At 74.2% G+C, this 51,558-nt stretch carries 43 protein-coding genes (1 of these 43 cut by a window edge); 25 read left to right on the forward strand and 18 right to left on the reverse strand.

Annotation, left to right across the window (positions count from 1 at the left end; genetic code table 11):
* On the reverse strand, positions 1-580 hold the 5' portion of the coding sequence (locus ACIO5D_RS13865) for an O-methyltransferase (protein ID WP_363610933.1). It extends 53 nt beyond the left edge of the window; only the first 580 of its 633 coding nucleotides appear in the window; the start codon lies at positions 578-580; the stop codon falls past the left edge of the window.
* Positions 581-871: 291 nt separating this feature from the next.
* Between ACIO5D_RS13865 and sigE the strand changes: the two genes are divergently transcribed.
* From sigE to ACIO5D_RS13885, 4 genes are all read left to right on the forward strand, one after another.
* A complete protein-coding gene (sigE, locus tag ACIO5D_RS13870; RefSeq protein WP_400655258.1) occupies positions 872-1,606 on the forward strand; it encodes an RNA polymerase sigma factor SigE in 735 nt (244 codons plus the stop codon).
* Positions 1,603-2,595: a zf-HC2 domain-containing protein gene (locus tag ACIO5D_RS13875; protein WP_363610855.1), complete on the forward strand. Its 993-nt coding sequence runs from the start codon at positions 1,603-1,605 to the stop codon at positions 2,593-2,595. Before sigE ends, ACIO5D_RS13875 begins: the two co-directional genes overlap by 4 nt.
* Positions 2,596-2,733: 138 nt before the next feature.
* Positions 2,734-3,171 (forward strand): sec-independent translocase, encoded by a 438-nt coding sequence (locus ACIO5D_RS13880; RefSeq protein ID WP_363610857.1) that lies wholly within the window; start codon positions 2,734-2,736, stop codon positions 3,169-3,171.
* Between the two features lie 232 nt (positions 3,172-3,403).
* Positions 3,404-4,096, forward strand: coding sequence for a hypothetical protein (locus tag ACIO5D_RS13885; RefSeq protein ID WP_400655105.1), 693 nt, complete (start codon positions 3,404-3,406; stop codon positions 4,094-4,096).
* A 79-nt stretch (positions 4,097-4,175) separates the two neighbouring features.
* Here ACIO5D_RS13885 and ACIO5D_RS13890 read toward each other — a convergent pair whose 3' ends face one another.
* The 4 genes from ACIO5D_RS13890 to ACIO5D_RS13905 all read right to left on the reverse strand — a co-directional run bounded on the left by ACIO5D_RS13890 (position 4,176) and on the right by ACIO5D_RS13905 (position 7,992).
* Positions 4,176-5,336 (reverse strand): Mrp/NBP35 family ATP-binding protein, encoded by a 1,161-nt coding sequence (locus ACIO5D_RS13890; RefSeq protein WP_400795207.1) that lies wholly within the window; start codon positions 5,334-5,336, stop codon positions 4,176-4,178.
* Positions 5,337-5,392: 56 nt separating this feature from the next.
* Positions 5,393-5,959, reverse strand: a complete 567-nt coding sequence (locus ACIO5D_RS13895; RefSeq protein WP_363610937.1) for a DUF1003 domain-containing protein — start codon at positions 5,957-5,959, stop codon at positions 5,393-5,395.
* A gap of 76 nt (positions 5,960-6,035) precedes the next feature.
* Positions 6,036-7,319, reverse strand: coding sequence for a magnesium transporter MgtE N-terminal domain-containing protein (locus tag ACIO5D_RS13900; RefSeq protein ID WP_363610863.1), 1,284 nt, complete (start codon positions 7,317-7,319; stop codon positions 6,036-6,038).
* A gap of 100 nt (positions 7,320-7,419) precedes the next feature.
* Positions 7,420-7,992 (reverse strand): hypothetical protein, encoded by a 573-nt coding sequence (locus ACIO5D_RS13905; RefSeq protein ID WP_400655108.1) that lies wholly within the window; start codon positions 7,990-7,992, stop codon positions 7,420-7,422.
* 135 nt (positions 7,993-8,127) lie between these two features.
* On the opposite strand from ACIO5D_RS13905, the gene ACIO5D_RS13910 reads away from it, so the two are divergent.
* Positions 8,128-9,051, forward strand: coding sequence for a DMT family transporter (locus tag ACIO5D_RS13910; RefSeq protein ID WP_400795209.1), 924 nt, complete (start codon positions 8,128-8,130; stop codon positions 9,049-9,051).
* A gap of 9 nt (positions 9,052-9,060) precedes the next feature.
* Here the strand turns inward: ACIO5D_RS13910 and corA are convergent, their stop codons facing one another.
* Positions 9,061-10,185, reverse strand: a complete 1,125-nt coding sequence (gene corA / locus ACIO5D_RS13915) for a magnesium/cobalt transporter CorA (RefSeq protein ID WP_400795211.1) — start codon at positions 10,183-10,185, stop codon at positions 9,061-9,063.
* 453 nt (positions 10,186-10,638) lie between these two features.
* Here corA and ACIO5D_RS13920 point away from each other — a divergent pair, with 453 nt between their 5' ends.
* Positions 10,639-11,304: a suppressor of fused domain protein gene (locus ACIO5D_RS13920; RefSeq protein WP_363610869.1), complete on the forward strand. Its 666-nt coding sequence runs from the start codon at positions 10,639-10,641 to the stop codon at positions 11,302-11,304.
* A gap of 71 nt (positions 11,305-11,375) precedes the next feature.
* On the opposite strand, the gene ACIO5D_RS13925 is transcribed toward ACIO5D_RS13920, so the two are convergent.
* The 5 genes from ACIO5D_RS13925 to ACIO5D_RS13945 form a co-directional block, all read right to left on the reverse strand.
* Positions 11,376-12,236 (reverse strand): PHP domain-containing protein, encoded by an 861-nt coding sequence (locus ACIO5D_RS13925; RefSeq protein WP_363610871.1) that lies wholly within the window; start codon positions 12,234-12,236, stop codon positions 11,376-11,378.
* Between the two features lie 62 nt (positions 12,237-12,298).
* Complete coding sequence (locus ACIO5D_RS13930; RefSeq protein WP_363610873.1) at positions 12,299-12,937, reverse strand: DUF6758 family protein; 639 nt, start codon at positions 12,935-12,937, stop codon at positions 12,299-12,301.
* Between the two features lie 320 nt (positions 12,938-13,257).
* Positions 13,258-13,404, reverse strand: coding sequence for a hypothetical protein (locus ACIO5D_RS13935; protein ID WP_363610875.1), 147 nt, complete (start codon positions 13,402-13,404; stop codon positions 13,258-13,260).
* 406 nt (positions 13,405-13,810) lie between these two features.
* Complete coding sequence (locus ACIO5D_RS13940) at positions 13,811-14,695, reverse strand: alpha/beta fold hydrolase (RefSeq protein ID WP_400795213.1); 885 nt, start codon at positions 14,693-14,695, stop codon at positions 13,811-13,813.
* Between the two features lie 134 nt (positions 14,696-14,829).
* Entirely contained in the window at positions 14,830-16,593 is a 1,764-nt protein-coding gene (locus tag ACIO5D_RS13945) for a DEAD/DEAH box helicase (protein WP_400795215.1), read from the reverse strand.
* 782 nt (positions 16,594-17,375) lie between these two features.
* On the opposite strand from ACIO5D_RS13945, the gene ACIO5D_RS13950 reads away from it, so the two are divergent.
* Positions 17,376-18,104, forward strand: coding sequence for a ferritin-like fold-containing protein (locus ACIO5D_RS13950; protein ID WP_363610881.1), 729 nt, complete (start codon positions 17,376-17,378; stop codon positions 18,102-18,104).
* 12 nt (positions 18,105-18,116) lie between these two features.
* On the opposite strand, the gene ACIO5D_RS13955 is transcribed toward ACIO5D_RS13950, so the two are convergent.
* From ACIO5D_RS13955 to ACIO5D_RS13965, 3 genes are all read right to left on the reverse strand, one after another.
* On the reverse strand, positions 18,117-18,443 hold the full coding sequence (locus ACIO5D_RS13955; RefSeq protein WP_363610883.1) for a hypothetical protein: 327 nt from the start codon (positions 18,441-18,443) through the stop codon (positions 18,117-18,119).
* Between the two features lie 126 nt (positions 18,444-18,569).
* Complete coding sequence (locus ACIO5D_RS13960) at positions 18,570-18,797, reverse strand: DUF3107 domain-containing protein (protein ID WP_363610885.1); 228 nt, start codon at positions 18,795-18,797, stop codon at positions 18,570-18,572.
* A gap of 132 nt (positions 18,798-18,929) precedes the next feature.
* Positions 18,930-19,592, reverse strand: coding sequence for a TetR/AcrR family transcriptional regulator (locus ACIO5D_RS13965; protein ID WP_363610887.1), 663 nt, complete (start codon positions 19,590-19,592; stop codon positions 18,930-18,932).
* A gap of 221 nt (positions 19,593-19,813) precedes the next feature.
* Here ACIO5D_RS13965 and ACIO5D_RS13970 point away from each other — a divergent pair, with 221 nt between their 5' ends.
* From ACIO5D_RS13970 to moeZ, 4 genes are all read left to right on the forward strand, one after another.
* A complete protein-coding gene (locus ACIO5D_RS13970) occupies positions 19,814-20,743 on the forward strand; it encodes an alpha/beta fold hydrolase (RefSeq protein WP_400655123.1) in 930 nt (309 codons plus the stop codon).
* Between the two features lie 380 nt (positions 20,744-21,123).
* Positions 21,124-21,918, forward strand: coding sequence for a glycosyltransferase (locus ACIO5D_RS13975; RefSeq protein WP_400795217.1), 795 nt, complete (start codon positions 21,124-21,126; stop codon positions 21,916-21,918).
* Between the two features lie 95 nt (positions 21,919-22,013).
* Positions 22,014-23,003, forward strand: coding sequence for an NAD-dependent epimerase/dehydratase family protein (locus tag ACIO5D_RS13980; protein WP_400795219.1), 990 nt, complete (start codon positions 22,014-22,016; stop codon positions 23,001-23,003).
* A gap of 267 nt (positions 23,004-23,270) precedes the next feature.
* Positions 23,271-24,449: an adenylyltransferase/sulfurtransferase MoeZ gene (moeZ, locus tag ACIO5D_RS13985; protein WP_363610895.1), complete on the forward strand. Its 1,179-nt coding sequence runs from the start codon at positions 23,271-23,273 to the stop codon at positions 24,447-24,449.
* A gap of 68 nt (positions 24,450-24,517) precedes the next feature.
* Here the strand turns inward: moeZ and ACIO5D_RS13990 are convergent, their stop codons facing one another.
* A complete protein-coding gene (locus ACIO5D_RS13990; protein ID WP_363610897.1) occupies positions 24,518-27,280 on the reverse strand; it encodes a lysylphosphatidylglycerol synthase transmembrane domain-containing protein in 2,763 nt (920 codons plus the stop codon).
* 134 nt (positions 27,281-27,414) lie between these two features.
* On the opposite strand from ACIO5D_RS13990, the gene ACIO5D_RS13995 reads away from it, so the two are divergent.
* The 4 genes from ACIO5D_RS13995 (at position 27,415) to ACIO5D_RS14010 (ending at position 35,913) form a co-directional block, all read left to right on the forward strand.
* The gene (locus ACIO5D_RS13995) at positions 27,415-27,759 is read left to right on the forward strand and encodes an MGMT family protein (RefSeq protein WP_400655130.1); all 345 of its coding nucleotides are present in this window, start codon (positions 27,415-27,417) and stop codon (positions 27,757-27,759) included.
* A 36-nt stretch (positions 27,760-27,795) separates the two neighbouring features.
* Positions 27,796-31,260: an ATP-dependent helicase gene (locus ACIO5D_RS14000; RefSeq protein ID WP_400795222.1), complete on the forward strand. Its 3,465-nt coding sequence runs from the start codon at positions 27,796-27,798 to the stop codon at positions 31,258-31,260.
* Positions 31,261-31,325: 65 nt separating this feature from the next.
* The gene (locus ACIO5D_RS14005; RefSeq protein ID WP_400655134.1) at positions 31,326-34,535 is read left to right on the forward strand and encodes a UvrD-helicase domain-containing protein; all 3,210 of its coding nucleotides are present in this window, start codon (positions 31,326-31,328) and stop codon (positions 34,533-34,535) included.
* A 190-nt stretch (positions 34,536-34,725) separates the two neighbouring features.
* On the forward strand, positions 34,726-35,913 hold the full coding sequence (locus ACIO5D_RS14010) for a PP2C family protein-serine/threonine phosphatase (protein WP_400655136.1): 1,188 nt from the start codon (positions 34,726-34,728) through the stop codon (positions 35,911-35,913).
* A gap of 10 nt (positions 35,914-35,923) precedes the next feature.
* Here the strand turns inward: ACIO5D_RS14010 and ACIO5D_RS14015 are convergent, their stop codons facing one another.
* Complete coding sequence (locus ACIO5D_RS14015; RefSeq protein ID WP_400655138.1) at positions 35,924-36,892, reverse strand: endonuclease/exonuclease/phosphatase family protein; 969 nt, start codon at positions 36,890-36,892, stop codon at positions 35,924-35,926.
* 77 nt (positions 36,893-36,969) lie between these two features.
* On the opposite strand from ACIO5D_RS14015, the gene ACIO5D_RS14020 reads away from it, so the two are divergent.
* The 6 genes from ACIO5D_RS14020 to ACIO5D_RS14045 all read left to right on the forward strand — a co-directional run bounded on the left by ACIO5D_RS14020 (position 36,970) and on the right by ACIO5D_RS14045 (position 45,065).
* Positions 36,970-37,620: a PadR family transcriptional regulator gene (locus ACIO5D_RS14020; RefSeq protein ID WP_363610909.1), complete on the forward strand. Its 651-nt coding sequence runs from the start codon at positions 36,970-36,972 to the stop codon at positions 37,618-37,620.
* Between the two features lie 100 nt (positions 37,621-37,720).
* Positions 37,721-38,497 carry an ABC transporter ATP-binding protein gene (locus ACIO5D_RS14025; protein ID WP_363610911.1) on the forward strand — a complete coding sequence of 259 codons (777 nt, stop codon included), beginning with the start codon at positions 37,721-37,723 and terminating at the stop codon, positions 38,495-38,497.
* Complete coding sequence (locus ACIO5D_RS14030) at positions 38,494-41,379, forward strand: FtsX-like permease family protein (RefSeq protein ID WP_400795224.1); 2,886 nt, start codon at positions 38,494-38,496, stop codon at positions 41,377-41,379. The genes ACIO5D_RS14025 and ACIO5D_RS14030 overlap by 4 nt, the downstream gene beginning before the upstream one ends.
* A 131-nt stretch (positions 41,380-41,510) precedes the next feature.
* Positions 41,511-42,923 carry a dipeptidase gene (locus tag ACIO5D_RS14035; RefSeq protein ID WP_400795226.1) on the forward strand — a complete coding sequence of 471 codons (1,413 nt, stop codon included), beginning with the start codon at positions 41,511-41,513 and terminating at the stop codon, positions 42,921-42,923.
* A 69-nt stretch (positions 42,924-42,992) separates the two neighbouring features.
* A complete protein-coding gene (gene nudC, locus ACIO5D_RS14040) occupies positions 42,993-43,934 on the forward strand; it encodes an NAD(+) diphosphatase (RefSeq protein ID WP_363610917.1) in 942 nt (313 codons plus the stop codon).
* A gap of 261 nt (positions 43,935-44,195) precedes the next feature.
* Positions 44,196-45,065, forward strand: a complete 870-nt coding sequence (locus ACIO5D_RS14045; RefSeq protein ID WP_363610919.1) for a GntR family transcriptional regulator — start codon at positions 44,196-44,198, stop codon at positions 45,063-45,065.
* 26 nt (positions 45,066-45,091) lie between these two features.
* Here ACIO5D_RS14045 and ACIO5D_RS14050 read toward each other — a convergent pair whose 3' ends face one another.
* Positions 45,092-45,349 carry a mycoredoxin gene (locus ACIO5D_RS14050; RefSeq protein WP_363610921.1) on the reverse strand — a complete coding sequence of 86 codons (258 nt, stop codon included), beginning with the start codon at positions 45,347-45,349 and terminating at the stop codon, positions 45,092-45,094.
* 209 nt (positions 45,350-45,558) lie between these two features.
* Between ACIO5D_RS14050 and ACIO5D_RS14055 the strand changes: the two genes are divergently transcribed.
* From ACIO5D_RS14055 to ACIO5D_RS14070, 4 genes are all read left to right on the forward strand, one after another.
* Positions 45,559-47,802: an ATP-dependent DNA helicase UvrD2 gene (locus ACIO5D_RS14055; RefSeq protein ID WP_400795228.1), complete on the forward strand. Its 2,244-nt coding sequence runs from the start codon at positions 45,559-45,561 to the stop codon at positions 47,800-47,802.
* 291 nt (positions 47,803-48,093) lie between these two features.
* The gene (locus tag ACIO5D_RS14060; protein ID WP_363610925.1) at positions 48,094-48,558 is read left to right on the forward strand and encodes a hypothetical protein; all 465 of its coding nucleotides are present in this window, start codon (positions 48,094-48,096) and stop codon (positions 48,556-48,558) included.
* A 168-nt stretch (positions 48,559-48,726) separates the two neighbouring features.
* Entirely contained in the window at positions 48,727-49,095 is a 369-nt protein-coding gene (locus ACIO5D_RS14065; RefSeq protein ID WP_400655151.1) for a WhiB family transcriptional regulator, read from the forward strand.
* 149 nt (positions 49,096-49,244) lie between these two features.
* A complete protein-coding gene (locus tag ACIO5D_RS14070; protein WP_400655260.1) occupies positions 49,245-49,490 on the forward strand; it encodes a hypothetical protein in 246 nt (81 codons plus the stop codon).
* Positions 49,491-49,575: 85 nt separating this feature from the next.
* On the opposite strand, the gene ACIO5D_RS14075 is transcribed toward ACIO5D_RS14070, so the two are convergent.
* Positions 49,576-50,988, reverse strand: a complete 1,413-nt coding sequence (locus ACIO5D_RS14075; protein ID WP_400795230.1) for an ABC1 kinase family protein — start codon at positions 50,986-50,988, stop codon at positions 49,576-49,578.
* Positions 50,989-51,558 lie beyond the last annotated feature (570 nt).

The following is a 51,558-nucleotide window of genomic DNA, read 5'->3' on the forward strand; positions in this document are numbered from 1 at the left end:
GCAGGTCGTCGCTCTCCCGGACGTCCCGGACCAGGTCGCGCACCGCGTGGGTCTGCGGGTCCTGCTGCTCCGGCTCGGCCAGCCGGCCCTCCTGGAACACGCCCTCGAAGCAGACCATCCCGCCCGGTCGCAGCAGCCTCAGCGACTCCGCCAGGTACTCCCGGGACTCCGCCGGGTCCCCGTCGCAGAACACCAGGTCGTACTGGCCGTCCGCGAGCCGGGGCAGCACCTCCAGCGCCCGGCCCGGTATGAACCGGGAGCGGTTGGCCGCGAATCCGGCCGCGTGGTAGGCCTCCCGGGCCAGCTGCTGGCGCACCGGCTCGGAGTCCACCGTGGTGAGCACACCGTCCGGCCGCATCCCGCGCAGCAGGTAGACGCCGGAGACGCCCGTCCCGGTGCCGATCTCGGCGACGGCCTTGGCGTCCAGCGCCGCGGCCAGCAGCCGCAGGCAGGCACCGCCGCTCGGCCCGATCGACCTTATTCCCGTCCGCGCCGACTGGGCCCGGGCGTAGGTCAGCACCGCGTCCTCGCCCACAAAAGTGTCGGCGAGGGCCGCACGCGCGGGCCCGAACTCGCTGATGGCTGCCTCTTTCGGAGCCCCGGGTGGCGGCCCGGTGCCGAGGGGATGTCGATATTTCCTGCCACAGATTACTGGCCGACCGGGAACCGCGTACGGCGGCGGGCCGTTGCTGAAGAAGGGACCGGCCTGCGGATACCCCCCGGGCACTTTTATCCGGGCTTGACGGGTGAGGTGGATATGGTGGTGGCCCTGCTGGGCAGAAGAGCCGACCGAGGAGGTGTGGCCGAGGGCGACGTCCCTGTGCGGCGGCACATCCGCGGCACCGCGTCAGTCCGTACGCCGAAGCCCGTGATGAACCAGCCTGCGCACTCCACCCTGGACCAGCCGGCCGCCGAGACGCCGGTCGCCGGTGCCGCCGAGGCCCCCGCCGCCCTCGCGACCTTCACCGAGGGTCCCGACGCGCAGACCTGGACTCCGCCCACCTGGGAGGAGATCGTCGAGGCGCACAGCGCCCGCGTCTACCGCCTCGCCTACCGCCTGACGGGCAACCAGCACGACGCCGAGGACCTCACCCAGGAGGTCTTCGTCCGGGTCTTCCGTTCGCTGTCGACCTACACCCCCGGCACGTTCGAGGGCTGGCTGCACCGGATCACCACCAACCTGTTCCTGGACATGGTCCGCCGCCGCCAGCGGATCCGCTTCGACGCGCTCGGCGAGGACGCGGCCGAGCGCCTGGCCAGCCGCGAGCCGAGCCCGGCCCAGCACTTCAGCGACACCCACTTCGACGCCGACGTCCAGCAGGCGCTCGACACCCTCGCCCCGGAGTTCCGCGCCGCCGTGGTGCTCTGCGACATCGAGGGCCTCTCCTACGAGGAGATCGCCGCGACGCTGGGCGTCAAGCTCGGCACCGTCCGCAGCCGCATCCACCGCGGCCGCTCCCACCTGCGTGCCGCGCTCAAGCACCGCGCCCCCGGCTCGGCCCCCGGCCGTGAGCGCCGGGGCGGCTCCGAGGAGCCGGTGCCGGTCGGTGCCGTCGCCGGTGAGGCCGTCGGGGCGCCTGGTGGGCGCGGACGGAGGCGATCGTGAGCGCAACCGGCCGGTCAGGGCCGGACGCGGTCGGCAAGGCCGCGGCCCGGAGGAGCGGTTGGGCCCAGCTCGGGCGCCGGGGCCACGAGGAGCCCGACGCGCCCGCGGTGCTCGCCGGCCCGCTGCCGGGCGAGTCGGCGCTGCGCGCGGTGGCCGTCCGGCCGACCGAGCCCGCCGCCGAGGAGCACCATCTCGGGGAGCGGCTCTCCGCCTTCGTCGACGGCGAACTCGGCCATGACTCCCGTGACCGTGTCCAGGCCCACCTGGCGACCTGCCCGGAGTGCCTCGCCGAGGCCGACGAGGGCCGGGCCGTCAAGCACCTGCTGACCCGTACCGGCACCCCCGGCCCGTCCTCGGCGCTGATGGCCCGGCTGATGGCCGTCGGTGCCCTCCCGGACGACGAGCGGCCGGGCGGCCGGCCCCGCCGCGACGACGACGACCTCCCCGGCGGCGGCGTGGCGGCCGCGGGCACGCTCGGCGGCAGCCGGCTCACCGGCGGTTCGTTCGGCCGGGGCGCGGGTGCCTCCTTCGGCGCGGGCGCGCTCGGCGCCGACGCACCGCTGCCCGGGGTCGACCCGAGGGCGTTCGGGCGCGGCGGTTCGGTGCTGCGCCCGCTGATGGGCCGGCGCACGGGCCGGCCCGAGGCTCCGGTCCGGCCGCAGCCGGCCGCGGCGGCCACCGCGGTGGCCCGGCAGGCCCCGCCGCGTGGGCGCCGGTTCGTCTTCGCCGCCGCCGGCGCCTTCTCGGTCGCCGCGGTCACCCTCGGCGGGGTCGGCGGCTTCGCCGGTCCGGCCGACGAGCAGCACGGCACCTCGGTGAGCCCGGTCGGCGGCCCCGGCCGCGGCGGTCCGGTCCCGATGAACGCGCAGGTCCCGGTGGACTTCCCGGTCCACCCGGTGGCCGCCACCCGTTCCGCGGTCCCGCCCCGGGACCTGCCGGACCGCGTCACCGGCTCCGGTCTCGCCGGGATGCACCACGAGAACCGCTAGAACGGGCCTCGCGGGCCGCTCGTGACGGTTATGGCCATCGGCAGGTCTTTACCACGGCTTCATCACCGTGTGGGTCAGGGACCGGCCGGTGGCCATTACGCTGTTAGGAACCGCCGTCGGAGGAGCTAGGGAGCTTAGGTGTTCAGCGACGTAGGCTCACTGGAGGTCCTGACCCTGGTCATCATGGCCATCGTGATCTTCGGTCCGGACAAGCTGCCGAAGCTGATCCAGGACACCATGGGCTTCATCCGGAAGATCCGGTCCTTCGCCGACAGCGCGAAGGAGGACATCCGCAGCGAACTGGGCCCCGAGTTCCAGGACTTCGAGTTCGAGGACCTGCACCCCAAGACCTTCGTCCGCAAGCAGCTCATGGGCGGCAACGAGGACCCGCTGGGTCTCAAGGAGATGCGGGACACCCTGGACATCCGGTCGGTGCTGGACGACAAGCCCGCCGCCACCGTGAACGGCCGCGCGGGCACCGTCAGCATGGACAAGTCCGCCGCCGCTCCGGCGGCCTCCGCCGGGGCCCCGCTCCAGCCCGGTGAGCGGCCCCCGTTCGACCCCGACGCGACCTGACGAGGCCTGCCGCGACCCGGCGCCGGCACCCCGCGAGCGACACCACCGCCCCGTCCGGCCGCCCGGCTGAGCGGGGCGGTGGTGTGTGCGCCGCTATTGTGCTGATTGTTCCCGCTGTGCCGTCTGTCACTTCCGGTCCGATCCGGACCGAAGGCGCACGGCGGAGACGCCGGGGTGGGCCACCATGGGAGCGCACCGCGGCAGGGAAAAACGTGCGTTGAGGAGGTCCGGGATGGACGCGACGAGTCATGCGGTGACGAGTCATGCGGTGGGGACGACGGCCACGGCGGGTGGCCCGGTGGTCGGCGGGCAGCCCGGCCCGGCGGACCCGCTGGTGCCCTACCTGTCGGCGGACTTCCCCTGGTACGGCCTGGACGACGGCTGGACCGGGCGCCGCTATCTGATGCAGGCCGGCGCCGGGGGCCCGCGCGCCGGGGCCGCCGGCAACGTCGACTACGGCACCCTCGGCCACGGCGAGGAGCCGGCCAGACAGTACGAGCCGCGTGACATGCGCAAGTTCGCCGTGGTCGTCACGATGGCCCGCCGGGACAGCCGCCGCAGCGTCGACAACACCGGCACCCTCGAGGCGACCTCGGCCTCCTCCGCCGCCTGGCTGGCCGGCTCCGGCCTGCTCGCGGCGACCTGGCCGGGCCAGCTGGACCGCACGCTGCGCCAGGACTGGCTGGACCAGCAGAGCACGCTCGCCTGGGACCTCGCCGACGACCTGGCCGGCCCCGGCTGGTCCACCCTCAGCCTCCCGGTGAACGGCCTGCCGCAGCCCTTCCGCTACCGCGAGTCCGAGTACGGCTGGGTGCTCGCCGGCGAGGCCCCCGGCGTCCTGCTCGGCGCCTACGGCCGGGGCGTCAGCGCGTACGGCGCGGGCTTCGCCACCGTCCCCGACCTGACCGCCTACACCCGCCCCTGAGCCGCCCGCCCGGGGGCTCCGCGGCCCCCGGAGACGGCAACGGGCCGGACGCCCGCGCCCGGCCCGTTCGCCGCTCGGGTCAGAACTTGTTCCTCGGGGTGAGCCCGAGGGAGAGGCCGGAGAGGCCGCGCTGACGGCCGCCGAGCTTGCCGGCGACGGAGCGCAGGGCGGCGCCGGCCGGGGAGTCGGGGGCGGCGAGCACGACCGGGCGGCCGTCGTCGCCGCCCTCACGCAGCCGGACGTCGATCGGGATCGAGCCGAGCACCGGCACGGTGGCGCCGACGGTCCGGGTGAGCGCGTCCGCGACGATCTGGCCGCCACCGGTGCCGAACACGTCGATCATCTCGTCGCAGTGCGGGCAGGGCATGCCGGACATGTTCTCGATCACGCCGACGATCTTCTGGTGGGTCTGCACCGCGATGGTGCCGGCCCGCTCGGCGACCTCGGCGGCGGCCATCTGCGGGGTGGTGACGATCAGGATCTCGGCGTTCGGCACCAGCTGGGCCACCGAGATGGCGATGTCGCCGGTGCCGGGCGGCAGGTCGAGCAGCAGGACGTCCAGGTCGCCCCAGTAGACGTCGGCGAGGAACTGCTGCAGCGCGCGGTGCAGCATCGGGCCGCGCCAGACCACAGGGGCGTTGCCCGGGGTGAACATGCCGATCGAGATGACCTTCACGCCGTGTGCCTGCGGCGGCATGATCATGTCCTGGACCTGGGTGGGCCGGCCCTCGACGCCCAGCATGCGCGGCACGCTGTGGCCGTAGATGTCGGCGTCCACGACGGCGACCTTCAGGCCGTCGGCGGCCATCGCGGCCGCCAGGTTCACCGTCACCGAGGACTTGCCGACGCCGCCCTTGCCGGAGGCGACCGCGTAGACCCGGGTCAGCGTGCCGGGCTTGGCGAACGGGATCTCCCGCTCGGGGGCGCCGCCGCGCAGCAGCTGGGAGAGCTCCTTGCGCTGCTCGTCGCTCATCACGTCGAGTTCGACCTCGACGCCGGTCACGCCCGGGACCTTGCCGACCGCCTCGCGGACCCGGGTGGTGATGGTGTCGCGCATCGGACAGCCGGAGACGGTCAGGTAGACCGCGACGCGCACCGCGCCGCCCTCGGCGATCTCGACCGATTTCACCATGCCGATCTCGGTGATCGGGCGGTTGATCTCCGGGTCGTTGACGGTCGCCAGTGCCTGGCGTACGGAATCCTCCGTGACGCCGGCCGCGACCTCTGTCTCGTTGGCCATGCCTTGATGGTACGGCGCTCAGGGGGGTGGCCGACCGGCCGGTAGCGTGCCGCGGATCACAGCGCCTCGGAGGGCTCCCGGCGCTCGTCGATCTCCCTGAGCAGGGACTGGAGTTCGGAGCGGATACCGCCCAGTTCGGAGGCGATGAAGGCGCGGGTGGCGACCTCGCCGAGGCCCTGCCGCAGGGCGGCGACCTCGCGGGTCAGGTACTCGGTGTCGGCGATGTTGCGGTCGCTGCGGGCGCGGTCCTGCTCCATGTTGACGCGGTCCCGGTTGTCCTGGCGGTTCTGCGCGAGCAGGATCAGCGGCGCCGCGTACGAGGCCTGCAGCGACAGCATCAGGGTGAGGAAGATGAACGGGTAGTTGTCGAACCGCACCGAGCTGGGCAGCAGGGTGTTCCAGGCCACCCAGACGATGATCACCACCGTCATCCAGACGATGAACCGGCCGGTGCCGAGGAAGCGGGCGATCCGCTCGGAGAGCTTGCCGAAGGCCTCCGGGTCGTAGGCCGGCAGCGTGATCAGCCCGGGGCGGGCGGTGCGCGGCTGGTCGAGCCGGGTGCGGGCCGGTCCGGTGACCGAGGTCTCGGTGCGCTGGAGGCGGCCGCCCTCGCGGGTGCGCAGTTCGCGCAGCTGGCGCAGTTCCCGCAGTTCGCCCTGCAGGCGCTTGCGGGGGGAGTCGTCGCGTCGGCCCTTGCGGTCAGCGTCCACCGGTCGCCTCTCTCTCGTCGTCCAGCCCGTGCAGGGCGGCCTCGCGCCAGTCGTCGGGCAGCAGGTGGTCGAGCACGTCGTCGACGGTGACCGCGCCGAGCAGGTGGTCGCCGTCGTCGACGACGGGCGCGGCCACCATGTTGTACGTCGCCAGGTAGCTGGTGATCAGGGACAGCGGGGTGTCCGGCGGCAGCGGGTCCAGGTCGTCGTCCACCAGCGAGCCGACCAGGACGTACGGGGGCTCGCGGAGCAGCCGCTGGAAGTGCACGGTGCCCAGGTACTTGCCGGTAGGGGTCTCGTTCGGCGGGCGGCAGACGAAGACCTGTGCGGCGAGGGCCGGCTTGTGGTCGGAGATCCGGACGCGGGCGAGCGCCTCGGCCACCGTGGCGTCCGGCTCCAGCACGATCGGCTCGGTGGTCATCAGGCCGCCGGCGGTGTTCTCCTCGTACGTCAGCAGCCGCCGCACCGGCTCGGCCTCGTCCGGCTCCATCAGCTGGAGCAGCCGCTCGGCCTCGTCCCCGGGCAGTTCGGAGAGCAGGTCGGCGGCGTCGTCCGGGTCCATCGCCTCCAGGACGTCGGCGGCCCGTTCGTCCTTCAGCTTGCCGATGATCTCGACCTGGTCGTCCTCGGGCAGCTCCTCCAGGACGTCGGCGAGCCGTTCGTCGTCGAGGGCGGCGGCGACCTCGGCGCGGCGCTTGGCGGAGAGGTGGTGCAGGACGTTGGCGAGGTCGGCGGGGCGCAGCTGGTCGAAGGTGGCGAGCAGGTTGGCGGCGCCCTGGTCCTGCTCGGGGAGGGCGAAGCCGGTGACGTCCTTCCAGTTCAGGGTCAGCCGCTCGCCCTTGCCCTTGCGCAGCCGGCCGGCCCGGCCGACCTGGACGAAGACCTTGCTGATCTCCCACTCGCGCACCCGGGCCTGGACCATCGCCACGTCCAGCACGGTGACCTCCTCGGAGGTCTTGCTCCAGGTGACGGTGCGGTCCAGCAGCTCGGCGAGGACGAGGGTCTCGGACGGGCGCTGTTCGAAGCGGCGCATGTTGATCACGCCGGTGGTCAGCACCTGGCCGGACTCCAGGCTGGTCACCCTGGTCATCGGGAGGAAGATCCGGCGCCGGCCGACCACCTCGACCACCAGCCCGAGCACCCGCGGCGGGCGGCCGCCGAGCCGCAGCGAGACCACCACGTCGCGAACCCGGCCGACCTGGTCGCCGTTCGGGTCGAAGACGGCGATACCGGCGAGATGCGAGATGAAGACCCGGCCCCCTGGACCTGCCATGGACTCCCTCGACTCGCTCGACGCCCGGTCGGGCGCGCGCGGCGCGCCCCGCGTGCACAGGCTACCCGGGCCGCGGCGGACCGGCCTGGCGAGGCGTGGTTCAGCTCCCGGTGCGGCCGGTGCGGCGCTTGAACAGCAGCCGGGGCAGGCCGGCCGGGACGGGCCGGCGGGTGGTGGCGGGGGTGGGCATCGGGACGACGGCGTGCGAGTCGTCGGGCATGGCGCCCGGCCGCTCGGTGAGCAGGCCGTCGCCGCGGCCGGCCGGCTCCAGCCGCAGGACGCGGCACTCGCGGGCCCAGCGCTCGGTGATGGTGTCGGTGTCGGGCGCGTTCAGCCGCTTCCCCTTGAGCTCCTCGACCGCGCCGAGCCAGGCCTCGCCCCGCGGGGCGAGCTCGGTGACCCGGGCCGGCCAGCCGGTCAGCCGGCCGCCCTTGTCCTTGCTGCGGACGGTCACCACGGCGCCCGCCCCGGCGGCCAGACCGTGCAGCGGCTGCTCGTCGCCGTCACCGACCACCACCACGGCGCCGTCGTACCAGGCGTGCCAGAGCGCCCGGCTCTGCTCCTGGCCGTCCGCCCGCACCCAGAGCAGACCGGACTTCTTCGCGGCCTCCTCCAGCAGGGCCCGGTCGAGGAAGTCGTCGGCGGTCGCGGTCGCGGCAGGCGTACGGTCCATGGCGGACAGCGTACGTCCTGGGCCGTCCGGGAGATGTCTCACCCGTCGGGCGACAGTTCCGTGAGCGTGGCACGGGCCTTACCTTGGGAGCGCCCCTCCGGGGTGTCCGCCCCCGCCACGAGCCGAAGGAGCGCCGTGCCCGCCGCCCGGTCCGAGACCGCAGCCCCCGTCCGCACCGCCCCGGCGCCGTCGCACCCGCTGCCCACCCTCGACCTGCTGCTGCTCGCGGTCTCCGTCGCGGGCATCTCGCTCTCCGCGCCGCTGATCAGCGCCACCGCCGCGCCCGCCCTGGCGATCGCGTTCTGGCGCAACGTCATGTCGGTCGGCGTGCTCGGCCCGTACGCGCTGCTGCGGCACCGGGCGGAGCTGCGCGGGATCGGCCGGCGGGCGCTGCTGCTGGCGGTGGCGGCCGGTGTGCTGCTCGCCGTGCACTTCGCGCTCTGGATGCCGAGCCTGCGGATGACCTCGGTGGCCTCGGCGACCGCGCTGGTGACCACCACCCCGCTCTGGACGATCCTGCTGCTGCGGCTGCTCGGGGTGCGGGCGCCCCGACCGGTCTGGACCGGGACGTGCGTGGCCTTCGCCGGGGTGCTGGTGCTCACCGGGGTGGACCTCTCGCTCTCGCCCCGCGCGCTGCTCGGCGACGCGCTGGCGCTCGGCGCCGGACTGGCGGCGGCCGGGTACCTGCTGCTGGGTGCGGAGGTCCGCAGGACCGTGAGCACCACCGCGTACACGCTGGTCTGCTACGCCACCACGGCGGCGGTGCTGCTGGTGGTCTGCCTGGCCGCCGGGACGCCGATGACGGGCTGGCCGGCCGGGGTCTGGTGGCAGATCGTGCTGCTGATGGTCACCGCCCAGCTGCTCGGCCACTCGCTCAGCAACCGGGTGGTGCGCACGCTCGGCCCGTCCGTCACCTCGACCGCGATCCTGCTGGAGACGCCGGGCGCCGCGCTGATCGCGGCCGTCTGGCTGGGCCAGTGGCCCCCGGCGGCCGCGTACCCGGCGGTGGTGCTGATCCTGCTCGGTCTGGTCCTGGTCGCGCGGGGCGGCCGGAGGTAGGCGACGGCTTCAGAGCCAGCCGTTGCGGCGGAAGCCCCGGTACATCCCGATGCAGACGATGACGATCCCGCTGAGCACCACCGGGTAGCCGTACTTGGTGTCCAGCTCGGGCATGTACTTGAAGTTCATGCCGTAGACGCCGGTGATCATGGTGGGGACGGCGAAGATCGCCGCCCAGGCGGTGATCTTGCGCATGTCCTCGTTCTGCGCCACCGAGACCTGTGCCAGGTTGGCCTGGAGCAGCGAGTTCAGCAGTTCGTCGAAGCCGTGCACCTGCTCGGTGACCCGGGCGAGGTGGTCGGCGACGTCCCGGAAGTACTTCTGGATGTCCGGGTCGACCAGGCGCTGGAGCGGCTCGGAGAGCTGCTGCATCGGGCGCAGCAGCGGTGCCACCGCCCGCTTGAACTCCAGTACCTCGCGCTTGAGTTGGTAGACCCGGCCGACGTCGGTGCCCCGGCCGCCCTTGTTGGAGAAGACGTCGGACTCGATCTCGTCCACGTCGGTCTGCAGCCGGTCGGCGACCAGCAGGTAGTTGTCCACCACGTGGTCGGCGATGGCGTGGAGCACGGCGGACGGGCCCTTGGCGAGCAGCCCGGCGCCGTCCGCGTCGGCCTCCAGACGGTGCCGCAGTTCCTGCAGCGAACTGTGTCCGCCGTGCCGGACGGTGATCACGAAGTCCCGCCCGGCGAAGACCATCAGCTCGCCGGTCTCGACCACCTCGCTGGTCGGGGTGAGCTGGTCGTGCTCGACGTAGCGGATCGTCTTGAAGACGGCGAACAGCACGTCGTCGTACCGCTCGACCTTGGGTCGCTGGTGCGCGTGGACGGCGTCCTCGACCGCGAGCGGGTGCAGGCCGAAGCGCTGGGCGATGCCCTCGAACTCGGCCTCGGTGGGCTCGTGCAGGCCGATCCAGCTGAACGACCCGGCGCCCTCGGGCAGTTGCTGCGAGGCCTTGACCTGGCGGGCCGCCTCGCGCGGGCTGCAGCTCTCGCCGTGGCGGCGGCCGTGCTGGTAGACCGCGCAGTCCACCACGGAGGAGGCGGACCGGTCCGGGTGGATCGAGTCGAACAGGCCGGCCGCGGTGCGGCGGCGGTTGGTGCGGACGGCGGCGCGCAGGCTGTTGATCATCGACATGGCAGGCTCCCTTGGGCAGGAGCCGTCGCACGGCGGCGCGGTGGCGGAAGGGCCGTGGTGCGACGGCGAGGAACACCGATGGATTCCGGCGCCTGCGGTCGGTCCTCGGCCTTGCTGGGGCACGTGGTGGAGCGACCGGGCGTCGGTGGGGTGCTCTCCCGGCCGGCCCGACACTTGCCTCGGTCATCTCGACGGACGCGGCTGTTCCAGCTGCTGCTGTTGTTTCAGCCTGCGTGGCGAGGGGTACGGGGAAGGCGTCCGGGCCGGGTAGAGCTGCCGGTACTGCATGGTCGGCTGGTATCCACCGCAACCACCTCCTTCACGCCGCTGCCCCGGAGGTAAGGATCCCCGGTGGCCAGTCGCTCACACTAACATCTGACCGGCTGTCGGCGCTGGGGCGTTCCGGTGGCGGCCGTGCCAACCGCGGGGGTGCGCCGGGTTACGCTCACCGGCATGGCGCACGACTTCCCGCCCTTCGGCGATCTCCCCCCGGCCTCCGGCTGGGAGGACCCTCACGGCAGCCCGCACGGCGCCTCCCGGGAGGCGGTGCTGGCCGCCGTGGAGGCCCGGCTGCTGACCGCCTTCGGCGAGCCCGGTGGCCGTGCCGCGGTCACCTTCCTCGGCGCGGACCGGATCGAGGTGCTGCGCTTCGGCCCGGACGCCGAGGGGCTGGTCCGTTACGCGACGCTCGGGATGTCCGCCGCGCCGATGGCCGACCCGGCCGCACCGGTCGCCGACCAGGTGCGCGGCCCGCGCGTAGAACTGGTGCTGACGGTCCGCGGGGGCCGCGACAGCGTGCTCCGCTCGCTGGCCACCTTCGCCGCGACGCCGCAGGTGGAGGGCCTGGTGGTGGCCCCCGGCGGCTCGCTGGACCTCGGCGCCCCGCTCTGGGACGGCGCGCCGTTCACCTCCGTACTGGCCGCCGAACCGGGCGGTCTGGTGGCCGACCTGGAGCTGGAGGGGCCGGCCGACCCGGTCCGCTTCCTGCCGCTGCTGCCGATGACGCCCAACGAGGCCGGCTGGAAGCGGGTGCACGGCGCGGCCGCGCTGGAGGAGCGCTGGCTGAAGCACGGCACCGATCTGCGCGACCCGGAGCGGCGCGGCGTCCCGCTGGACTGACGGCCGGTCAGCCGGGGGCGCGGGGCGTCGGCCGCACCACGCCCGGTGCCCCCGTACGCCCGCGTGAGCGGTCAGCCGCCGATCGGCTTCGCGCCGGTGGCCTGGGCCAGCAGCGCCTCGTAGACGGCCGGGTCGGTGGTGTGCTCGCCGAGCCGCACGGTCTTGCGGGTGCCGTGGTAGTCGCTGGAGCCGGTGGTCAGCAGGCCGAGTTCGGCGGCCAGCGCGCGCAGCCGGGCCCGGGCCGGTTCGTCGTGGTCGATGTGGTCGACCTCCAGCGCTGCCAGGCCGGCCGCCGCGAGATCGGCGATCACCTGGTCGGAGACGGTCCGGCCGCGCTTGACCGCGCCCGGGTGGGCGAAGACCGGCACCCCGCCGGCCGCCCGGACCAGCCGGACCGCCGTGACCGGGTCGGTCTCGTGCTTGCGGACGTCCGCCCGGCCGCCGTTGGCCAGCCAGTCGGCGGTGAAGGCGTCCGAGACGGTCGCCACCACGCCCGCCTCGACCAGCGCGCTGGCGATGTGCGGCCGGCCCACCGAGCCGGTGCCCGCGATCCGTTCGACCTGCTCCCAGCTGATGTCCGCGCCCAGGGCGCGGCAGCGCTCGACGATCGCCCGCCCGCGCCGGAACCGGTCCGTGCGGACCAGCTCGCGCTCGCGCGCGAACTCCGGCTCGGCCGGGTCGAACAGGTAGGCCAGCAGATGCATGCTGATGCCGTCCACCACGCAGGACAGTTCGGCGCCCGGGACGAGGGTCAGCCGGGCCCCGGCCGGCAGCGCGCGCACCGCCCCGGCGGCCTCGGCGTGGCCCGCCACGGTGTCGTGGTCGGTGAGCGCGACCACGTCCAGGCCCGCGGCGACGGCCGCCCTGACCAGCTCCGCCGGGCTGTCGGTGCCGTCGGACGCGTTGCTGTGGGCGTGCAGGTCGATGCGCACGGAGTGCTCTCCTGGGGTGGACGCTCGCGGGTGCCGCCCAGGATAGACGCGGCGGCCGCCGGTCAGCCGAACAGGCGGGGGGAGAGCGCCCCGCAGGGCAGCAGGTCGAGCTCGGCGCCGGCCTCGCGCAGGTCGGTGAGCACCAGTTCGTCGTACATCACCAGGGCCGACTGCTCCGGCCAGGCCACCGCCCAGAGCCAGAGGCCCCGGGCCTCGCCGACGAAGACCGCGCGGTCGGCCGGGGCGTCCGGGACGTGGAACATCGGGGTGGGCCGTCCGGCCGCCATCAGCTTGGCGTCGGCGGGCTTGTAGAGCGCGACGGTCTCGCCCGGATCCGGCCCGGCCAGCCCCGCGTACCGGGCACCGAGCCCGACGCCCAGCTCCTCGGCGACCAGCACCAGCTCGCCGAAACCGCCGAGCGGCGCCGGGCCCGAGCAGGCGACGGCGGTGGCCCGGGCGCCCGAGACATCGTCACCGACGTGCGCGATACCGGTGTAGAGCCAGCCGACCGGCAGTGGCCAGGGCAGCCAGACGGGGACCTGCGAACGGGCGACGGCGACGTTCAGCGCCTCCACGCTCGGAGGCAGCACCGGCTGCATCGGATGCACGGCTCCGTGCCGGTCGCACTGCCAGGTGTCTGAGAACAGACCGGGGGCGCGCACCCGACCGGCGCACCTCGGGCAGCTTGGCTCGCCCCTCATAGCCGACAACGCTCCTCCCTCCGGACCGCCGCGTCAAGGACGATCACCCGTACGGAGGGCTCGGCGGCACCTGTCGCTGGCGGGCGCCCGGGCCGGCGCGGCGTGGGCGGCTCCCGCTAGGGGATGTCCAGCGGCGGGCGGCGGCAAACGTCGGCCGGTCCGCGCCCGGTGGACGGAGCGGGGCGGCCCCGGACGCACTGACGCCCCGTCATCGTCGGTTGCGGTGACAGGGCGTCAGTCGGGTATCGGAACGTCGGGATCGGACGCTCCCGGCTCTTCGGCGGCGGGTGAGGGCTCCCGGTCGGAGGCGCCGCGCTGGGTCAGACGGTCGGGCACGGACGGATCAGCAGGCGTTCGCCGGTGTGGGCGGCGGCCTGGACGACCTCGCGGACGGTCTCGGCATCGGCGATCAGGGGGTTGGTGGCGCCACCGTGGGCGTCGTCCAGTCGGAGGATCTCGAAGCGCATGGGCCTCTCCTTTCCTGGCCCCGTCGGGCGGGGCGGTCGTGGCTGACTCGATATCAGCCCACTCGGGGACTGTCGGATCCGTCGCATCGGTCGGATCTGTGCGATCTGTCGGGTCGAACGGTCGACGATCTGCTGCGGCAAAGGGCTCCCCCCTGCTTGCCAAGTGCGTCTGGTGCCTCATGAACCACGGTGACGTGGCGGTGCTACCGGGCCGTTGCCCGTCCGTAAAGTCCTGATTTCGGCTGACTCGCGCCGACGTCGATGTCGACGACGATTCCCGGACAGAATCAAATATTACCGCAACTAACGAATTTTGTCCTCTGTGCCGCCCGAAGTTGATCGAACAACGGAGGGCCCGGAGTGGTCACGAGTGGTCCAGACCGGTCCGGTCCGGGCCCCGGCGGGCTCAGGCCCAGAAGTCCAGCAGCGCCTCGGCGGTCGCGGCCGGCCGCTCCGCGTTGGGGGAGTGCCCGGCGTCCTCGACGACCACCCGGCGGGCGCCCAGCCGCTCGGCCATCCGGGTCTGCTCCGGCACCGGCCAGGCGTAGTCCCGCACGCCGGAGAGCACCAGGGCGGGCAGGACGGCGGCGGTCGCGGCCAGCTCGTCCACCCGGTCCGGCGCGGAGATCAGATGGGCACCGGTGGTGCTCAGCGCCTGCGGCACATTGGCCACCCAGCGGCGGTGCAGGAACTCCGCGACCTCCGCGGACGGGCGCCGCTCCCGGTCGCCGGCGCCCTCCTCCAACTGCTGGAGCACCTGCCAGATCTCCTCCAGGCTCATCGTCGGCAGCACGTCGATCAGCAGCTTGGTGCGCGCCGCCTCGCCCGGCTCGATCGGGCCGGGTCCGGTGGACATCAGCGTCAGCGAGCGCCACGGCAGCGGGCCCGCCCCGGCCCCCAGGACGGCCTCCCGGGCCACCTGGCCGCCGAAGGAGTGGCCGAGCAGGTGCAACGGTCCGCCCCCGGGACCGCCCTCGGCCAGCAGGGCCGCGGACAGCGCCCGGACGTCCGCGCCCAGCGCGGACACGGCGTAGACGGCCGGGTCGTCGGGACCGCCGGTCTCGTACTGGCCGCGCTGGTCGACCGCGGTCACCCGGTAGCCGGCCGCCGCCAGCGGCTCCAGCAGCGCGATGAAGTCCTCCTTGCTGCCGGTGAAGCCGGGCACCAGCAGCGCCGCCCCCCGCACCTCCCCGGCCGGCTCGGCCCGCAGCGCGGCGAACTCCCCGCGGGCGGTCGCGATCCGCAGCGCACGCGCGCAGGAGGGAAGGGTGAGGTACGGCGGCGTGCTCATGGGCGGATCTCCTCAGGGGCATGCGACTGGCCGGTAACCCGAGCTTAGGGCCTGCCCGGCGGGCCCGGCGCGGCGGGGAACGCCGAAGGGGACGGGCCGGTCGCGGACCGGCCCGTCCCCTCCGGGGCGGTGCGTCAGCTCTCCGGGGTCGCCTCGGTGGCGGCGGCCGGGCGGCGGGTGCGGGTGCGGCGGCGCGGGGCGGCGGCCTCGGCCGGGGCGTCCGCGGTGGCCTCGGGCGCGGCCTCGACGGCGGTCTCGGCCTTCGCCTTGGCCCGGCTGCGGGTCCGCGGCTTGGTGGCCGGCTTCTCCTCGGCGACGGCGACGGCGGCGACCGCGGCGGCCGGAGCCTCGGCGGGCGCCTCGGTCACCGTGACGGCCGTGCCCTCGCCGGCGGCGGCGGTGCCGCGCGGGCGGCGACGGCGGCGGCGCGGAGCGGCCTCGCCCTCGGCGCCCTCGACGGCAGGAGCGGCCGGGGCCTCGACCGCCGAAGCGGCGCCGGCCGGGCTCTCCACCACCGCGTCGCCCTCGACGGCGGAGCCGCCACGGGTGCGCCGGCGCTCACGGGTGCGGCGGGCCGGCTTCTCCTCGACGGCCTCGGCGGTGGCCGTACCGGTCCGGCCGGAGCCGCCCCGGGTGCCACCGCCACCGTTACCGCCGCCGTTACCGCCACGGCCCCGGCCGGCCGCCGAACGCGAACCGCGCCCGCCGGTCTCGCCGAGGTCCTCGACCTCCTCCGCGCCCAGGCCGGCGCGGGTCCGCTCGGAGCGGGGCAGCACGCCGGTGGTCCCCGGGGCGATCTTCAGCAGCTCGTACAGGTGCGCCGAGGTGGAGTAGGTCTCCTCCGGGTCGTTGAACGACAGGTCCAGCGCCTTGTTGATCAGCTGCCAGCGCGGGATGTCGTCCCAGTCCACCAGCGTGACGGCGGTGCCGGAGGCGCCGGCCCGGCCGGTGCGGCCGATCCGGTGCAGGTAGGTCTTCTCGTCCTCGGGGCACTGGTAGTTGATGACGTGCGTGACGCCCTCGACGTCGATGCCGCGGGCGGCGACGTCGGTGCAGACCAGGACGTCGACCTTGCCGTTGCGGAACGCCCGCAGGGCCTGCTCGCGCGCGCCCTGGCCGAGGTCGCCGTGCACCGCGCCGGCCGCGAAGCCGCGCTGGGTGAGCTGGTCGGAGACGTCGGCGGCGGTGCGCTTGGTGCGGCAGAAGATCATCGCCAGCCCGCGGCCGTCGGCCTGCAGGATGCGCGAGACCGTCTCCACCTTGTCGAGCGAGTGCGCCCGGAAGATGTGCTGGTCGACGCTGGCGACGGTGTGGCCGGTGTCGTCCGGGGCAGCGGCCCGGATGTGGGTCGGCTGGTTCATGTACCGGCGGGCGAGGCTGATCACCTGGCCCGGCATGGTGGCCGAGAACAGCAGGGTCTGCCGCTTGGCGGGCAGCATGGTGAGGATCTTCTCGACGTCGGGCAGGAAGCCCAGGTCGAGCATCTCGTCGGCCTCGTCCAGGACGAGCGCGCGGACCGTGGACAGGTTCAGCTTCTTCTGCCCGGCGAGGTCCAGCAGACGGCCCGGGGTGCCGACGACGATGTCGACGCCCTTCTTCAGGGCCTCGACCTGCGGCTCGTACGCCCGGCCGCCGTAGACGGCCAGCACGCGGACGTCGCGCACCTTGCCGGCGGTCTGCAGGTCGTTGGTGACCTGGGTGCACAGCTCACGCGTCGGGACGACGATCAGCGCCTGCGGGGACTCGGAGAGCTGCTCCTCGGTGGCCCGGCCGGCGTCGATGTCGGCCCGGACGACGACCCGCTCGATCAGCGGGAGGCCGAAACCGAGCGTCTTGCCGGTGCCGGTCTTGGCCTGGCCGATGACGTCGTGACCGGTCAGCGCGACCGGGAGGGTCATCTCCTGGATGGGGAAGGGATGGACGATGCCGACGGACTCGAGCGCCTCGGCGGTCTCCGGGAGGATCCCCAGATCCCGGAACGTCGTCTTGATGGGTTCAGCGGTGGTGGACAGGGTGCTGCCTCTTCCGTGTGGGAGGGGCCGAGAGCGAGCGGCGGGCGGGCAGCCGCGCGGCTGCGTACGGGCCTGGACGGCCCTGAATACAGCTGCGCGGACGCACAACCGCGCCGGTCCCTGCGGCCGGCCGGTCCGCGCGGCCCGGTACGGGGCGCGTCGCCGGCGGCGTCGGGGAGGATTCCCGTGAGGGACCTGCGCGGGACCTTCGCCTGGCGGCGCGGTCCGCGGCGGCCCTCGCTCGGCCACTGATGCGGTGCCAAGGCTTGAAGTCCAAGCCATGGTCGGAGCCGATCGGCTCTCCGACCGGGCATCCGCGTACGTGAGTACCCGGCTTCCGGTACGGACACGTCCTGATGGACGGTGCCGTTACGGAGCGGGCTTGCCCGGCGCACCGAGACGGCGGTGACACCGTGCGAGCACTACGGGCCTCCCTACCACCATACAGTCACGCGACGACTCGAACACGTGACGCTTCTGACACCGGGGTGAGCGGGGGGTGTCCGGGGCGGAACTTTTCGGTGGTGGTCCTGGGGCGGAGGCGCCGGCGGCCGGCCCGGGCGACCGGGGGCGGGTACGGCGCAGGGGTGTCCGGGGCCGGGCCGGGGAGCCCGCGGCGGCGGCCGGAGACGTGTACCGCAGGGCGGGCCGGACTAAGGTGGCAGGTCATGGAGACCCATGGTGAGACGCAGGACGACGCGGCCGGTTCGATCGGGGACTGGGCGGCCCGCTCGGCCGATCCGGGATACCGGGCGGCCGTGCTGGACCTGCTCGGCGCCCTCGCGTACGGCGAGCTGAGCGCCTTCGAGCGGCTCGCCGAGGACGCCAAGCTCGCGCCCGACCTCGCCGACAAGGCGGCGCTGGCCCGGATGGCCTCCGCCGAGTTCCAGCACTACCAGCGCCTGCACGACCGGCTCGCCGAGGTGGGCGCGGACCCGCAGGAGGCGATGCGGCCGTTCGTCGAGCCGCTGGAGCTCTTCCACCGGATGACCGCGCCCTCGGACTGGCTGGAGGGCCTGGTCAAGGCCTACGTCGGCGACGCGATCGCGACCGACTTCTACCGCGAGGTGGCCGTCCGGCTGGACGACGACACCCGCGACCTGGTGCTCGGCGTGATGTCGGACACCGGGCACGCCCAGTTCGCCGTCGACAAGGTCCGCCAGGCCATCGAGGCGGACCCGCGGGCCGGCGGCCGGCTCGCGCTCTGGGGCCGACGGCTGATGGGCGAGGCGCTGAGCCAGGCCCAGCGGGTGGTCGCGGAGCGGGACGCGCTCTCCAACCTGCTGGTCGGCGGTGTGCAGCTGCAGGGCTTCGACCTGGTCGAGGTCGGCAAGATGTTCAACCGGATCACCGAGGCGCACACCAAGCGGATGGCCGCGCTGGGCCTCGCCTCCTGAGACCGCGCCCCGTCAGGCAGGCCGGTGGCGCCGCTGCGCGCGGTGCGCGCCCGGGCGGTGGGGGCGGTGCCGGTGGGCCGGCGCCCGCCCGGCCGCCAGGTCGGGCCGGGCCAGTACCGAGGTGAGCAGGGCGGAGACGACGGCCGAGACGCCGAGCGTCACCGCCGGGTACCCGCCGTTCAGGGTGAAGTGCGTGATCACCCCGCTGACCAGGGCCGCCACCAGCGCCGTCCCGATCGTCAGCCCCCGGCCGGCCGGGAAGTGGGCGGGCAGTGCGAGCAGCGCGGCCGAGCCGACGATCAGGCCGATGAGGACGAAGGCGATCGACTCGACCAGCAAGGCTGCCTCCCGGGGTGCGGGTGCGGCGTGCGGACGGCCGCACTGTCGCCCTACCCCTGATGACCCGGCCGTACACGCAGCGGTGCCCCGCCCCCTCGGTGAGGGGGCGGGGCACCGGGCAGCGTCTCAGCTGGTGCCGAACCCGACCTTGCGGGCCGCCGACTCGCCGATCTCCACGTACGCCAGGCGCTCGGCCGGGACGATGACGCGGCGGCCGTGCTCGTCGGTCAGCGAGAAGAGCTTCGAGGTGCCCTCCAGCGCCTTGGCGATCGCGCTCTCGACCTCTTCGGCAGTCTGCGAGCTCTCGATCACGATCTCGCGCGGCGCGTTCTGCACGCCGATCTTGACCTCCACGGCTTCCGTCCCTCCGGGGTTGCAGCCATCCACGCACGGGCACCGGACCGCCTGGGACAAGCGTTCGCGACGACCGCGCCGTACGGCTTCACCATAGAGCACACGATCAGCGCCGAGGCGAAGGTCAGCGCATCACCGCTCTTCGCCCGCCGCCTCCGCGGCCTCGGCGACGGGATGCATCGGGAAGCCCTTCAGACCGCGCCAGGCCAGGCTCGCGACCAGCCGGACCGCCTCGTCGCGGGGGATCTCCAGCCCCTGCGAGAGCCAGTAGCGGGCGGTGATCTGGGCCAGGCCGCAGACCCCGGCGGCGAGCAGCTTGGACTCGGCCTCCGGCAGGTCGGTGTCCTCCTGGATCACCTTGCTGACCAGGGTCGCGCTGGCGTCCGAGGCACGCTCGACGCGCTCGCGCACGGCCGGTTCGTTGGTCAGGTCCGACTCGAAGACCAGCCGGAAGGCGCCGGACTCGCTGGAGACGTAGTTGAAGTACGCCTCCATGGTCGCGGCCACCCGCTGCTTGTTGTCGGTGGTCGCGGCCAGCGCCGCGCGGGTCGACTCGACCAGGGCGTCGCAGTGCTTGTCCAGCAGCGCCAGGTAGAGCTCCAGCTTTCCGGGGAAGTGCTGGTACAGCACCGGCTTGCTGACCCCGGCGCGGTCGGCGATGTCGTCCATGGCGGCCGCGTGGTAACCCTGCGCGACGAACACCTCCTGGGCGGCACCGAGCAGTTGTTCACGGCGGGCGCTTCGCGGCAGGCGGGCACCGCGCGGGCGCTCCTGCGCCTCCTGGATGGCCGTCACGGCGCTCCTCACTTCACGGGTTGTTCGGGGCTGGCAAGATGACCGATTCTACTTTTCGGTAACCGCCTTCGCGCTTGGCGAGCGTGAGAAAAGCACCGAGCCCCCTTGTCAGGAGCCCACAATACGGCGCTGACCACGGCTGACGGCAGTGGTGTGACGTCGGCCGGGAGGGCGGCCCGGGCCCGGGGGCGCGGGGTGGCGTCTCACTACCATCGTCCACCATGAGCAGCGCTGAGCAGCAGGTACGGACGGAGGCAGGGCGGCCCGGGCCGCTCCGCACGGTCGAGGTCCCCGGTCCGGTGCCGGCGGCGCACCGGCCCGGCGGTGACGGTGGTGGCGCGGACGGGCGGGAGCCGGCGCTCTTCGTGCACGGGCTCGGCGGCTCGGCGGCCAACTGGACGGCGCTGATGGACCGCCTCGGCGGCCTGGTCGACGGTGAGGCCGTGGACCTGCCCGGCTTCGGCCGGTCCGCTCCGCCGGCCGACGGCAACCTGACCGTCTCCGGCCACGTCCGCGCGGTGATCGGCCACCTGGAGGCGGCCGGGCGCGGTCCGGTGCACCTGTTCGGCAACTCGCTGGGCGGGGCCGTCGCCGTCCGGCTCGCCGCGCTCCGCCCCGACCTGGTGCGCAGCCTCACCCTGATCTCGCCCGCGCTGCCCGAACTGCCGCCGCAGCGCACGGCCTGGCCGACCGGGCTGCTCGCGGTGCCCGGGGTCCCCGCGCTGCTGCGCCGGCTGCCGTCGAAGGGGCGGGCCCCCGAGGCCGCCACCGAGGAACTGCTGAGGCTGGTCTACGGAGACCCGGACGGCCTGTCCGAGGCCGCCCGGGCCGCGGCGGTGGCCGAGTACCGGAGCCGGCTGGCGGTGCCGTACGCGATGCGGGCGCTGACCGGGTCGGCGCGCGGAATCGTTTCGGCTTACACCGAGCGCGGCGACCAGTCGCTCTGGCGGCAGGCCGAGCAGGTGCGGGTGCCGGTGCTGCTGGTGTACGGGCTGCGGGACAAGCTGGTCTCCTACCGCTCGGCGCGGCGGGCCTGCGCGGCGTTCGCGGACGCCCGGCTGCTGGTGCTGCCGGACTCGGGGCACGTGGCGATGATGGAGCACCCCGAGCAGGTGGCGCGCGCGGTCCGGGAACTGCTCGGGCGCGGCTGACCCGCCCGGAGCGGGAGAGCCCCAACGCCCCGGCCCGGGCGAGGTCACGCGGGTTCACTCGTTCAGGTGGCAGCCAGGCATGTGACCGATGGATCGCCGGGGGCCGGTCCTACCTTTCTGCTGTCGGACCGAACACATGTGGGGGCGTCGCGGCAGCCGGAGGATCCGGAGGGCGGCCGTACGCAGGGTGACGGCGGGTCGGAGGTGACCGCCGGGCGGCCGCCCCGCCGGCCGGCGGCACCCCGGCCGGGCCGCGATGCCGCCGGCCGACCGGGCCCCTCGGCCCCGGGCCGTTCCCGGGCCGGTCGCGGGGCCATTCCGGGTGGCCGCCCAGGCCGCTCAAGCAATCCGTCGATCCCGCTCTGCTCTGGAGGTCTCCCGTGCGCATAGCCCTGCTCACCGAGAGTGCCCGCCCGTATTCCCGGCGTGGTTCCGGCGGCCTGGCCGCGGTGGGCCTCTGCCATGTGGAGGGCGGCGGCGCGGCGGCGCTGCCCGCGCCGGGGGCGGGCCGGGACGTCGAGCCGATGCCGTACGCCTTCGCCCGGGTCCGGGCCGGGCGGCCCGCGGCGCGGCCGGTGATCCACGGTGAGGAGACGGCGCCCGGCCACCGGGCGCACCGCGAGGCCGTGGCCGGCCGGCCGGGAGTGGCCGGGGCGGTGGAATTCGCCGGACGGCCCGCATCGTCGGCGCGGGCCTGGGAGGGTGGCACCGTGGTCGTCTTCTCGGCGCTCGCCCCGCGCGGTCCGCGGCTGCCGGCGGACGCGATGCTCAGCGGTCGGGCGGTGGTCCCCACCGATGTGGGGGTGGCACGCGAGGTGGCTGGGCCGACCGGGCCGCTGGTCCCGCCCCGGGATCCGGACGCGCCGGCGGGTGCCTGCCCGGCGCTGCCGCGGGACGAGGAGCGGCGGTCCCGGCCGGGGTCGGCCGGGCGGCTGAGGGCGCAGGAACGCTTCGCCGTGGAACGGGTGGTCGGCGCGTTCCGCGAGATCTGCCCGGAGCCGGTCTCGCGGTGGCCGGCCTTCTCGGCGGCCGGGGCCGACGGCGGGGCCGGGGAGCGTCCGCGCCCGTTCGCCCGGCCCACCGGGTACCGGCCGGCCGCCGCGCCGGGCGCGCTCGCCGCTCCCGCGCTCTGGCTCGCGCTGCTCGCGCTGGGCCGGGCCGGCCCGCACCGCTGACCGGGCCCGCGCCGGTGCCGCCACCGATCCACTGTCCTGTTGTTCATTCTGTCCGCCAGGTCGTACCGACCTCGCTTCGTGGAAGGACACCCCCGATGAGGGTGCTGCTGCTGGGCGCCGACGGCTTTATCGGCCGTCGGGTCACCGATCGTCTGCTCATGGACCAGGAGTTGCAGGTGACGGTGCTCGGCCGGCGTGACTCCGCCGACATCCGCTTCGACCTGACCACCGGCAGTCCGGGCGCGCTGGCCCGGTTCCTGGACGCGGTCGCGCCCCAGGTGGTGATCAACTGCGCGGGCGCCACCTACGGCAGCTCGCGCACCCTGATCCGGGCGAACACGCTGGCGGTGGCCACCGTCTGCGAGGCGATCCGGCGCAGCCGGGAGCCGGCCCGGCTGGTGCACGTCGGCTCGGCGGCGGAGTACGGGCCGGTGCCGGGCGGTGTGCCGGTGGCGGAGAGCGCCGAGCCGCGCCCGGTGGGCCCGTACGGGGTGTCCAAGCTCGCCGGGACGGAGCTGGTGCTGGCCTCCGGGCTGGACGCGGCCGTGCTGCGGGTGTTCGACGTGGTGGGTCCGGGCGCGCCGACCGCCTCGCTGTTCGGACGGCTCGCCGAGGGCCTGCGCCGGGCGCTGGAGCGGGAGGAGTCCCAGGTGCGGATGCCGGACCTGTCGGGCTACCGGGACTTCGTGGACGTCCGGGACGTCGCCCGGGCGATCCAGGCGGCGGCGGTGTCGGCGGCCACCGGGGTGATCAACATCGGCAGCGGGCACGCCGTCCGGGCCCGGGACGCGGCGCAGCTGCTGGTCCGGGCGGCCGGTTTCGAGGGGACGGTCCTGGAGGAGAACCGGCAGATGCTGCTGCCCGCGCAGTCCGCCGGACCGGCCGACCACCTGCCCGGGCACCATCTGCCGGGCCACCGGGCGTCGGAGCCGCGGCCGGCCGAGGGGCGCGGTCCGGCGGGCGAGCCGGTGCCGTGGCGGCAGGCGGACGTCCGGACCGCCCGGGACCGTCTCGGCTGGCGGACGCAGGTGCCGCTGGAGGAGTCGCTCGGGGACGTCTGGCTGGAGACGGCCTGCCGGGTCTGAGCGCGGGCCGGTCCGGGGCGGCGGCCGGGGCCGGGCGGCCCGCCGCGGCTCTTCCGCGGCCCTTTCGCGGGGCCCCGGACCTGCTGGGCCCCGGGGCCGGCGGGCGGTCCCACCATCCGGTGCCGCCCGTCTCGCCAGTCGGACGAGCTGTCTCGGAATACCGGGGCGGCATGACACTGTTGGCGTAGCAGAGCCACCTCGGTGGCGGAGCAACAAGCCACAAGAGGTTGGCCCAGGCCACCTGAACCGACGACCATCGGAGTCCCCGTGTCGCTGCCACCCCTGGTCGAGCCGGCCGCCGAGCTCACCGTCGACGAGGTCCGCAGGTACTCCCGCCACCTGATCATCCCCGATGTGGGCATGGCCGGGCAGAAGCGGCTGAAGAACGCCAAGGTGCTGTGTGTCGGCGCCGGCGGCCTGGGCTCGCCCGCGCTGATGTACCTGGCCGCGGCCGGTGTCGGCACGCTCGGCATCGTCGAGTTCGACGTGGTGGACGAGTCCAACCTCCAGCGGCAGATCATCCACGGCCAGTCGGACATCGGCCGCTCCAAGGGCGAGTCGGCGCGGGACTCCGTCAAGGAGATCAACCCCTACGTCAACGTGATCCTCCACGAGGAGCGCCTCGACAACGACAACGTCATGGAGATCTTCTCCGGCTACGACCTGATCGTCGACGGCACCGACAACTTCGCCACCCGCTACCTGGTCAACGACGCCGCGGTGCTGCTCGGCAAGCCGTACGTGTGGGGTTCGATCTACCGCTTCGACGGCCAGGCGAGCGTGTTCTGGGCCGAGCACGGCCCGTGCTACCGCTGCCTCTACCCGGAGGCCCCGCCGGCCGGCATGGTCCCGTCCTGCGCCGAGGGCGGCGTGCTGGGCGTGCTCTGCGCCTCCATCGGCTCGATCCAGGTCACCGAGGCGATCAAGCTGCTGGCCGGGGTCGGCGAGCCGCTGGTCGGCCGGCTGATGATCTACGACGCCCTGGAGATGACCTACCGCCAGGTGAAGGTCCGCAAGGACCCGAACTGCGCGCTCTGCGGCGAGAACCCGACGGTCACCGAGCTGATCGACTACGAGGCCTTCTGCGGCGTGGTGTCGGAGGAGGCGCAGGCCGCCGCCGCCGGTTCGACGATCACCTCGAAGCAGCTCAAGCAGTGGCAGGACGACAAGGAGGACATCTTCCTGATCGACGTCCGCGAGCCCGGTGAGTACGAGATCGTCAACATCCCCGGCGCGGTGCTGATCCCGAAGAACGAGTTCCTGATGGGCGACGCCCTGGAGTCGCTGCCGCAGGACAAGAAGATCGTGCTGCACTGCAAGTCGGGCGTGCGCTCGGCCGAGGTGCTGGCCGTGGTGAAGGCGGCCGGCTTCGCCAACGCCGTGCACCTCGGCGGCGGCGTGCTCGGCTGGGTGAGCCAGATCGAGCCGCACAAGCCGGTTTACTAGGCCTGACGTACCAGGCCTGACGCGCGAAGGGCCCGCCGTTCCCGGCGGGCCCTTTCGCATGCGCGGACCTACAGCGCGCCCTTGCGCTGGAGCACGTTGTAGGAGATCCAGCCGGGCAGCACCGGCAGCCAGAAGGTCAGCGCGCGGTAGAGGAAGACCGCCGGGGTGGCGACCGCGGCCGGCACGTCGGCGAAGGTCAGGGCACTGATCAGGGCCACCTCCACCGGGCCGATCCCGCCGGGTGTGGGGATCGCGGAACCGGCCGCGTTGGCGGTCAGGAAGACCACCGCGACCGCCGAGAAGCTGATGCTGCCGCCGAAGGCCTGCACCGAGGCGTCCAGGCAGGCGGTGAACGACAGGGTCAGCAGCAGGATGCCGCCGAAGCCGGTGATCAGCTTCCTGGGGGTCTGCATCAGGTCGAGCATCCGGGGCACCACGCCGAAGAACAGCGAGCGCAGCCGGTTCAGCACGAACCGCCGCAGCGGGGCGACGGCCGCGACCACCAGGGCGAGCACGGCGGCGGTCAGCACCCCGATGATCACCGCCCGGGAGGCAGAGAGGTCGCCGTTGGTCTGGCTGCCGGTGATCAGGCCGAAGCTGAACAGCAGCAGCAGGTGCCCGGCCAGCCCGGCCAGCTGGGAGGCGCCGACGGAGGCGACCGCCTGGCCGGAGCGGATGCCGGCCTTCTGCAGATAGCGGGTGTTCAGCGCGATGCCGCCGATCGCGGCGGGCGCGACCAGCTTGACGAAGGACCCGGCCAGCTGGGCGGCGACGGTGCGCCGGAACGGCAGCTTCTCCGGGACGAACCCGGTCAGGCTCATCGAGGCGGCCACGTAGCTGAACGCGGCGCCGGCCAGGGCCACCGCAGCCCAGGCCCAGTCCATCTGGGAGAGCTTGAGCTGGGCCGGCTTGATGGTGGTCAGGGCCAGATAGGCGGCGAAGGTGAGCGCGATCACCATGATCAGGCTCTTCGGCTTGAGCCGTTCCAGCTTGGCCGTCTCGGTCGGTGCCTCGGGGGCGATCTGGAGGATCTGGCCGCGGAGCCGGCTGAGCAGGTCCTCGCCGGCCGCCGCGATGTCCTCCTCGGCCTGCTGCTGGGTGCGCTCGCCGGCGGCGACCTGCTCCAGCGCCCGGGCCCGGGCGGCGGCCTTGCGTTCCCTGGTGAGCTTCTTCAGGTCGACCCTGGTGGAGCGGCTCATGCCGACCGGCTGGAGCAGCGGCAGCGCCTGCGCCACCCGCTCGGCGCCGAGGACGGCGTTGGCGGTGGCGACCGCCCGCTCCGGGCCGATCCGCAGCGCGAAGGTGGTGAGCAGCTGGGCGATGTCGATGCGCAGCGTCAGATCGGTGGCCGCGATGTCGCCGCCGGAGAGGTTGACCAGGCAGGCCGCCTTCTCGTCGACGACCAGCAGCGACTCGCCGGTGAGCCGGCGGTGGGCGATCCGGCGCTCGTGCAGGGCGGCGACCGACTCCCAGAGCGAGGCCATCACCTGGTCGGTGACCTCCCCCTCGCCGAGGTCGTCCAGGATGCGGCCCTCGACGTTCTCGTAGACCAGGATCGCGGCGTCCGGACCGAGCTCGGAGGTGGCGACCAGCTGCGGGGCGCGGGCGCCCGAGGCGGCCGCCGCGTAGGCGATCAGCGCCTCCTGCTCCAGGGCCTGGCGCAGCGACTGGGGGCTGCGGCGGACGGCCACCGAGCGCAGCCGCAGCCGCCGCCAGGCGCGGTAGAAGAAGCCGGAGGCCTGCTGCTCGCGGTCGATGATGTGGACGTCCAGCGGCGGGCCGCTCTGCTGGGCGACGTAGTAGCGGCGGGTGCCGCCGGGCGCGTCGGGAGCGCGGTGGGCGCTGGCCGGGGTGAAGCCGACCTTGCGCAGGCCGATCATCAGGTGCTGGCCGGTGGGCCGGATGTTCGGCGAGCCGATCGCGTACAGCGTGCCGTAGGCGACGGACCAGCCGATCAGCACGGTGAGCAGCAGGGACAGCGGGGTGGTGTAGCCGCCGAGCAGCTCGGTGATCCCGCTGAAGATCACCACCACCCAGAGGGCGACCCGCCAGCGCGGCCGGCTCGACATGCCGACCGCGGTCATATAGGCGATCACCGGCGCCAGATAGCCGTGCACCGGGTCGGTGAGGGTGCCGTTGCTGTCCAGCGGCAGTCTGGTGAGGGCGTCCCGGATGTGATCGGAGGCGCCCTCGGCGACCCACCAGTCGATGCCCAGCGAGACGCCGTAGGCGAGCACCGAGGCGAGCACACCGTCGGCGACCCGCAGGCCGTCGCGTTTGATCAGCCGCTCCACCGCGAAGGCGAGCGGGACGGCGAGCACCGCGACGCTGGAGACCAGGCCGGTGATGGTGGAGAGCACCGGGGAGAACCGGGGCGCGTTGGAGGCGATGTCCAGCTCGATGCCGGTGGTGGTCGAGGTCGCGACGCCGGCCAGGACGAACACCGCGACGATGCCGAAGACGCCGGCCAGGAAGCGGATCAGATCGGACGGGCGGTGCGCCCGGGCGGCGAGCAGCGGCTCGTCCACGTCCAGGTGCGGGGTGTCGTCCAACGGCTCGTGCGGCCCGTGCGGCCCGGCCGGTTCGTACGGTGCGGGCGCCGGCCCGGGGGCGGGCTGCTGGGCCGGGACACCGGTCGTCGCCGGCTCGGGTGCGGGCCCGGGCAGCCCGGCCTCGGGGCCGGTCGGCTGGGGGGTCTTGATCGTCCGGTCCTTGATCAGGGAGACTTCCGGTGACGGCTCGGCGGCGCTCTCGCCGCCGGGACGTGCGGGCACGGCGTCGGCGGACTCGTCGGAGTCCTCGTCCACGCCCACGTCAGCCGTCCCGGTCATCTGGTCTTGTCCTCGTATCACCACTCACCGCCCCGAAGATGGTGGCATGCCTCGGCGCCCCGTGCTGGACAGGGGGCGGATCGGGCGCGGCGGATCGTCCACGACGGACCTCCCGGGCGCCCGGATGGGGAAGAATGCCGCAGGTGACGGACGCTACCGACGACGGCGGCCACGACGCGCTGCCACCCTTCGCCGAACTGGTGCTCGACCTGACCGAGCGGATTCCACCCGGCCGGGTGATGACCTACGGAGACGTCGCCGAATACCTCGGCCAGGGCGGACCCCGCCAGGTCGGCCGGGTCATGGCACTCTACGGCGGCGCCGTGCCCTGGTGGCGGGTGATCCGCGCGGACGGCCGGTTCCTGCCCGGCCACGAGCACCGCGCCCTCGCCCACTACGGCGAGGAGGGCACCCCGCTGCGCGAACTCGCCGACCCGCCCCGGGTCGACCTGAAGCGGGCCCGCTGGGACGGCCGGTGACCCCGGACCTTCCCGGAACCGGGTGCGCGGACGGGAATGACGGGGCAGGATCGTAGGCTCGATACGGGCGGGCCCCGGGCGGGCCCGTCCGACGTTGCCCGCAGCACAACCCCCAGGAACTCCGTGACCTCCCCCTACCGTCTGGTGCGCAGCCCCCTCGCCCAGCCCGCCCCGCCCGTGCTGGACGAGTACCAGCGCGCCGTGGTCGAGCACACGGGCGGCCCGCTGCTGGTGCTCGCCGGGCCCGGGACGGGCAAGACCACGACCCTGGTGGAGGCCGTCGCCCGGCGGATCGAACGCGGCACCGACCCCGAGCGGATCCTGGTCCTGACCTTCAGCCGCAAGGCCGCGATGGAGCTCCGCGACTGGATGTCCGGCCGGCTCGGGGCCTCGGCCGCCGCCCCGCAGGCCACCACCTTCCACTCCTTCTGCTACGCCCTGCTCCGCGCCCACCAGGACCCGCAGGACTACGCCGAGCCGCTGCGGCTGCTCTCCGGCCCCGAGCAGGACGTCATGGTCCGCGAGCTGCTGGCCGGCGGCGCCGAGGACGCCCGCCTCGCCGCGTCCGACGACGGCCCCGCCACGGGCGGCCGGATCGGCTGGCCGCTCGACCTGCGCGCCTGCCTGACCACCCGCGGCTTCGCCGACGAGGTCCGCGCGGTGCTCGCCCGCAGCCGCGAACTGGGCCTCGGCGAGGACGAGCTGCGCCGCTTCGCCGAGGGCGTCCAGCGCCCCGACTGGGCCGCCGCCGCGCACTTCCTCGCCGACTACCTGGACGTCCTCGACCTGCGCGGCGTCCTCGACTACGCCGAACTCGTCCACCGCGCCGTGCTGCTCGCCGAACGCGCCGAGGTCGGCGAGGACCTGCGGCAGCGCTACGAGGCCGTCTTCGTCGACGAGTACCAGGACACCGACCCCTCGCAGGTCCGGCTGCTGCGCCGGCTGGCCGGCGGCGGGCGGGAGCTGGTCGCCGTCGGCGACCCCGACCAGTCGATCTACGCGTTCCGCGGCGCCGACATCAACGGCATCCTGGAATTCCCGCAGACCTTCCGGCGGGCCGACGGCGGCCCCGCCGAGGTCAAGGTCCTGCGGGTCTCCCGCCGCTCCGGCGCCGTCCTGCTCGCCGCCTCCCGCGAACTCGCCCGGCGGATGCCGATGGGCCGGCTGCCCGCCGACAAGCTCGCCCAGCACCGCGCCCTGCTGCCCTCCCGCGAGGGCGGCCGGGTCGAGGTCTACACCTACCCCACCCCCGGCACCGAGCTGGACTCCATCGCCGACCTGCTCCGCCGCGCCCACCTGGAGGACGGCGTGCCCTGGGGCGAGATGGCCGTGCTGGTCCGGGCCGGCGGCCGTTCCATCCCCGGCGTCCGGCGGGCGCTCAGCGCGGCCGGCGTCCCGCTGGAGATCGACGGCGACGACCTGCCGCTGCGCGAGGAACCCGCCGTCGCCCAGCTGCTGCTCGCCCTCAGGGTCTGCGCCGAGCAGGCGGTCCGGCAGGCCGCCCGGGACCGGCACGACCACGAGGAGGAGACCACCGCCGACCTCCACACCACCGACCCCCTCACCACCGAGCTCGCCCACACCCTGCTCACCGGCCCGCTCGGCGGCATGGACGGCTCCGACCTGCGCCGCCTCGGCCGCGCCCTGCGCGAGGAGGAACGCGCGGTGCTGCGCGCGGCCGACCTGCCCGCCGCCGCGCTGCGCCCCGCCGAGGAACTGATCCGCGAGGCCCTGGCCGAGCCCGAGCGCCTCGTCGCCCTCGACCCCGCCTACGCCCGCCGCGCCCGCGACCTCGGCACCCTGCTGCGCAAGGTCCGCGAACGGCTGGCCGGCGGCTGCACCGCCGAGGAGGCCCTCTGGGACCTCTGGGACGGCAGCCGGCGCTGGCGCGAACGCCTGGAACGGGCCGCCCTGCGCGGCGGCGCGGCCGGCCGCAACGCCGACCGCGACCTGGACGCGCTCTGCGCCCTGTTCGAGACCGCCGCCCGCGCCGAGGAACAGGTCACCGGGCACCGCGGCGCCCTCGACCTGCTCGCCGAGCTGGAGGCCCAGGACATCGCCGCCGACACCCTCACCGTGCGGGCCGTCCGCCCGGAGGCTGTCCGGCTGATGACCGCCCACCGCTCCAAGGGCCTGGAATGGCGCCTCGTCGTGGTCGCCGGTGTCCAGGACGGCCTCTGGCCGGACCTGCGCCGCCGCGGCTCGCTGCTGGAGGCCGACCGGATCGGCCGCGACGGCCTCGCCGAACCGCTCTCCCCGGCCGCCCTGCTCGGCGAGGAGCGCCGGCTCTTCTACGTCGCCGCCACCCGGGCCAGGGAACGGCTGATCGTCACCGCCGTCAAGGCGCCCGCCGAGGACGGCGACGAACCCTCCCGCTTCCTGCGCGAGCTCTACCGCGAGGAACTCGACCCCAGAACCGGCCGGGTGCTGCGCCGCACCCCCCAGGTCACCGTCGAGGACATCACCCACCGCCCGCGCCGCCCGCTCTCGGTGCCCGCGCTGGTCGCCGAGCTGCGCGCGGTCACCGTCGACCCGGCCCGCTCGCCGGAACTGCGCCGCGCCGCCGCCGAACGGCTCGCCACCCTCGCGGCCGCCGCCGACGAGGACGGCCTGCCACTGGTCCCCGCCGCCCACCCCGAACGCTGGTGGGGCCTGGACGACGCCACCGCCGCCCCCGACCCGCTGCGCGACGCCGGCCTGCCGGTGCGGCTGTCCGGCAGCGGCCTGGAACAGCTGGAGAACTGCTCGCTCCAGTGGTTCCTGGACAAGGAGGTCAAGGCGCGCGGCGCCGGCTCCGCCGCCCAGGGCTTCGGCAACGTGGTGCACGCCCTCGCCGACGAGGTCGGCTCCGGCCGCACCCCCGCCGACCTCGCCGTGCTGATGGAGCGGCTGGACACGGTCTGGGACGCGCTGGCCTTCGACGCCCCCTGGAAGTCCCAGCAGGAGAAGACCGAGGCCCGCGCCGCCCTGGAGCGCTTCCTCAACTGGCACGTGCTGGAACGCGGCCGCGATCTCGTCGCCACCGAGCACGGCTTCGACGTCAGCCTGGACGTCGGCGGCGTCTCGGTACGCATCCGCGGCTCGATGGACCGGGTCGAGAAGGACGACGCCGGGCGCGCCTACGTGGTCGACTTCAAGACCGGCAAGCAGATCCCGACCGACAAGTCGCTGCCCGAGCACAAGCAGCTCGCCGTCTACCAGCTCGCCGTCCGGGCCGGCGCCCTCAACGAACTGCCCGGCTTCGACGACCACCCGCCGCAGACCGGCGGCGCCGAACTGGTGCACCTGCGCGAGCCGTCCGCCAAGGCCCTGCCCGACGCGCCCAAGGTGCAGCGGCAGGACCCGCCCGAGGGCGAGCCCTGGATCGAGAACCTGCTCGCCGACGCCGCCGGAAGGGTCCTCGCCGAACGCTTCGTCCCGCAGACCGGCAGCGGCTGCGACCGGTGCTCGTTCCGCCGCAGCTGCTCCGCCCAGCGGGACGGCGCGCAGCTCGTCGAGTAACCGGCCGGGGAGCGCCGGGGCCGTTCGGGTGAGGGACTGTCCGCCCGTCCGGTTAGCGTTGGGGGGTGACCGCCGTGCTCAGCCGCCCCGACCAGCTCAAGGACCTGCTGGGCATCCCCTTCAACCCGGAGCAGATGGCGGCCATCGGCGCCCCGCTGGAACCGGCCGTCATCGTGGCCGGCGCCGGCTCCGGCAAGACCACCGTGATGGCCGCCCGCGTGGTCTGGCTGGTCGGCTCCGGCGCCGTCCGGCCCGAGGAGGTGCTCGGCCTCACCTTCACCAACAAGGCCGCCGGCGAACTCTCCGAACGCGTCCGCGCCGCCCTGCTGCGCGCCGGCGTCGCCGAACCGGACGAGGAGCCACTCGGCGAACCCGAGATCTCCACCTACCACGCCTTCGCCGGCCGGCTGCTCAAGGAGCACGGCCTGCGGATCGGCATCGAGCCCGACGTCCGGCTGCTCGCCGACGCCACCCGCTTCCAGCTCGCCGCCAAGGTGCTGCGCACCGCCCGCGGCCCCTTCCCGGCGCTCACCGGCACCTTCGCCAACCTGGTCGCCGACCTCACCGCCCTGGACGGCGAACTCGCCGAGCACCTGGTCGAGCCCGCCGCCCTGCGCGCGTACGACGAGGAACTGCTCGACACCCTGGCCACCGCCAAACTCACCAACGACGACCTCAGGGCCGTCCCCGGCACCGCCCGGGCCCGGCTGGAACTGCTGCGCCTGGTCGAGGAGTACCGGCGCCGCAAGGCCGCCGCCGGGCTGATGGACTTCGGCGACCAGATAGCCGCCGCCGCCCGCCTCGCCCAGCAGCGGCCCGAGGTCGGCGAACTGCTCCGCGGCCAGTTCCGGGTGGTCCTGCTCGACGAGTACCAGGACACCTCCGTCGCCCAGCGGCTGATGCTCGCCGGGCTCTTCGGCGCTGGCCCGGACGGCGCCGGTGGCGGCCACGCCGTCACCGCCGTCGGCGACCCCTGCCAGGCGATCTACGGCTGGCGCGGCGCCTCCGTCGCCAACCTGGACGACTTCCCCCGGCACTTCCCGAAGGCCGGCGGCACCCCGGCCGCCCGGTACGCGCTCAGCGAGAACCGCCGCAGCGGCGGCCGGCTGCTCGCCTTCGCCAACGAGCTGGCCGCGCCGCTGCGCGCCATGCACGCGGGCGTCGAGGCGCTGCGCCCGGCGCCCGGCGCCGAGCAGGACGGATACGTCCGGGCCGCGCTGCTGCCCACCCACGCCGCCGAGATCGACTGGCTGGCCGACTCGATCGCCCACCTGGTGCGCACCGGCACCGCGCCCGGCCGGATCGCCGTGCTCTGCCGGGGCGGCGCGGCGTTCCCCGACATCCACGCGGCGCTGGTCGCCCGCGAGGTGCCGGTCGAGGTGGTCGGCCTCGGCGGACTGCTGCAACTGCCCGAGGTGGCCGACCTGGTCGCGGTCTGCGAGGTGCTGCAGGACCCGACCGCCAACGCGGCGCTGGTCCGGCTGCTGATCGGCCCGCGCTGGCGGATCGGCGCCCGCGACCTCGCCCTGCTCGGGCGCCGCGCCGCCGACCTGGTCCGCACCGCCCGGCCCGAGGGCGTGGAGGCGCTGGCCGCCGCCGTCGCCGAGACCGACCCCACCGAGGTGGTCTCGCTCGCCGATGCGCTGGAGACCTTCCTGGACGCCGACCAGCCCGACGAACTGCCGTTCTCCCCGGAGGCCCGGGTGCGGTTCGCCCGCCTCGCCCGGGAGCTGCGCGAGCTGCGCCGCTCGCTCGCCGAGCCGCTGATGGACGTGCTGCACCGGGTGCTCGCGGTCACCGGCCTGGAGGTCGAACTCGCCGCCTCGCCGAAGGCCCTGGCCGCCCGCCGCCGGGAGACCCTGCACGCCTTCCTGGACGTCGCGGCGGGCTTCGCCGACCTGGACGGCGACCCGGGCCTGCCGGCCTTCCTCGGCTTCCTGCGCGCCGCCCAGCAGTACGAGCGCGGCCTGGACAGCAGCCTGCCCGGTGGCGAGGACACCGTGAAGGTGCTCACCGCCCACAAGTCCAAGGGCCTGGAGTGGGACGTCGTCGCCGTCCCCGGCCTGGTCAAGGGGGCGTTCCCGTCCTCGGCCCCGCGCGAGCGCTGGACCAGCACCAAACGGGTGCTCCCGCACGCGCTGCGCGGCGACGCGGCCACCCTGCCCGACGTCCGCGGCGGCTGGACCGGCAAGTCGATGACCGCGTTCAGGCAGCAGCTCGCCGAGCACTCCGCCACCGAGGAGCTGCGCCTCGGCTATGTCGCCTTCACCCGGCCGCGCTCCCTGCTGCTGGCCTCCGGCCACTGGTGGGGGCCGACCCAGAAGACCGTCCGCGGCCCGTCCGCCTTCCTGGAGGCGCTGCGCGCCCACTGCGAGCGGCCCGGCGCGGGCGAGACCGAGCACTGGGCGGAGCAGCCCGCCAAGGGGGCGGAGAACCCCGCGCTGGCCGCCCCGGTGGAACGGCCCTGGCCGCTGCCGCTGGACCCGGCCGCCCAGCACGCCCGCCGCCGGGTCGCCGAGGTGGTCCGCCGCCGGCTGGCCGGGCAGCCGGCCCCGGAGCCGGAGCCGATGGGCGTCGAGGACCGCCGCCAGGTGGAGTCCTGGGACCGCGACCTCACCGCGCTGCTCGGCGAGTTGGAGCGCTCCCGGCGTGGCGTCCGGGAGGTGCCGCTGCCGCCCGCGCTCTCCGCCACCCAGCTGCTGCGGCTGGCCGCCGATCCGGACGGCTTCGCCCACGACCTGGCCCGCCCGATGCCGCGCCCGCCGCAGCCCGCCGCCCGCCGGGGCACCCGCTTCCACGCCTGGGTGCAGGCCAGGATCGAGCCGCTGCTGCTCATCGGGCCGGGCGCGCTGCCGGGCGCGGACGACGACGGGATCGAGGACGAGCAGGACCTGGAGCGCCTCAAGGAGGCGTTCCTGCGCACCCCGTACGCGCACCGGACGCCGTACCGGGTCGAGGCGCCGTTCCAGCTGGTGCTGGCGGGTCGGGTGGTGCGCGGCCGGATCGACGCGGTCTATCGTGAAGGTGACGGCCGGTCAGAATCCGGTGCGGCGTCACGCTACGAAGTGGTGGACTGGAAGACCCATCGCGAGGAGACCGCCGACCCGCTCCAGCTCGCCGTCTACCGGGTCGCCTGGGCCGAACAGTTGGGCGTTCCACTGGAGCAGGTCACGGCGTCGTTCCTGTATGTCCGCAGCGGCCGGATCGAACAACCCGCAGGACTTCCCGACCGAAAAGAGTTGGAACGGCTCCTGATCGGGAACAGTGAAGAATGAGTCACAGAGAGCAGTCAAGTCATCACGGCATCGCGCGAAACCTGTGCGTCGTGCACGTTTCGCGCCTATTGTGGGGTCGGTAACCGGTCAACCCCCGTGCTCCGGCCGCCAGCGAGGCCCGCATTCCCTAACCCTCAGTCATCGCCGCAGGTGCCCCCGGCATCGGCGTCTTCTGCTGGAGAGACCGAAGTTGAGCGCGACCGGATGGATCAGAGAGCGGTTCGCCGGGCCGGCCCCGGGGCCCGCGGCCGGTGCGACCGGCACCTGGCCGAGAACGGCGCTCGCGCTGCCGTTCATCGGCATGACGCTGGTCGTCGTCCTCGATTACATCAGCAACACCGCGGTGACGGTCGAACCGGCCCTCACCGCCGTCCCCGCGCTGGCCGCCGTGGTCAGCCGACGCACCTGGTACCCGCTCGCCATCGGCGCCTGCACCGAGGCCGGCGCCTTCCTGATGGCCTTCCACAACGATGTGCTCGGCGAGTCCGTGCACAGCGCCACCGTCTTCGCCATCCTCCTGGTCGCCGCGATCGGCTGGGTCAGCGCGACCCTGCGGCTGCGCCAGGAGGAGGCGCTCGCCGACGCCCAGCTGGTCGCCTCCATCGCCCGCCGGGTACTGCTGCGGCCCGTCCCCGAACGGGTCGGCACGGTGCGCGCCGCCGTCCACTACGAGGCCGCGGCCGCCCACGCCAGGATCGGCGGAGACCTCTACGAGGTGGTCAACACCCGGCACGGCGTCCGGGCGGTGGTCGGTGACGTGCGCGGCAAGGGGCTCGGCGCGGTGGAGACCGCCGCCGCCGTGCTCGGCGCCTTCCGCGAGGCCGCCCACCAGGAGTCCGCGCTGGACCGGGTGGCCGGCTGGCTCGCCGTCAGCCTCGACCGCGCGCTGCACGAGAACGACCACCCCGGTGTGGAGGAGGAGTTCGTCACCCTGGTGCTGATCGGCGTCCGGCCCGACGGCACCGCCGAGATCGTCAACTGCGGCCACCCCTCACCCCTGCTGCTGCGCGGTACCGAGCCCGTCCGGCCGCTGGAGCTCGCCGAGACGGTGCCCCCGCTCGGCGTCCTCGACCCGGCCGACGTCCGGCCGCCCGTGCACCGGGTCCCGCTGCTCCAGGGGGACCGCGTGCTGCTCTTCACCGACGGCGTCATCGAGGCCCGGGACCGCTCCGGCGCCTTCTACCCGCTCGCCGACCGGCTGCCGCGGCACGCGGACGGCCGGCCCGCCGAGGTCCTGCGGCGGCTGCACGAGGACGTCGTCCGGCACGTCGGCCGCCAGCTCGGGGACGACGCCGCGATGCTGCTGCTCCAGTACGATCCCCCGCCGGCCGCCGGAGCCCAGCTGCCGCACCAGAACGGGCTGCTGACCCGGCGGTAGCTTCCTGGGACTACAGCGACACCGCCACCACCAGCGGCCGGTGGTCGGAGACCGCCGCCCGCGGTGCGGCCGCCGGACCCACCGCGGTGCGCGGCACGCCCACCGCCAGCACATGGTCGAACTGCACGGCCGGCCGGTGCGAGGGATAGGTGGGCGTGCGCGCCAGGTCGTGCCAGCCCTGGAGCCGCGCCCGCGGCTCGCGCACCCGCCGCCGGCGCGGCTCCACCAGCCGCGGCCGGGCCCGGCGGGCCGCCCGCAGCTCGCGCACCCGCGCCCGGGGCGCGGTCCGGTCCAGCGCGGTGGCCCCGCCGAGCACCGTCCGGGGCACCGCGCCGATCAGGTTGAAGTCGCCCAGCACCAGGTACGGCCCCGGCAGGTCGGCGATCCAGCGCCGGATCCCGGCCAGCTGCGCCATGTTCCAGCCCGGGACGAACGACAGGTGCGCGGCCACCACCGTGAACGGCCCCCGCTCGCCCTCCAGAACCGCCGCCACCGCCGCCCGCGGCTCGTCCGGGACGGGCGTGAGCCCGCGCCGCCCGGCCACCCGCAGCGGCAGCCCGAACGGCGCCGGGGCGAACCGGCGGGCCCGCCAGTGGCGGACCGGCAGCCGGGTCAGCAGCGCGGTGCCGTACGAGGGCGGGGCGCCGTCGCCGACCTCGCCCGGCCCGTACACCTGGAACTCGGGGGCGGACGGCTCCGGGAGCCAGCCGGCCACCGGCGCCGGGCGGCCGTGCAGCGCCGCCGCGAACCGCCAGTCGGCCGCACCCATCGCCTTGGCGGCGACGGCGGCCTGGTCGGCGCCGCCCGAGCGCGACTGGTGCCGGTCCACCTCCTGAAGGGCCAGCACGTCGACGTCCAGCGCGGCCACCGCCTCCGCCAACGGCCCTCCGGGGTCGGCCGGGTAGGGCAGCGGGGTGCCGTCCGCCGCGAGCGGCTGACCGTGCAGCAGATTGAAGGTGGCGATGCGCAACTGGCTCACACCGCACGACGGTACCCGCTCGCCGGGGGAGGGGCGCCGCTTGAGGCCGCCGGGCATACCGGGTATACATACTCGGTATGTCCATCCGTCACGGTCTGCTCGCCCTGCTCGACCAGGGCCCCCGCTACGGCTACCAGCTGCGCACCGAGTTCGAGGCGCGCACCGGTGCCACCTGGCCGCTCAACGTCGGCCAGGTCTACACCACCCTGTCCCGCCTGGAGCGCGACGGCCTGGTCGAGCCCGCCGGGGAGGACGAGGAGGGGCACCAGTTCTACGCCGTCACCGAGGCCGGCCGGGCCGAACTGCGGGCCTGGTTCGACACCCCGGTGCCCCGGACCAACCCGCCGCGCGACGAACTGGCGATCAAGCTCGCCATGGCGGTGACCGTCCCCGGGGTGGACGTGCCCGCCGTCGTCCAGGGCCAGCGACGCCACAGCATCAAGGCCCTCCAGGACTACACCCGGCTCAAGGGCCGCGCCCTGGCCGGCGAGACCCGCCCCGGAAACGCCGGAAGCCAGGGCCGGTCCACCAGCCCCGGCGCCGACCTCGCCTGGCTGCTCGTCCTCGAACAGCTCATTTTCCAGACCGAGGCCGAGATCCGCTGGCTCGACCACTGCGAGACCCGCCTCGCCCAGCAGGCCGAGATCGAACAGGCCAGAGCCGCCGAGGCCCGCGAGACCGAGACCAGGACCACCCGCCGCCCCGGCCGCCGGCGGACCAAGGCCTGAACCCGTGCCCCGCAGCACGGGCCGGGGGCCGGACCGCGGCCCCGCACCACCACCAGAACCACCGGCTCCCGACCAGGAGCCCAGAACAGCAGGGGGAAGCGTGACCCACACCGATCCGACCCGCAGCGGCACCCAAGCCGTTCTGCACCTGGAGAACGTCACCCGGGTCCACGGACAGGGCGCGTCCGAAGTACACGCGTTGCGCGGGGTCGACCTCAAGGTCCACCCCGGCGAGTTCGTCGCCGTCATGGGCCCGTCCGGCTCCGGCAAGTCCACCCTGCTCACCCTCGCGGGCGGCCTGGACACCCCGACCACCGGCCAGGTCCTGGTCGAGGGCGTCGGCCTCGGCGGCCTCAGCCGCAAGCGGCTGGCCGAGGTCCGCCGCCGCTCCATCGGCTACGTCTTCCAGGACTACAACCTGATACCGGCCCTGACCGCCGCCGAGAACATCTCACTGCCCCGCGAACTCGACGGCCTCTCCACCCGCGCGGCCCGCCGCGAGGCCCTCGCCGCCCTGGAGGAGCTCGGCATCCCGGAACTCGCCGACCGCTTCCCCGACGACATGTCCGGCGGCCAGCAGCAGCGCGTCGCCATCGCCCGCGCCCTGATCGGCGAACGCCGCCTCGTCCTCGCCGACGAACCCACCGGCGCGCTCGACTCCACCACCGGCGAATCCGTCCTCGCCGTCCTGCGGGCCCGCTGCGACGCCGGCGCCGCCGCCATGATGGTCACCCACGAAGCCCGGCACGCCGCCTGGGCCGACCGCGTGGTCTTCCTGCGCGACGGCCGCATGGTCGACGAGAGCATCAGCCAGGACGCCGCCAGCCTGCTCGTCACCGCCGCCGCCAACAGCGGGAAGGGCCCGGTGCAGCAGTGAAGCTCACCGCCTGGCGGGTCGCCCTGCGCATCGCCCGCCGCGACGCCCTGCGCGCCAAGGGCCGCAGCGCCCTCGTCGTCGCCATGGTCGCCCTGCCCGTCCTCGGCGTCACCGGCGCCGACGTGGTCTTCCGCAGCGCCGACCTCGACCCCGCCGAGCGGGTCGTCCGCGCCATGGGCCAGGCCAACGCCCAACTCCAGCTCGTGGAGCGCGGCGCCATCATCATGCAGGCCCCGGACCCGGACACCGGCTACGACATGGAGAGCCCCGAAGCGGCCGAGCAGGAGAACGGCCGGCCCAAGTACACCCCCGAGCAGCGCCGCAGCCTCGACACCGAGCCCGCCGAACTCGCCCGGCAACTGCTCCCGCCCGGCAGCACGCTCATCCCGGAGCGCCGGGGCCCGTTCACCTCCACCAGCACCGCCCAGGGCCTGCTCAGCGTGCAGACCACCGAGGCCGACCTCAACGACCCGGTCTGGAAGGGCCGGATCGACCTCGTCAAGGGCCGTGCCCCCGGCGCGGGCCACGAGATCGCCGTCACCCAGGCCTTCCTCGACCGCTCCGGGCTCAAGCTCGGCGACCGCACCGCCCCGCGCGGCCTCGAAGCCACCCCCTACACCATCACCGCCGTCGTCGAGTACCCCGGCGAGCTGCGGGCCACCGAACTGGTCGCCCGGCCCGGCTCCCTGATCGACCCCCTGAACGCGTACGCCGCCGGCCAGGGCTCGCGCCGCACCCCGTCCGACGACCGGACCGACCGGTGGCTGGTCAAACTCCCCGCCGGGGCCACGTTCGACTGGCCCAAGGTGAGCGAGCTCAACCGGTACGGCTTCACCCTCGCCGCGCGCAACGTCATGCTCGACCCGCCGGCCCGCTCCGACGTGCCCTACTACGTCAAGGAGGACCAGCGGAAATCCGGCGGGACCAGCTACTTCGACCGCACCCGGGTCGTCATCCTGGCCACCGTGATGGGCATGGCCCTGCTGGAGATCGTGCTCCTCGCGGGCCCCGCCTTCGCCGTCGGCGCCAGGCGCTCCCGGCGGCAGCTCGGCCTGCTCGCCGCCGGCGGCGGTGACCGCGCCAACATCCGGGCCGTCGTGCTCGGCGGCGGCATCGTCCTCGGCTCCACCGGCGCCGCACTCGGCCTCGGCCTCGGCCTCGGCACCGTCGCCCTGGTGCGCACCCACGCAGAGGAGTACGCCGGGCAGCGGTTCGGCCACTTCGACGTGCAGCCGCTCGACCTGCTCGGCGTCCTCGCCATCGGCCTGGTCACCGGCCTGCTCGCGGCCGTCGTCCCCGCCGTCCAGGCCTCCCGGCAGGACGTGGTCGCCGCGCTCACCGGCCGTGACTCGCTCAAGCCGCCGAGCCGCAAGCTGGCCCTGCTCGGTCTGCTGATGCTCGGCGGCGGCGCCGCCCTCGCCCTGCTCGGCTCCACCGGCGGCTTCGGCAACACCAGCCTGGCCGTCCTGGGCGGCTCGGCGGTCGCCGAACTCGGCATGGTCGCCCTCACCCCCTACCTGGTCGGACTCTTCGGCCGGATCGGCCGCTGGCTGCCGCTCGGCCCCCGCCTCGCCCTGCGCGACTCCGTCCGCCACCGCGGGCGCACCGCACCCGCCGTCGCCGCCGTGATGGCCGCCGTCGCCGGGTCGGTCGCCATGGGCATCTACACCTTCAGCACCGACGAGCAGCAACGCCGGGAGTACACCGCCGGAGCGCCCGCCGGAGCGGTCACCCTGGACAGAGGCTGGGGCTCCGCCGCGGACGGCAAACTGCTGCCCCAGATGCGCAACGCCGTCGAGAGCAGCATCCCCGGCCTCGGCACCCGTGCCGACGTCCAGAAGGTCGGCTACAAGGGCGACTGCTCGGTGACCGAGGGCAGCTGCGGCTTCGTCACCGTCAACATGCCCAAGGAACGGCGCTGCCCGCTGGACGCGAACGGCTTCGTCGACATCAGCGACGAGGAGGCGAACCGGCTCCGCAAGGAGGACGAGCGCTGCAAGAGCGGCCACACCAGCCGGTCCAACACCTTCGGCGCCCTGGTGTCCGGTGACGCCACCGTGCTGCACAACCTCTTCGGCATCACCGACCCGGCCGTCGGCCAGGCGCTGGCGGCCGGCAAGGCCGTGGTCTTCGACCCCAAGTACATCAAGGACGGCAAGGTCCTGGTCGAGCTGACCGAGCCCCAGGACCGGTCGGCGGCCAAGCCCGGCAAGCCGGTCGAGGAGGTCGTCCACGAGGTCGCCGTCGACGCCTACCTGGCCACCGCGGTCATCCCGACCGCCGGCCAGACCCTGATCACCCCGGACACCGCCCACCGGCTCGGCCTGACCACCACCGACGCCGGCTCGGTCTGGCTGCCCGAGACCGCCCCGACCGACGGCGCCGAACAGAAGGCCATGGGCGCGCTGAGCAAGCTCGCCGACCACACCTACCTCCAGGTCGAGCGCGGCTACCACTCCCAGCGCGACCTGGTCACCCTCGGCCTGACCGCCTTCGCCGCCCTGGTCGCGCTCGGCGCGGCCGGCATCGCCACCGGTCTCGCCGCCGCCGACTCCCAGCGCGACCTCACCACCCTCGCGGCGGTCGGCGCCGAGCCCAGGATCCGCCGCACCCTCTCCGGCTTCCAGTGCGGAGTGATCGCGACCATGGGCACCCTGCTCGGCGTCGTCGCCGGCGTGGTGCCGGCCGTGGCGCTGCTCAAGGTCGAGGCCGCCGCGGCGGTCTTCCCGGGGATGAGCCCCGAGCAGGTGGCGAACCGGTCGCTGGTGGTCTTCCCGTGGCTCAACGTGGGGGTCACCGTGGTCGTCCTGCCGCTGCTCGCGGTGGTACTGGCCACGCTGCTCACCCGCTCGCGGATCTCGCTGCTGCGCCGCTCCGGCTGACGCGCGGTCCGCCGCCACCACCCCTCGTCACCCCCGGCCGTCTCCGTGCGGCCGGGGGTGACGGACGTTACAGGTCTCGTGCGCCGGACGGCCGGGGCGGACACCCGCGCGGGCGAACTAAAGTCGTCCGTATGACGAAAACCCCGGACAGCGTCGTCCGCTCCTTCATCGACCGGCACCAGAGCGCCTTCCTGGCCGACCTCTCCGAGTGGCTGAGCATCCCCTCGGTCTCCGCCGACCCCGGCCGGGCCGGCGAGGTGCGCCGCTCCGCCGAGTGGCTGGCCGCGAAGCTGCGCGACACCGGGTTCCCGGTGGCCGAGATCTGGGAGACGGACGGCCTGCCGGCGGTCTTCGCCGAGTGGCCGTCCGGGGACGCGTCCGCGCCGACCGTGCTGGTCTACGGGCACCACGACGTGCAGCCGGCGGCCAAGGAGGACGGCTGGGCGACCGAGCCGTTCGAGCCGACCGTGGTCGGGAAGCAGCTGTTCGCCCGCGGCGCGGCCGACGACAAGGGCCAGGTCTTCTTCCACACGCTGGGGGTCCGGGCCCACCTGGCCGCCACCGGGCGCACCGCCCCGGCCGTCAACCTCAAGCTGCTGATCGAGGGTGAGGAGGAGTCCGGTTCGCCGCACTTCGCCGACCTGGTCCGCCGGGAGGCCGCGCGACTGGCCTCCGATGTGGTGATCATCTCGGACACCGGCATGTGGTCGGAGACCACGCCGACCGTCTGCACCGGCATGCGCGGTCTGGCCGACGCCCAGATCGACCTGTACGGCCCGGACACCGACATCCACTCCGGCTCCTTCGGCGGCGCCGTGCCCAACCCGGCCGCGGTCGCGGCCGAGCTGGCCGCCGCGCTGCACGACGCCGACCGCCGGGTCTCCGTGCCAGGCTTCTACGACGGCGTGGTCGAGCTGACCGAGCGCGAGCGGGAGCTCTTCGCCGAGCTGCCCTTCGACGAGGCGCAGTGGCTGAAGGTCGCCAAGTCGTACGGCACCCGGGGCGAGGCCGGCTACTCCACCCTGGAGCGGGTCTGGGCCCGGCCGACCGCCGAGGTCAACGGCATCTGGGGCGGCTACACCGGCCCCGGCGGCAAGACCATCGTGCCGTCCTCGGCGCACCTCAAGCTCTCCTTCCGGCTGGTCGCCGGGCAGGAGGTGGAGCAGGTCCGGGCGGCCGTCCGGGACTGGGTGGCCGCGCGGGTGCCCGAGGGCATCCGGTACGAGCTGGTGTTCCCGGGCGCGACCCGGCCCTGCCTGACCCCGCTGGACCACCCGGCGCTGCAGTCCACCGTCCGGGCGATGGGGCGGGCGTTCCAGCAGAAGATCCTCTTCACCCGCGAGGGCGGCTCCGGCCCGGCCGCCGACCTCCAGGACGTGCTCGGCGCGCCGGTGCTCTTCCTCGGCATCTCGGTGCCGTCGGACGGCTGGCACTCGGTCAACGAGAAGGTCGAGCTGGACCTGCTGGCCAAGGGCGTGGAGACGGCCGCCTATCTCTGGGGCGACCTGGCCGAGAACTGGCGGCCGGGCGGCGAGGGCGTGTGAGGGCCACAGGGCCCGCCCTGACAGCGAGATCACTCATCCGGATGATTCATCACGTGGGGATGGAACGAAGTGAGCACCGTGCCTGAGACCGAACGCCCGCGGCACCTGGCGCTGGCCCGGGCCGGGGTGGACCGGGCGGCCCAGCACCGGTTCGACGAACCCTGGCTGGCGGCCGCGTGGAGCCACCCGAACACCAAGGTCCTGCCGATCGCCGGGGGCGAGGCGTTCGTGGTGGACACCGGGAACGGCACCGAACTGGTCCTGCTGCCCTCCTTCGAGGCGCCGCAGACCGGTGACCGCTACTTCCTGGGCACCGACGAGGACGGCGTCTCGTACTTCGCACTGGCCGGCGAGAGCCTGCCCGGGCGGCTGGACGGCGACGCCCGGCCGGCCGGGCTGCGCGAGGTCGGCGGGCTGCTCTCCGACCGGGACGCCGGGCTGCTGGTGCACGCCGTCGCGCTGGAGCACTGGCACCGGCTGCACAGCTTCTGTTCGCGCTGCGGGCACCCGACCGAGAAGGCCGGTGCCGGGCACATCCGCCGCTGCACCTCCTGCGCGGCCGAGCACTACCCGCGCACCGACCCGGCGGTGATCATGATGATCACCGACGAGCAGGACCGCTGCCTGCTCGGCCGCCAGGCCATCTGGCCGGAGGGCCGCTGGTCGACCCTGGCCGGCTTCGTGGAGCCGGGGGAGTCGATCGAGCAGGCCGTGATCCGCGAGGTCTTCGAGGAGGCCGGTGTGCGGGTCGCCGAGGTCGGCTACGTCGCCAGCCAGCCCTGGCCGTTCCCGTCCAGCCTGATGCTGGGCTTCATGGGCAAGGCGGCCCCGGACGGGACGGCGATCACGGTGGACGGCGAGGAGCTGGCCGAGGCGCGCTGGTTCTCCCGGGAGGAGCTGCGGGCCGGGATGGCGGCGGGCGAGATCCTGCCGCCGTCCGGGATTTCGATCGCACGTCACCTGGTCGAACTCTGGTACGGCGAACCGCTGCCGTCGGCGGCGCGCTGGTAATGCGGCGAAATGGGGCGTGCGGATAAATTCGTGCGCCCCAATTTTCCGTTTCGAGCCCCGTGCTGCTCGGGTCATCGCGGTCCTGGCCGTCGGGGCCGGTTGCTGCGGCCGAGGCCCGGCCGACCTGCCGTGCGGATGTTCGTATCCGGAGGGACCTAGGCCCCCGGGGGAGGGCGTGCGCCCCGGGTGCGCCGTCACCGATACGGAGGACATTGCCGGAATCGGCCGGACGGGGTCACCTCCCTCGCTACATTCACTCGGGTGACAATTCCACGGGGCACCGCCCAATCCCCCAAATACCAGCGTCTCGCCGCCGATCTGCGCCGCCGGATCGCCGAGGGCGAGTTCACCGCCGACGCGGCCCTGCCGGTCGAGAGCGAACTGGAGCGACAGTACGGAGTCGCCCGCAACACCGTCCGGCTGGCCGTCGACGTGCTGGTCAACGAGGGCCGGCTGGTCCGCCTCCAGGGCAAGGGCACCTATCTCCGGGAGCATCCCGTCCTGGACCACCGCGCCTTCGGCCCCACCCTGCCGCCCGCGCCACGGGACTGTCTGGCCGTGCCCACCGCCGTCTACCTCGGCGAGGCCGTCGAGGCCGGCCGGGAGCTCACCGTCGACTTCGAGATGATGATCGTCCGGGCCCGGGTCGACATCGCCGAGCGGCTCGGACTGCGGCCCGGCGAGGCCATCGTGGTCCGCCGCCAGCTGCGGATGCTGGACCGCGAGCCGTACTCGATCGAGGAGAGCCACTACCGGGCCGGCCTCGCCGCGGGCACCCCGCTGATGGAGCCCGACCAGATCGACGGCGGGGACGAGGCGGTGCTCGCCGTGCTCGGCCGCACCGAGATCGGCGCCGTCGACCACCTGGTCGCCCGGATGCCGGGGCCGGAGGAGGCGCAGTGGTTCCAGGGCGGCCCCGGGGTGCCGCTGATGGTCCAGACCCGGGTCACCTACGACCGGCGCGGGCCCGTCCGGGTCATCGAGACCCGCTACTCGGCCGACCGCAGCCGGCTCGTCTACGGCGTGGGCGACCTCGCCGCCCGCGCCTCGCTGCCCGCGCCCGCCACCCCGGTGGACCCGGCCAGGGCGGACCAGGCCAGGGCGGACGCGGCCCGGGCCGACGCGCCGTAGCGCACCGGCCCGGGGACGCCGTGGACTCAGGCCGCGAGGGCCTTCTTGACCTGGATCAGGCTCGGGTTGGTCATCACGACCCGCTCGCCGCCGCCGACCGGCTGCACCAGCACGGTCGGGACGGTCTGGTTGCCGTTGTTGACGGACTCGACGAAGGACGCCGACGCCGGGTCCTCCTCGATGTTGATCTCGGTGTAGCCGATGCCTTCACGGTCCAGCTGGCTCTTGAGTCGGTTGCAGTACCCGCACCAGGTCGTGCTGTACATCGTGACGCTGCCGGACATCGAGGGGGCTCCTTCGGGAGGGGGCGTACGGTCTCAGGCGAGAACGTCCGCCGCGCGACGGTCATTCCGCGGACGCCCGGAGTGAGGGGCGACCTCTCACCCTTGGGGGCGCAGCCGCCATTCCGCACGCCGGGAGGCGTGGTGATCATCCTGCGATCACACCGCGCCTGTGGACAAGCCCGCCCGAGTTGTCCCACCGGGCTGAGAGGATGGAAGGCATGCAGGAAGACCTCTTGAGCGGCAGCCCGTTCGACGACTACCGGGCCCCCTCCGGCCCCGACGCGGTGCTCGCCGGGCTCGACCCCGAGCAACGGGCCGTCGCCACCGCCCTGCAGGGGCCCGTCTGCGTCCTGGCCGGCGCCGGCACGGGCAAGACGCGCGCCATCACCCACCGGATCGCCTACGGCGTGCGCAGCGGGGTCTACCAGCCCCAGCAGGTCCTCGCGGTCACCTTCACCGCCCGCGCCGCCGGCGAGATGCGCGGCCGGCTGCGCCAGCTCGGCGCCGAGGGCGTCCAGGCCCGCACCTTCCACGCCGCCGCGCTGCGCCAGCTCCAGTACTTCTGGCCGCGCGCCGTCGGCGGGCCGGTGCCCCAGCTGCTGGAACGCAAGGTCCAGCTGGTCGCCGAGTCCGCGGGACGCTGCGGGCTGCGGGTCCAGCGCACCGAACTGCGCGACCTCACCGCCGAGATCGAATGGGCCAAGGTCACCCAGATCGGCCCCGACGACTATCCGGCCGCGGTGCAGAAGTCGGGCCGCGACGCCCCCCGCGACCCGGCCGAGACCGCCCAGGTCTACCGGGTCTACGAGGAGACCAAGAGCCGCCGCGGCGTCATCGACTTCGAGGACGTCCTGCTGCTGACCGCCGCCATCCTGGAGGACCGCCCGGACATCGCCGACCAGGTCCGCACCCAGTACCGGCACTTCACCGTCGACGAGTACCAGGACGTCTCCCCGCTCCAGCAGCGGCTGCTCGACCAGTGGACCGGCCCCGGCGGCGGCGCCAGCCTCTGCGTCGTCGGCGACGCCAGCCAGACCATCTACTCCTTCACCGGCGCGACCCCCGACTACCTGCTGAACTTCCGCACCCGCCACCCCGAGGCGACGGTGGTCAAGCTGGTCCGCGACTACCGCTCCACCCCGCAGGTCGTCCACCTCGCCAACGGCCTGCTCGCACAGGCCCGCGGCCAGGCCGCCCGGCACCGGCTGGAGCTCGTCTCGCAGCGCGAGGCCGGCCCCGAACCCGTCTACACCGAGTACGAGGACGAGCCGACCGAGGCCGAGACCACCGCCCGCCGGATCAAGGAGCTGCTGGCCTCGGGCGTGCGGGCCAGCGAGGTCGCCGTGCTGTTCCGCACCAACGGCCAGTCCGAGGTCTACGAGCAGGCGCTCGCCGACCTCGGCGTCTCCTACCAGCTCAAGGGCGCCGAGCGGTTCTTCGAGCGGCCCGAGGTCCGCGACGCCGGAGTGCTGCTGCGCGGCGCCGCCCGGGCCGGCTCCGACCCGCTCACCGACGGCACCCCCGGGCTGGCCGCCCAGGTCCGTGCCGTCCTCGCCACCCGGGGCTTCACCCCCGAGCCGCCGGCCGGCTCCGGCGCGGTGCGCGAGCGCTGGGAGTCGCTGGCCGCGCTGGTCCGGCTCGCCGAGGAGTTCGAGCGCACCCGGACCGCCGACGGACAGAGCGCCGACCTCGCCGCGTACGTCGCCGAACTCGACGCCCGCGCCGCCGCCCAGCACGCACCCGCGGTGGAGGGCGTCACCCTGGCCTCGCTGCACGCCGCCAAGGGCCTGGAATGGGACGCGGTCTTCCTGGTCGGCCTCACCGAGGGCACGCTGCCGATCATCTACGCCAAGACCGACGAGCAGATCGAGGAGGAGCGCCGGCTGCTCTACGTCGGCGTCACCCGCGCCCGCAAGCACATCTCGCTCTCCTGGGCGCTCTCCCGCTCCCCGGGCGGCCGGGCCAGCCGCAAGCCGACGCGCTTCCTGGACGGCCTGCGGCCGAACTCCGGCGCACCGGGCGCACGCGCCGGAGGCCGGAGCGGGCGGGGCGGCGTCGAGCCCGGCGAGCGCTCCGCCGGGCGCCGGGTACGCGGGCCGGTCAAGTGCCGGGTCTGCGAGCGGGTGCTCACCGAGGCGGTCGAACGCAAGCTGCGCCGGTGCGAGAGCTGTCCCTCCACGATGGACGAGGGGCTGTACGAGCGGCTGCGCGAGTGGCGGGCCGGGCAGGCGAAGAAGCAGGGCGCGCCGGCCTACGTCGTCTTCACCGACGCGACGCTGATGGCGATCGCCGAGGACGTCCCCGCGAACCGGCAGGAGCTGGCCGTGATCTCGGGGGTCGGCGCGATGAAGCTGGACAAGTACGGGGCCGCCGTGCTCTCGTTGTGCGCGGGGGAGGAGCCCGAGGACGATCCGGTCGACGTCGAGGACGGCGATCCGGCCGAACCGGCCTGAGCCGGACCGGGCTGGTCCGAGCCGGCCCGGAAGCGGTCGCCCGGGGTGCTTCGGAACCCGCCGGGAAACTCGCCGGAAAAATAGTTTGCGCGTCGTACCGGGAGCGCAATAGCCTGCCGGAGCGGTCAAGGGGACGCGATCGTGCGGGGTGACACCTGCGCCTTGTTCCCTTGCGCACCAGAGCCACATCTACAGTTTCACCAGCTCCACCCGCACCACCGAGACAGACATCCGAACAGTTCGAGGCCCGGGAGACCAGGCCTCGCGAGGCGCCGAGAGGAGGCGAAGACAGTGGAAACCATCACGATCACCAAACTGACTGGCCAGACCGTCGTCGCTACCTCCTCCCTGCGTGCCGCCCGCCTGCGGGCTCTCGCCGAGCTGGGTGGAACCGGTCTGGGTCTCGACACCACCGGTGTCTCCGTCGTCCCCGTTGTCAGTGGTCCTGGACACACTGATCTCTGCATCACGGGTGTCACGGGCGGCATCGAAGGCACCTCCGTCGAGACCGGTCTGTCCCGTGACTGGGCGTCGGCCGGCACGTCGCGCTCCCTGCGCGATGAGCGACCGACCCAGGCACCGAAGGCGGCAGTAGCCCTTGCCATGCATGGCGGCTATGCGCAGGTCATCGGTGCCGGAAACGCCCAGAAGCAGAACGAGCAGCAGATTAACCAGGCCAAGGCCGCCTTTACCGGCGCCATGGCCGTCCGGATGCGGGCCTTCCGCGGGCCTGAACCCTGGAGAGAACGAACCTGAGGAAGCCTCAGGTCGGCACCTCCAGGGCCGCGGAACCCGTCACACCGGGATCCGCGGCCCTTCTGTTTTGTCCGGTACGCAAGACCACCCAGGCCCCCCGGGGCCTCCGGCCCAGCCCCACCAGTCAGCTGAGCCGGACCCACTGAAAAGACGAGGAAGACGCCCACAGTGTCCACGGTCATCACACCGCCCATCCCGTCCGTACCGCCGACAAGCCAGAACACCAAGGCCGACCAGGCCGACCCCCCGGAGGTTTCTCTTATGCAGCTCACCTCGATCGAGCAGGCCGAGGCGCTCGGTCTCCCCATCCCGTGCCGCGCCTTCGACCCGGAGGTCTTCTTCGCGGAGACGCCGGCCGACGTCGAGTACGCGAAGTCCCTCTGTGGCACCTGCCCGGTCAAGGACGTCTGTCTGACCGGCGCGCTGGAGCGGCGTGAGCCGTGGGGCGTCTGGGGCGGCGAGCTCTTCGTCCAGGGTGTCGTCGTGGCCCGCAAGCGGCCGCGTGGCCGCCCGCGCAAGACCGAGGTCGCAGCGTGAACCCCGCGCTCGGAGCCGCGGCCGTCCGTCGGGGAGAGCAGCCCCCGCTGGACAGCGCCCTGCGCCGCTCCGTGCGTCTCGCCGCCGCCAAAGCCGACGCAGCCCGCACCGTCCACTTCCCCACGTCGCACCACGAGCAGGACCACGACATGACCGCCGCCGCCATCGATCCGACCGTCCGCGCAGAGCAGACCACCGAACTTCAGATCCAGAACAGGACCCTCGAGATGCAACTTCTCCACGAATCCCTGGCCCGTGCCCATATGCAAGAGCGCTTGCAGGAAGCCGAGCACGAACGGCTCGTCACCCGGATCGCCCGGGCCGGCCGGCTCAAGCAGAAGGCCGAACGCGCCTCGCTGCGCGCCCGCAAGGCCCTCGCCGTCGCGCTGATGTAGGCGCGGGGCCGGATTCGCCCCACCCCCGTCGTGCCGCAGGCCGCTCCCCACCATGGGGAGCGGCCTGCGGCCGTTGTGCCGGGGGTCAGCGCTTGCGGGTGCCGCCGCCGCGCTTCTTCGCGGGCTTCGGCTCCGGCGCCTCGGCCTGGTCGGCGCCCCCGCTCGCGGCCTCGTCCGCGAACTGGGGCAGCCACGCCAGCATCTCCGTACGGAACGGCGCCTTCGCGCCGAGCTGGCAGAGCACCCCGATGGTGCTCAGCGTGACCCGGTGGATCAGCAGGTACGCCGGCGGCAGGTTGAGCTGCTTGCCCAGGTTGTAGGCGGGCGAACGCGGATCGGCGATCCGCGCGGCCTGGGACCGCATCCAGCTGCGGGTGAAGTGGAAGGTGTCCACCGCGGCCGGCTCGATGATCGGCAGCAGGTAGTCGAGCACCGCGTCCGGGTCCAGCTCGATCGAGGGCTTGACGAAGCCCTCCTCGCGCAGCATGTCCAGCACGCCCGCCGCGTCCCCGGCCAGCGCCATCCGCAGCGAGGCGCCGATCGGGGCGGGCAGCCCGCCCGGCAGCCGGTCCACGGTGCCGAAGTCCAGGACCCCGAGCCGCCAGCCTTCCGCCGGGCCGTCGTCCTTGAGCAGCCGGAAGTTGCCAGGGTGCGGGTCGGCATGGAGCAGACCCGTCCGGGACGGGCCCGCGAACAGGAACCGGGCCAGCAGATGCCCGGCCCGGTCGCGCTCCTCCTGGGTGCCGTTCGCGATCACCTCGGCCAGCGGGACGCCGTCCATCCACTCGGTGACCAGTACCTGGTCGGCCTGCGCCACCACCCCGGGCACCACGATGTCCGGATCGCCCGCGAACTCCTCGGCGTGCCGGCGCTGGGCACCGGCCTCCAGCTCGTAGTCCAGTTCCTCGGCGACCCGCTCACGCAGCTCGGTGATCAGCGGCTTGATGTCGAGCCCGGGGATGAGCGGGCCGAGCAGCCAGGCCACCCGGCTCAGCTGGGAGAGATCGGCCAGCAGCGCGTCCCCCGCGCCCGGGTACTGGACCTTGACCGCGACCTCGCGCCCGTCGTGCCAGACCGCCCGGTGCACCTGCCCGATCGACGCGGCGGCCGCCGGGCGGTCGTCGAAGCTGCGGAACAGCTCGCGCCAGCCCTCACCGAGCCGCTGCTCCAGCGCGGTGTGCACCTTGGCGGCGGGCATCGGGGGAGCGGCGTCCTGGAGCTTGGTGAGCGCGGCCCGGTACGGCCCGGCGACCTCCTCCGGCAGCGCGGCCTCGAAGACGGACAGCACCTGCCCGAACTTCATCGCCCCGCCCTTGAGCTCGCCCAGGACCTTGAACAGCTGGTCCGCGGTGGCCTGTTGCAGCTCGGCGGTCACCACCTCGGCGGAGCGCCCGCCGATCCGCCTGCCCAGTCCGAGCGTTGCCCGGCCGGCTATCCCCAGCGGCAGGGCGGCGAGCCGTGCCGTGCGGGTCACTGCCTTGCGCGGAAGATCGCTCACCCGGGCCTCCAATCCACACGCCCCCGGCACCCCACGACCGGGGGCCGACCATCACTACGCCATTGTGCCCGCTCCCCACTCCGCCCCCGGCCGCATTTGCCACTTGCTGCAACGGTTCACCGGGCACCCGCCTCCGGCCGGTTCCGCCGCTCTCCGACGGACGCGCCCCGCCCGGGGCCCGTCCGTCGGCAGAGGGCCAGCAGAGCGCCAGCAGAGGGCCAGGGGTGGGCCTTGCCCGCTGCCGTGGGGCGGAGGGCCGCGCCTCGACCGCACCGGGTGGCGTTGCGCACAGGAAGTCGGTCGGGCCGACTTCCTGTGCGCGGTGGTTCGAGGCGATTGGGCTTCCGTTCGGCCCGCCGCCCCGGGCGGCGGGCCGGGTCTGTCGGCTGTTTCGTCGGCCTCGGGCGCTTGCGGCCGAGGCCGACGGGCTGGGCTGGGCTGGGCTGGGCTGAGCTTCCGGGGGGGGGGGGGGGCCCCCGGCCCCCCCGGCCCCCCCCCCCCCCGGCGGGGGGGGGGGGGGGGGGGGGTGGGGGGGGGGGGGGCGGCGCCCCCCCCCGCGCCGCCGGCGCC

The organism is Kitasatospora sp. NPDC087315 (assembly GCF_044744345.1).
Taxonomy (GTDB): Bacteria; Actinomycetota; Actinomycetes; order Streptomycetales; family Streptomycetaceae; genus Kitasatospora.

Coding starts and splice junctions, on each gene's coding strand:
- sigE (WP_400655258.1), top strand. CDS start 872: ATGAACCAGCCTGCGCACTCCACCCTGGACCAGCCGGCCGCCGAGACG.
- ACIO5D_RS13885 (WP_400655105.1), top strand. CDS start 3,404: ATGGACGCGACGAGTCATGCGGTGACGAGTCATGCGGTGGGGACGACG.
- ACIO5D_RS13890 (WP_400795207.1), bottom strand. CDS start 5,336: ATGGCCAACGAGACAGAGGTCGCGGCCGGCGTCACGGAGGATTCCGTA.
- ACIO5D_RS13900 (WP_363610863.1), bottom strand. CDS start 7,319: ATGGCAGGTCCAGGGGGCCGGGTCTTCATCTCGCATCTCGCCGGTATC.
- ACIO5D_RS13905 (WP_400655108.1), bottom strand. CDS start 7,992: ATGGACCGTACGCCTGCCGCGACCGCGACCGCCGACGACTTCCTCGAC.
- corA (WP_400795211.1), bottom strand. CDS start 10,185: ATGTCGATGATCAACAGCCTGCGCGCCGCCGTCCGCACCAACCGCCGC.
- ACIO5D_RS13920 (WP_363610869.1), top strand. CDS start 10,639: ATGGCGCACGACTTCCCGCCCTTCGGCGATCTCCCCCCGGCCTCCGGC.
- ACIO5D_RS13930 (WP_363610873.1), bottom strand. CDS start 12,937: ATGAGGGGCGAGCCAAGCTGCCCGAGGTGCGCCGGTCGGGTGCGCGCC.
- ACIO5D_RS13935 (WP_363610875.1), bottom strand. CDS start 13,404: ATGCGCTTCGAGATCCTCCGACTGGACGACGCCCACGGTGGCGCCACC.
- ACIO5D_RS13940 (WP_400795213.1), bottom strand. CDS start 14,695: ATGAGCACGCCGCCGTACCTCACCCTTCCCTCCTGCGCGCGTGCGCTG.
- ACIO5D_RS13945 (WP_400795215.1), bottom strand. CDS start 16,593: ATGACCCTCCCGGTCGCGCTGACCGGTCACGACGTCATCGGCCAGGCC.
- ACIO5D_RS13950 (WP_363610881.1), top strand. CDS start 17,376: ATGGAGACCCATGGTGAGACGCAGGACGACGCGGCCGGTTCGATCGGG.
- ACIO5D_RS13970 (WP_400655123.1), top strand. CDS start 19,814: ATGAGCAGCGCTGAGCAGCAGGTACGGACGGAGGCAGGGCGGCCCGGG.
- ACIO5D_RS13980 (WP_400795219.1), top strand. CDS start 22,014: ATGAGGGTGCTGCTGCTGGGCGCCGACGGCTTTATCGGCCGTCGGGTC.
- ACIO5D_RS13990 (WP_363610897.1), bottom strand. CDS start 27,280: ATGACCGGGACGGCTGACGTGGGCGTGGACGAGGACTCCGACGAGTCC.
- ACIO5D_RS13995 (WP_400655130.1), top strand. CDS start 27,415: ATGCCGCAGGTGACGGACGCTACCGACGACGGCGGCCACGACGCGCTG.
- ACIO5D_RS14000 (WP_400795222.1), top strand. CDS start 27,796: ATGACGGGGCAGGATCGTAGGCTCGATACGGGCGGGCCCCGGGCGGGC.
- ACIO5D_RS14020 (WP_363610909.1), top strand. CDS start 36,970: ATGTCCATCCGTCACGGTCTGCTCGCCCTGCTCGACCAGGGCCCCCGC.
- ACIO5D_RS14035 (WP_400795226.1), top strand. CDS start 41,511: ATGACGAAAACCCCGGACAGCGTCGTCCGCTCCTTCATCGACCGGCAC.
- ACIO5D_RS14050 (WP_363610921.1), bottom strand. CDS start 45,349: ATGTCCGGCAGCGTCACGATGTACAGCACGACCTGGTGCGGGTACTGC.
- ACIO5D_RS14055 (WP_400795228.1), top strand. CDS start 45,559: ATGGAAGGCATGCAGGAAGACCTCTTGAGCGGCAGCCCGTTCGACGAC.
- ACIO5D_RS14070 (WP_400655260.1), top strand. CDS start 49,245: ATGACCGCCGCCGCCATCGATCCGACCGTCCGCGCAGAGCAGACCACC.